Annotated in this window: 45 protein-coding genes and 1 tRNA gene (2 of these 46 cut by a window edge); 22 read left to right on the forward strand and 24 right to left on the reverse strand. The window is 64.8% G+C overall.

The window, feature by feature from the left end; translation table 11 throughout:
- Nucleotides 1-262 carry the end of a prephenate-dependent tRNA uridine(34) hydroxylase TrhP gene (gene trhP / locus KXR72_RS13910; protein WP_437421682.1) on the forward strand. The gene continues 1,103 nt to the left of window position 1, outside the view, so only the last 262 of its 1,365 coding nucleotides appear in the window; its start codon lies off the left edge, out of view; the stop codon is at nucleotides 260-262.
- Between the two features lie 579 nt (nucleotides 263-841).
- Here the strand turns inward: trhP and KXR72_RS13915 are convergent.
- A complete protein-coding gene (locus KXR72_RS13915; RefSeq protein ID WP_437421683.1) occupies nucleotides 842-3,679 on the reverse strand; it encodes an EAL domain-containing protein in 2,838 nt (945 codons plus the stop codon).
- A 257-nt stretch (nucleotides 3,680-3,936) separates the two neighbouring features.
- Here KXR72_RS13915 and uvrD point away from each other — a divergent pair, with 257 nt between their 5' ends.
- The 7 genes from uvrD to cfaB all read left to right on the forward strand — a co-directional run bounded on the left by uvrD (nucleotide 3,937) and on the right by cfaB (nucleotide 13,434).
- Nucleotides 3,937-6,126, forward strand: coding sequence for a DNA helicase II (gene uvrD / locus KXR72_RS13920; RefSeq protein ID WP_437421684.1), 2,190 nt, complete (start codon nucleotides 3,937-3,939; stop codon nucleotides 6,124-6,126).
- Nucleotides 6,127-6,181: 55 nt separating this feature from the next.
- A complete protein-coding gene (locus tag KXR72_RS13925) occupies nucleotides 6,182-7,291 on the forward strand; it encodes a TRAP transporter substrate-binding protein (protein ID WP_437421685.1) in 1,110 nt (369 codons plus the stop codon).
- A gap of 203 nt (nucleotides 7,292-7,494) precedes the next feature.
- Nucleotides 7,495-8,337 carry a Tim44 domain-containing protein gene (locus tag KXR72_RS13930; protein WP_437421686.1) on the forward strand — a complete coding sequence of 281 codons (843 nt, stop codon included), beginning with the start codon at nucleotides 7,495-7,497 and terminating at the stop codon, nucleotides 8,335-8,337.
- 283 nt (nucleotides 8,338-8,620) lie between these two features.
- On the forward strand, nucleotides 8,621-10,030 hold the full coding sequence (gene selA, locus KXR72_RS13935) for an L-seryl-tRNA(Sec) selenium transferase (RefSeq protein WP_437421687.1): 1,410 nt from the start codon (nucleotides 8,621-8,623) through the stop codon (nucleotides 10,028-10,030).
- Complete coding sequence (selB, locus tag KXR72_RS13940; protein ID WP_437421688.1) at nucleotides 10,027-11,943, forward strand: selenocysteine-specific translation elongation factor; 1,917 nt, start codon at nucleotides 10,027-10,029, stop codon at nucleotides 11,941-11,943. Before selA ends, selB begins: the two co-directional genes overlap by 4 nt.
- 37 nt (nucleotides 11,944-11,980) lie before the next feature.
- Nucleotides 11,981-12,076: transfer RNA gene (locus tag KXR72_RS13945), tRNA-Sec, on the forward strand.
- Nucleotides 12,077-12,252: 176 nt separating this feature from the next.
- Nucleotides 12,253-13,434 (forward strand): C17 cyclopropane fatty acid synthase CfaB, encoded by a 1,182-nt coding sequence (gene cfaB, locus KXR72_RS13950; protein WP_437421689.1) that lies wholly within the window; start codon nucleotides 12,253-12,255, stop codon nucleotides 13,432-13,434.
- 38 nt (nucleotides 13,435-13,472) lie between these two features.
- Here the strand turns inward: cfaB and KXR72_RS13955 are convergent, their stop codons facing one another.
- From KXR72_RS13955 to KXR72_RS13965, 3 genes are all read right to left on the reverse strand, one after another.
- Entirely contained in the window at nucleotides 13,473-14,324 is an 852-nt protein-coding gene (locus KXR72_RS13955) for a universal stress protein (protein ID WP_437421690.1), read from the reverse strand.
- A gap of 14 nt (nucleotides 14,325-14,338) precedes the next feature.
- Nucleotides 14,339-15,826 (reverse strand): SulP family inorganic anion transporter, encoded by a 1,488-nt coding sequence (locus KXR72_RS13960; protein WP_437421691.1) that lies wholly within the window; start codon nucleotides 15,824-15,826, stop codon nucleotides 14,339-14,341.
- A gap of 362 nt (nucleotides 15,827-16,188) precedes the next feature.
- Complete coding sequence (locus tag KXR72_RS13965) at nucleotides 16,189-17,397, reverse strand: HD-GYP domain-containing protein (RefSeq protein WP_437421692.1); 1,209 nt, start codon at nucleotides 17,395-17,397, stop codon at nucleotides 16,189-16,191.
- Nucleotides 17,398-17,612: 215 nt separating this feature from the next.
- On the opposite strand from KXR72_RS13965, the gene KXR72_RS13970 reads away from it, so the two are divergent.
- The 3 genes from KXR72_RS13970 to KXR72_RS13980 all read left to right on the forward strand — a co-directional run bounded on the left by KXR72_RS13970 (nucleotide 17,613) and on the right by KXR72_RS13980 (nucleotide 21,666).
- Complete coding sequence (locus KXR72_RS13970; protein ID WP_437421693.1) at nucleotides 17,613-19,370, forward strand: sensor histidine kinase; 1,758 nt, start codon at nucleotides 17,613-17,615, stop codon at nucleotides 19,368-19,370.
- 27 nt (nucleotides 19,371-19,397) lie between these two features.
- A complete protein-coding gene (locus KXR72_RS13975; protein WP_437421694.1) occupies nucleotides 19,398-20,753 on the forward strand; it encodes a sigma-54-dependent transcriptional regulator in 1,356 nt (451 codons plus the stop codon).
- 154 nt (nucleotides 20,754-20,907) lie between these two features.
- Complete coding sequence (locus KXR72_RS13980) at nucleotides 20,908-21,666, forward strand: substrate-binding periplasmic protein (RefSeq protein WP_437421695.1); 759 nt, start codon at nucleotides 20,908-20,910, stop codon at nucleotides 21,664-21,666.
- Nucleotides 21,667-21,726: 60 nt separating this feature from the next.
- On the opposite strand, the gene KXR72_RS13985 is transcribed toward KXR72_RS13980, so the two are convergent.
- Entirely contained in the window at nucleotides 21,727-22,548 is an 822-nt protein-coding gene (locus tag KXR72_RS13985) for a helix-turn-helix domain-containing protein (RefSeq protein WP_437421696.1), read from the reverse strand.
- A gap of 152 nt (nucleotides 22,549-22,700) precedes the next feature.
- On the opposite strand from KXR72_RS13985, the gene KXR72_RS13990 reads away from it, so the two are divergent.
- Nucleotides 22,701-24,143 carry an alanine/glycine:cation symporter family protein gene (locus KXR72_RS13990; RefSeq protein WP_437421697.1) on the forward strand — a complete coding sequence of 481 codons (1,443 nt, stop codon included), beginning with the start codon at nucleotides 22,701-22,703 and terminating at the stop codon, nucleotides 24,141-24,143.
- A gap of 71 nt (nucleotides 24,144-24,214) precedes the next feature.
- Nucleotides 24,215-25,207 (forward strand): asparaginase, encoded by a 993-nt coding sequence (locus KXR72_RS13995; protein WP_437421698.1) that lies wholly within the window; start codon nucleotides 24,215-24,217, stop codon nucleotides 25,205-25,207.
- Here the strand turns inward: KXR72_RS13995 and KXR72_RS14000 are convergent, their stop codons facing one another.
- The 3 genes from KXR72_RS14000 to nudE form a co-directional block, all read right to left on the reverse strand.
- Entirely contained in the window at nucleotides 25,208-28,072 is a 2,865-nt protein-coding gene (locus KXR72_RS14000) for an ATP-binding protein (RefSeq protein ID WP_437421699.1), read from the reverse strand. It lies immediately after the preceding gene.
- Nucleotides 28,073-28,187: 115 nt separating this feature from the next.
- A complete protein-coding gene (gene cysQ / locus KXR72_RS14005; protein ID WP_437421700.1) occupies nucleotides 28,188-29,003 on the reverse strand; it encodes a 3'(2'),5'-bisphosphate nucleotidase CysQ in 816 nt (271 codons plus the stop codon).
- Nucleotides 29,000-29,566, reverse strand: a complete 567-nt coding sequence (gene nudE, locus KXR72_RS14010) for an ADP compounds hydrolase NudE (RefSeq protein WP_437421701.1) — start codon at nucleotides 29,564-29,566, stop codon at nucleotides 29,000-29,002. The genes cysQ and nudE overlap by 4 nt, the downstream gene beginning before the upstream one ends.
- A gap of 184 nt (nucleotides 29,567-29,750) precedes the next feature.
- Between nudE and yrfG the strand changes: the two genes are divergently transcribed.
- From yrfG to KXR72_RS14035, 5 genes are all read left to right on the forward strand, one after another.
- Nucleotides 29,751-30,431 (forward strand): GMP/IMP nucleotidase, encoded by a 681-nt coding sequence (gene yrfG, locus KXR72_RS14015; protein ID WP_437421702.1) that lies wholly within the window; start codon nucleotides 29,751-29,753, stop codon nucleotides 30,429-30,431.
- Between the two features lie 116 nt (nucleotides 30,432-30,547).
- On the forward strand, nucleotides 30,548-32,641 hold the full coding sequence (locus tag KXR72_RS14020; RefSeq protein ID WP_437421703.1) for a PAS domain-containing protein: 2,094 nt from the start codon (nucleotides 30,548-30,550) through the stop codon (nucleotides 32,639-32,641).
- Nucleotides 32,642-32,734: 93 nt separating this feature from the next.
- Complete coding sequence (gene fdhD / locus KXR72_RS14025; RefSeq protein WP_437421704.1) at nucleotides 32,735-33,571, forward strand: formate dehydrogenase accessory sulfurtransferase FdhD; 837 nt, start codon at nucleotides 32,735-32,737, stop codon at nucleotides 33,569-33,571.
- Entirely contained in the window at nucleotides 33,568-35,907 is a 2,340-nt protein-coding gene (locus KXR72_RS14030; RefSeq protein ID WP_437421705.1) for an FdhF/YdeP family oxidoreductase, read from the forward strand. Before fdhD ends, KXR72_RS14030 begins: the two co-directional genes overlap by 4 nt.
- Before the next feature lie 186 nt (nucleotides 35,908-36,093).
- Entirely contained in the window at nucleotides 36,094-36,558 is a 465-nt protein-coding gene (locus KXR72_RS14035; RefSeq protein ID WP_437421706.1) for a YMGG-like glycine zipper-containing protein, read from the forward strand.
- A gap of 111 nt (nucleotides 36,559-36,669) precedes the next feature.
- Here KXR72_RS14035 and KXR72_RS14040 read toward each other — a convergent pair whose 3' ends face one another.
- From KXR72_RS14040 to KXR72_RS14055, 4 genes are all read right to left on the reverse strand, one after another.
- Nucleotides 36,670-37,104 (reverse strand): acyl-CoA thioesterase, encoded by a 435-nt coding sequence (locus KXR72_RS14040; protein WP_437421707.1) that lies wholly within the window; start codon nucleotides 37,102-37,104, stop codon nucleotides 36,670-36,672.
- Between the two features lie 56 nt (nucleotides 37,105-37,160).
- Nucleotides 37,161-38,324: an iron-containing alcohol dehydrogenase gene (locus KXR72_RS14045; protein WP_437421708.1), complete on the reverse strand. Its 1,164-nt coding sequence runs from the start codon at nucleotides 38,322-38,324 to the stop codon at nucleotides 37,161-37,163.
- Nucleotides 38,325-38,515: 191 nt separating this feature from the next.
- Complete coding sequence (locus KXR72_RS14050) at nucleotides 38,516-40,306, reverse strand: acyl-CoA dehydrogenase C-terminal domain-containing protein (RefSeq protein WP_437421709.1); 1,791 nt, start codon at nucleotides 40,304-40,306, stop codon at nucleotides 38,516-38,518.
- Between the two features lie 2 nt (nucleotides 40,307-40,308).
- A complete protein-coding gene (locus KXR72_RS14055; RefSeq protein ID WP_437421710.1) occupies nucleotides 40,309-41,547 on the reverse strand; it encodes a 3-hydroxyacyl-CoA dehydrogenase NAD-binding domain-containing protein in 1,239 nt (412 codons plus the stop codon).
- A 102-nt stretch (nucleotides 41,548-41,649) separates the two neighbouring features.
- Between KXR72_RS14055 and KXR72_RS14060 the strand changes: the two genes are divergently transcribed.
- On the forward strand, nucleotides 41,650-42,564 hold the full coding sequence (locus KXR72_RS14060; RefSeq protein WP_437421711.1) for a LysR family transcriptional regulator: 915 nt from the start codon (nucleotides 41,650-41,652) through the stop codon (nucleotides 42,562-42,564).
- A gap of 715 nt (nucleotides 42,565-43,279) precedes the next feature.
- Here the strand turns inward: KXR72_RS14060 and KXR72_RS14065 are convergent.
- From KXR72_RS14065 to KXR72_RS14085, 5 genes are all read right to left on the reverse strand, one after another.
- Complete coding sequence (locus KXR72_RS14065) at nucleotides 43,280-43,870, reverse strand: histidine phosphatase family protein (RefSeq protein ID WP_437421712.1); 591 nt, start codon at nucleotides 43,868-43,870, stop codon at nucleotides 43,280-43,282.
- A 113-nt stretch (nucleotides 43,871-43,983) separates the two neighbouring features.
- Nucleotides 43,984-44,406, reverse strand: a complete 423-nt coding sequence (locus KXR72_RS14070) for an HPF/RaiA family ribosome-associated protein (RefSeq protein WP_437421713.1) — start codon at nucleotides 44,404-44,406, stop codon at nucleotides 43,984-43,986.
- 71 nt (nucleotides 44,407-44,477) lie between these two features.
- Nucleotides 44,478-45,779 carry an NTP/NDP exchange transporter gene (locus tag KXR72_RS14075; RefSeq protein ID WP_437421714.1) on the reverse strand — a complete coding sequence of 434 codons (1,302 nt, stop codon included), beginning with the start codon at nucleotides 45,777-45,779 and terminating at the stop codon, nucleotides 44,478-44,480.
- Nucleotides 45,780-45,806: 27 nt separating this feature from the next.
- Nucleotides 45,807-46,724 (reverse strand): aldo/keto reductase, encoded by a 918-nt coding sequence (locus KXR72_RS14080; RefSeq protein ID WP_437421715.1) that lies wholly within the window; start codon nucleotides 46,722-46,724, stop codon nucleotides 45,807-45,809.
- A gap of 453 nt (nucleotides 46,725-47,177) precedes the next feature.
- Complete coding sequence (locus tag KXR72_RS14085) at nucleotides 47,178-48,812, reverse strand: methyl-accepting chemotaxis protein (protein ID WP_437421716.1); 1,635 nt, start codon at nucleotides 48,810-48,812, stop codon at nucleotides 47,178-47,180.
- Nucleotides 48,813-49,166: 354 nt separating this feature from the next.
- On the opposite strand from KXR72_RS14085, the gene KXR72_RS14090 reads away from it, so the two are divergent.
- Nucleotides 49,167-49,412 carry a DUF2790 domain-containing protein gene (locus KXR72_RS14090; protein ID WP_437421717.1) on the forward strand — a complete coding sequence of 82 codons (246 nt, stop codon included), beginning with the start codon at nucleotides 49,167-49,169 and terminating at the stop codon, nucleotides 49,410-49,412.
- A gap of 61 nt (nucleotides 49,413-49,473) precedes the next feature.
- On the opposite strand, the gene KXR72_RS14095 is transcribed toward KXR72_RS14090, so the two are convergent.
- From KXR72_RS14095 to KXR72_RS14110, 4 genes are all read right to left on the reverse strand, one after another.
- Nucleotides 49,474-50,076, reverse strand: a complete 603-nt coding sequence (locus KXR72_RS14095; protein WP_437421718.1) for a nitroreductase family protein — start codon at nucleotides 50,074-50,076, stop codon at nucleotides 49,474-49,476.
- A 241-nt stretch (nucleotides 50,077-50,317) separates the two neighbouring features.
- Nucleotides 50,318-51,856 (reverse strand): phosphoenolpyruvate carboxykinase, encoded by a 1,539-nt coding sequence (locus KXR72_RS14100; protein WP_437421719.1) that lies wholly within the window; start codon nucleotides 51,854-51,856, stop codon nucleotides 50,318-50,320.
- Between the two features lie 156 nt (nucleotides 51,857-52,012).
- Nucleotides 52,013-52,906: an Hsp33 family molecular chaperone HslO gene (hslO, locus tag KXR72_RS14105; protein WP_437421720.1), complete on the reverse strand. Its 894-nt coding sequence runs from the start codon at nucleotides 52,904-52,906 to the stop codon at nucleotides 52,013-52,015.
- 130 nt (nucleotides 52,907-53,036) lie between these two features.
- A complete protein-coding gene (locus KXR72_RS14110; RefSeq protein WP_437421721.1) occupies nucleotides 53,037-53,432 on the reverse strand; it encodes an RNA-binding S4 domain-containing protein in 396 nt (131 codons plus the stop codon).
- Nucleotides 53,433-53,534: 102 nt separating this feature from the next.
- Between KXR72_RS14110 and KXR72_RS14115 the strand changes: the two genes are divergently transcribed.
- Both KXR72_RS14115 and rimK read left to right on the forward strand, forming a co-directional pair.
- Nucleotides 53,535-54,002: an ATP-dependent zinc protease family protein gene (locus KXR72_RS14115; RefSeq protein WP_437421722.1), complete on the forward strand. Its 468-nt coding sequence runs from the start codon at nucleotides 53,535-53,537 to the stop codon at nucleotides 54,000-54,002.
- Nucleotides 53,999-54,904 carry a 30S ribosomal protein S6--L-glutamate ligase gene (gene rimK, locus KXR72_RS14120; RefSeq protein WP_437421723.1) on the forward strand — a complete coding sequence of 302 codons (906 nt, stop codon included), beginning with the start codon at nucleotides 53,999-54,001 and terminating at the stop codon, nucleotides 54,902-54,904. Before KXR72_RS14115 ends, rimK begins: the two co-directional genes overlap by 4 nt.
- A 123-nt stretch (nucleotides 54,905-55,027) precedes the next feature.
- Here the strand turns inward: rimK and KXR72_RS14125 are convergent, their stop codons facing one another.
- The 3 genes from KXR72_RS14125 to KXR72_RS14135 all read right to left on the reverse strand — a co-directional run.
- A complete protein-coding gene (locus KXR72_RS14125; protein WP_437421724.1) occupies nucleotides 55,028-56,347 on the reverse strand; it encodes an ATP-binding protein in 1,320 nt (439 codons plus the stop codon).
- A gap of 102 nt (nucleotides 56,348-56,449) precedes the next feature.
- Nucleotides 56,450-57,184: an osmolarity response regulator transcription factor OmpR gene (gene ompR, locus KXR72_RS14130; protein WP_217475835.1), complete on the reverse strand. Its 735-nt coding sequence runs from the start codon at nucleotides 57,182-57,184 to the stop codon at nucleotides 56,450-56,452.
- A gap of 105 nt (nucleotides 57,185-57,289) precedes the next feature.
- Nucleotides 57,290-57,671, reverse strand: the end of a protein-coding gene (locus tag KXR72_RS14135) for an HlyD family type I secretion periplasmic adaptor subunit (RefSeq protein ID WP_437421983.1). The gene runs 956 nt beyond the window's last position; only the last 382 of its 1,338 coding nucleotides appear in the window; the start codon falls outside the window, past its right edge — the gene reads right to left on this strand; it ends in the stop codon at nucleotides 57,290-57,292.

The raw sequence follows: 57,671 nt of genomic DNA on the forward strand, positions 1-57,671 counted from the left end.
GGGCGAAATGACCGGCGAGCGGCGCAACGGCCTGGCGGAGGTCATCGTCAAGAACCGCTTCGCCGTCGGCGACCGGCTCGAGCTGATGACGCCTCGGGGCAACCTGAACTTTAGCCTTGAGCATCTTCAGAAAAAGAGCGGCGAGCGCACCGATGTCGCCCCCGGAGACGGCCACGTGCTCTATCTGCCGGTGCCTGATGACGTCGACCTGCAACACGCCCTGGTCATGCGCGAGCTGGACGGCAGCACCACCCGCGGTTGACCGGTTCCGTAGGGTTGGTTGCCTTCAGCCCGGCTCTCGGCACATCTGTAGGAGCACGCTCTGCGTGCGACAGGGGATTGTGCGTGACTGCGGTCGCAAGCGGAGCTTGCTCCTACAGGTCGAGGGCGACCTCAGCCCAATCATCAGCGCCAGACCACTACCGAGGTGCCACGAAGCCGCTGGGCAAAAGCCCCTTCCAGCCGTAGGAGCACGCTCTGCGTGCGACCGGGAATTGTGCGTGGTTGCGGTCGCAAGCAGAGCTTGCACCTACAGGTCGAAGGGCGACCTCAGCCCAATCATCAGCGCCACGATCACTACCGAGGTGCCGCGAAACCGCTTGGCAAAAGCCCCCTCCCAGCCGTAGGAGCACGCTCTGCGTGCGACAGGGGCTTGTGCGTGGCTGCGGTCGCACGCAGAGCTTGCTCCTACAGGTCGAGAGCGACCTCAGCCCAATCATCAGCGCCACGACCACTACCGAGGGGCCGCGAAACCGCTGGGCAAAAGCCCCCTCCCAGCTGTAGGAGCACGCTCTGCGTGCGACCGGGCGCGAAAGCGGGGCATAGAATTTTCTTCGCGCGATCAGCTCAGCAATCCTACGAATTCCGCCGCTGGCACAGGCCGGCTGATCAGGTAGCCCTGCATTTCATCGCAGCCGTGTGCCTTGAGGAAGTCCATCTGCGCCTGCGTCTCGACGCCCTCGGCGACGACCTTGAGGTCCAGACTGTGCACCATCGCGATGATGGCGCGCACGATGGCCGAGTCCTCGCCGTCCTGCGTCAGCTCGGAAACGAAGGAGCGGTCGATCTTCACGTAGTCCACCGGGAAGCGCTTGAGGTAACTGAGCGAGGAGTAGCCCGTGCCGAAATCGTCGATCGCCAACTTCACACCCAACGCCCGCAACTGCTCGCTGATGCTGATGGCGTTATCCACGTCGTCGAGCAGCTGGCTTTCGGTCAGCTCCAGTTCGAGGCGGTCGGCCGGCAGTCCGGTTTCCTCGAGCACCTGGCGCACCAGGGAGATGAAGTTGCCCTGGCGCAGCTGTTTAGCCGACAGATTCACCGAGACGCGAATTTCTGCGAGCCCGTCGAGCTGCCACTGCCGTGCCTGCCGGCAGGCCTGCCGGAGAACGAACTCGCCCAGCGGGATGATCAGGCCGGTCTCTTCGGCCAGCGGAATGAAATAACCCGGCGCAACCAATCCCTTCTTCGGATGCCGCCAGCGCACCAGCGCCTCGGCTGCATCAAGGCAATCCCCTTCAACGTTCAGCCGCGGCTGGTAGAAGAGTTCCAGCTGGCCTTCATCGAGCGCGCGGCGTAGCTGATTCTCGGTCTGCAGGTTCTCCAGGCTGGAGCCCTGCAGCCGCTCGGTGAAGAACTGCAGCGTGTTACCGCCCAGATGCTTGGCATGCTTCATCGCCATGTTGGCCTGTAGCAGCAGGGCGGTCGCGTCCCGCGCGTTGTCCGGCATCAAGCTGACGCCAATGGATGCGGCAACCACCAGCTCCTGCTCGCCCAGCTCGATGGGTTTGCTGATGCGCGACAGCAAACGGCTGCCGGTGTGAGCAAGGGCACCAAGGCTGCCGTAGCCCTCGAGCACCACGACGAACTCGTCCGCGGACAGCCGAGCAATGGTGTCCGCGTCCGATAAGGTATGGGTCAGCCGACGCGACACCTCGCGCAGCATCTGGTCCGCCACCTCATGCCCCAAACTCTCGTTGAGCACCTTGAACCGGTCGAGATCGATATAGAGCACCGCCAGGCCACGGTTGCTGGTGCGATTGCGTTCGCATGCCTCGTTCAGGCGCTCCTTGAGCAGGCTGCGGTTGGCCAGCCCCGTGAGCTCGTCATAGTGGGTGAGAAAGCGCAGGCGCTCCTCGACCTGCCGCCGCACACTGAGATCCGAGACGAAGGCCACCACGTTGGTCACCTTGCCCTGGCTGTCCTGAACGGCCCGCAACTGCGCCCACTGCGGGTACACCTCACCATTTTTGCGCGTCTCGATCAGCTCACCCTGCCAGCTTCCATGTTGGGTGAGGCTGTCGCGGATCGCCGCGTATTGCTGGCGGCTGTCCTCTGAGCTGGCAAGAATCGCGACGCTTCGCCCAAGCAGCTCCTCGCGGCTGAAGCCGGAAAGGCTGCAGCACGCGTGGTTGACGGCTAGCAAGCGGAATTCCGGGTCCATGATCGCCATGCCCTCGCCCGCCGCCTCGAACACGGTGGCGGCCAGGCTCAGCTGTTCGGCCTGACGGCGGCTTTCATTGATGTCGCGCCGGGTGCCGATCATGCGCAGCGCCCGTCCATTGGCGTCGCGCTCGATCACGCGGCCACGATCCTCGACCCAGATCGGCGTGCCGTCGGTCTGCATCGCCCGGTACTGCACGACATAGGTCTCGGTCTCGCCCTTGAGGTGCGCGATCATGTCGCGCCGCACCCGCTCGTCGTCATCCGGATGCAGCTCGGGGCGCTTATCCTCGACCAGGCGCAGGCGATCATGCTGGCCGTCCCCGAAGATTGCATCCATGCGCGACAGGTGCACCTCGTTGCGCACCAGGTCCCAGTCCCACATACCCAATTCGCTGGCTTCCATCGCGAGCGTAAGACGCGCCTCGCTTTCGTGAAGCTCGGCGGTACGCTCGATGACACGTTGTTCCAGCCCGTCGAATGCCTCTCGCAGCATGATCTCGGCATGCCGGCGCTGTTCGATTTCGTGTGCCAGCTCATCGTTGAGCTGGCTGGATTCCTCGCGCATGCGCTCGAGCCGCTTGATCAGCTGTTGGTTATGCAGGCGTTGCTCGAAGCTGCTCGTTAGCAGCCGGTTGATCTGCCAGGCGATCATGCAAAGCGTCAGCAGGACGATGGCGGCGATCATGCCCCAGCCTTGCAGCTGGGTTTCACCACTGCCGAGCAGTATCGCCGCGGCCGGCAGCAGGCTGGGAACGGCGAAGGCGCCGAAAGCGCGCAAAGACACGCCGCAGGCCACGCTGCCGGCGAAGATGACCGAGCCGAGCGAGCCAAACAGTGCCGCTTGCACGACGAACCCCTCGACCGGCGCGAGCTCGACGATGGCATAGGCCAGCGTCAAGGCATTCAGCACGCTGCACACGAGGAAGGAGCGCAGCCACCGCGGGTGCTCCTGGCCCGCCGGGGTGGCGTGCTGGAAGGCCAGCGTCTGCTGCAGGCGAAGCAGCAGTATTGCGCCGGTCACCCCTGCCCAGAGCAGCAGCTCGGTGCGGCCCACCCGATCCCAGAGCAACGTCACGAACACCACGCAGGCCAACAGCATCAGCAGCAAGGACACACGCGAGCCCTGGTAAAGCAGGCGAGTACGCTCGGTTTGTTGATCAATTTCAGCGCAGCGGCCGGTTGCCGGATCGTCGATCCGCGGCGCCGAGGAAGTAGATGGGACGAAATCGATCATGGCGGGTTCTTGTTGTGTAATTCGTTGGAACCAGGCGACGCAGCTATCGCCGCCCGATAATGGCACGTTGCTAGCGAGGGGAAACAGCCCGCTCCGACCAAAGACACCTCGGTGACTCGTTGGGAGGACCAGCCACACGCCTGAACCAGAACCTACGCCTTGGCCGCCCGCTCGCCTAGCCCTCACGGTGCCGCAGGTTCCAGCGTCCCGTCCGGAGCGCGAGCGAGTCGGTATGGTTTCCGGCTAGAATGGCCGCCATGCACGACGATCTCTCGCTTCTCCTGAACTCCCTCAACGATGCCCAGCGCCAGGCCGTGGCCGCGCCGCTGGGTCGTCAGTTGGTTCTCGCCGGTGCCGGCTCGGGCAAGACCCGCGTACTGGTGCACCGCATCGCCTGGCTGCACCAGGTCGAGCGGGCATCATTGCATTCGATTCTTTCAGTGACCTTTACCAACAAGGCCGCTGCCGAGATGCGCCAGCGCATCGAGCAACTGATGAAGGTCAACCCGCAGGGCATGTGGGTCGGCACCTTCCACGGCCTGGCGCATCGCCTGTTGCGCGCCCACTGGCGCGAAGCCAAGCTGGCGGAAAACTTCCAGATTCTCGACTCCGACGACCAGCAACGGCTGGTCAAGCGGGTGATCCGTGAGCTCGGCCTGGACGAACAGCGCTGGCCGGCGCGCCAGGCGCAATGGTGGATCAACGGACAGAAGGACGAAGGTCTGCGCCCGCAGCACATCCAGGCCAGCGGCGACCTCTTCCTGACCACCATGCTGAGCATCTACCAGGCCTACGAAGACGCCTGCGCGCGCGCCGGGGTGATCGACTTCTCCGAGCTGCTGCTGCGCGCGCTGGACCTGTGGCGCGACAATCCGGGCCTGCTCGACCATTACCAGCGACGCTTCCGCCACATCCTCGTCGACGAGTTCCAGGACACCAACGCCGTGCAGTACGCCTGGCTGCGCCTGCTGGCCAAGGGCGGCGAAAGCCTGATGGTAGTCGGCGACGACGATCAGTCGATCTACGGCTGGCGCGGCGCACGGGTCGAGAACCTGCACCAGTTCAGCGAGGACTTCCAGGACGCCGAAACCATCCGCCTGGAGCAGAACTACCGCTCTACCGCCTGCATCCTCAAGGCCGCCAACGCGCTCATCGCCAACAACCAGGGCCGGCTCGGCAAAGAGCTGTGGACCGAAGGCTGCGAGGGTGAGCCGATCAGCCTCTACGCGGCCTTCAACGAACACGACGAAGCCCGCTACGTGGTCGAGAGCATCGAGAAGGCCATTCGCGACGGGCTGAGCCGCAGCGAAATCGCCATCCTCTACCGCTCCAATGCCCAGTCACGGGTATTGGAAGAAGCCCTGTTGCGCGAACGCATCCCCTACCGGATCTATGGCGGCCAGCGCTTCTTCGAGCGCGCCGAGATCAAGAACGCGATGGCGTACCTGCGCCTGATCCAGGCACGCGATAACGACGCGGCGCTGGAGCGGGTCATCAACGTGCCGGCTCGCGGCATCGGCGAAAAGACCGTCGAATGCCTGCGCCAACTGGCGCGCCAGCAGGAAACCTCGATGTGGGCCGCGCTGCATCAGGCGGTCGGCACCAAGGTGGTCTCGGGGCGCGCCGCCAGCGCGTTGAACGGGTTCGTCGAATTGATCGACACCCTCGCCCTTAAAGTTGAAGGCATGCAGCTGCACAGCATGGCGCAACTGGTCATCGAGCAGTCCGGACTGCTGGCCTACCACCGGGACGAAAAGGGTGAGAAGGCCCAGGCGCGGGTAGAAAACCTCGAGGAACTGGTTTCCGCCGCCCGCGCGTTCGACAACTACAGCGAAGGTGAAGAAGACGAACAAACGCCACTGGCTGCCTTCCTCGACCACGCCTCGCTGGAGGCCGGCGAGCAGCAGGCTGGCGACCACGAGGACAGCGTGCAGTTGATGACGCTGCACAGCGCCAAGGGCCTCGAATTCCCGCTGGTGTTCCTGGTGGGCATGGAAGAGGGCCTGTTCCCGCACAAGATGAGCCTGGAGGAACCGGGCCGGCTGGAAGAAGAACGCCGCCTGGCCTACGTCGGCATCACCCGGGCCATGCAGCAGCTGATCGTTACCTATGCCGAAACACGGCGGCTCTATGGCAGCGAAACCTACAACAAGGTGTCGCGCTTCATCCGCGAGCTACCTCCCGCGCTGATCAGCGAAGTGCGCCTGAGCAATACCGTCAGCCGCAGTTTCAACGCCCGAGGCATGGGCGGCGGCTCACTGTTCGACGGCGCCGGTGTGCCGGAGACGCCCTTCAACCTCGGCCAGCGCGTACGCCACTCGCTGTTTGGCGAGGGCACCATCCTCAACTTCGAAGGCTCCGGCGCACAGGCCCGCGTGCAGGTGAATTTCGAAAGTGAAGGAAGCAAGTGGTTGATGCTCAGTTATGCCAAACTGGAAGCGTTATGACGTTAACGTCAACCTGTGCATCGATACTAATAATTCTGCAAAGGAAAACCCTCTGATGAAACGCCGTCACTTGTTTGGTGCCGCCGCTGCCTTGCTTGCTGCCTTCGGTCTTGCCGGCTGCAATGACGAGAAGAAGGTCGAATCCACCGCCGAGCCGCAGGCCACCGCCAGCGAAGCGCCGAAGACGTTCAACTGGAAGATGGTCACTGCCTGGCCGAAGAACTATCCCGGCCTGGGTACCGCAGCCCAGCGCCTGGCCGACCGGGTCAGCGTAATGAGTGACGGTCGATTGACCATCAAGGTCTACGCCGCCGGCGAGCTGGTCCCGGCGCTCGAAGTGTTCGATGCCGTCTCGCGCGGCACCGCCGAACTCGGTCACGGCGCCGCCTATTACTGGAAGGGCAAGGTACCGACAGCGCAATTCTTCACCTCGGTTCCGTTCGGCCTGTCGACCAGCGAAATGAACGCCTGGCTGACCCGCGGCGACGGCCAGAAGTTTTGGGACGAAGCCTACGCCCCCTATGGCGTGAAACCGATGGTCGTCGGTAACACCGGCATGCAGATGGGCGGCTGGTACAACAAGGAAATCAACTCGCTGCAGGATCTCAACGGCCTGAAGATCCGCATGCCGGGCCTCGGCGGCGAAGTGCTCAGCCGCCTCGGCGCAACCACTGTCAACATGCCCGGCGGGGAAGTATTCACCGCGCTGCAGACTGGCGCCATCGACGCCTCCGACTGGGTCAGCCCTTACAACGACCTGGCCTTCGGTCTGCACAAGGCGGCGAAGTATTACTACTACCCCGGCTGGCAAGAGCCGCAGGCCGTGCTGGAGTTGCTGGTCAATCAGAAGGCGCTCGACAGCCTGCCGGACGATCTGCGCGCAATTCTCACCGAAGCGGCGCTAGCCGCTAGCCGCGACATGATGGACGACTACGTCTACAACAACGCCATGGCGCTGGAGCAACTCAAGGAACAGGGCACGCAGCTCAAGCGCTTCCCCGATGAAGTGCTGTCAGCGATGCGTGAGCAGGCTGACGTCGTGCTTGGCGAACTGGCCGCGCAGAGCGAACTGAACGGCCGCATCTGGGCCTCGATGAAAGCCTTCCAGGCACAGGTCAAGCCGATGCACGAGATCTCCGAGAAAGAGCTGTACAACTGGCGCTGACACAGCCAGACCACGACCCCGCCCCGGCGGGGTCGTGTTTTCTTCTGGCACGACCTGACGGATGGGCGACCCCGCCTCAGGCGAGCGCCACAGCCAAATCGCAGCGACGGCGCAAAAGTCGGTAACACACTGTCGCTGGCGAACCTTTCACTGCCTCGGCAGGATGCCAATCGTTAATCCACCTGAATAAGCGGGAATCCTTAATGCAACGTGTGCTCAGCATTTTCATGGCGCTGTGTATCGGCCTGTCGTTCAGCCTTGACGTCCATGCCAAGCGCTTTGGCGGTGGCAAGAGCTTCGGTGCGGCGCCCAGCCACCAAACCCGTCAGGCGCAGCCCCAACAGCGCAACGACAGCGTCGCGCAGCAGCCCGGTCGTCAGCAGCCCGCCGCAGCCAGTGGCGCGTCCCGTTGGCTCGGCCCATTGGCCGGTCTGGCCGCCGGTGGCCTGCTCGCCTCGATGTTCATGGGCGACGGCTTCGAAGGCATCCAGTTCATGGATATCCTGATCTTCGGCCTGATCGCTTTCTTGCTGTTCCGCTTCCTCGCCGCCCGTCGTCGCCAGCAGCAGCCGGCCATGGCCGGGCATGCCCCGATGCAGCGCGAGATGCCTGCCCAGCCGTCGCTCTTCGGGGGCAGCCGCGCCGTACCCGCAGCCGCTCCGGTGATCAACGCACCGGCCTGGTTCAACGAGCAGAGCTTCGTCGCCGCGGCGCGCGAGCATTTCCTGTCGCTGCAGCAGCACTGGGACGCCAACGAGATGGACAAGATCTCCGAGTTCGTCACGCCCCATCTGCTCGATTTCCTCAAGCGTGAACGCGCTGAAATTGGCGACGCTTATCAGTCCACCTATATCGATGATCTGCAGATCAACCTGGACGGTGTCGATGACCAGGCCGACAAGACCATCGCCACCCTGACCTTCATTGGCGTCGCCAAGACGTCGCGCTTTGACCAGGGCGAGCCCTTCAGCGAAAGCTGGCGCATGGAGCGTGCGCAAGGCGAAAACCAGCCTTGGCTGGTGGCCGGTATCCGTCAGAACGTCTGATCCGGTCGGTGTCCCCGCACACAACCCCGCCCCCGTGGCGGGGTTCTTTTTGGCCGATTGAAAAGTGGCTCAGCGCCTTTCCGAAGCGGATTAAGCCTTAGCGCCCGACCACTCGTGATTCGTCGTCTCCGGCTGAACCCTGTCGGCAAAACGGCGTCTATGCTGTTCGCACAACAGCAAGAACAACGAGGTCCTGCGTGTCAGGCAACATCCGCCGAGGATTAGGTAATGCGAACCGCCGCAATGCCCTGTTCGCCTTCCTTCCGCATTCGGTCATGCAGCCATGACCAGTGCGCGCCTCCCATCGATCGATAAACTCCTGCGTGCGCCCGCCTGCGCACCGCTGCACCAGCGCTATGGCCGCGACGCCCTGCTGAAAACGCTGCGCGATTTGCTCGACGAGCTTCGCGAGCCCGCCCGTCACGGCCAGCTGGTTGCGCTGGAATTGTCCGAAGCCGTGCTGGCCGGGCGCGCCGGCGAGCGGCTCGCCAATCAACATCGCAGTCGTGTTCGCCGCGTGTTCAACCTGACCGGCACGGTGCTGCATACCAACCTCGGCCGCGCCCTGCTGCCCGATGAAGCCATCGAAGCGATCAGCCTTGCGGCACGCTACCCACTGAACCTCGAATTCGATCTCGCCACCGGCAAGCGCGGCGACCGCGACGACCTGATCGAAGGGTTGATTCGCGAGCTCACCGGCGCTGAAGCCGTCACCGTGGTCAACAACAACGCCGCCGCCGTTCTGCTCGCACTGAACAGCCTGGGCGCGCGCAAGGAAGGGATTATCTCCCGCGGCGAGCTGATCGAGATCGGCGGCGCCTTTCGCATCCCCGACATCATGGCCCGTGCCGGTGTGAAGCTACATGAAGTGGGCACCACCAACCGCACCCACGCCAAGGACTACGAAGCCGCGATCAATCCGCGCAGCGGCCTATTGATGCGCGTGCACACCAGCAACTACAGCGTGCAAGGCTTCACCGCCAGCGTCGCTACCGCCGAGCTGGCCCAGATTGCCCACTCGCACGGCCTGCCATTGCTCGAAGACCTCGGCAGCGGCAGCCTGGTCGACCTTTCCCGCTGGGGTCTGCCCAAGGAACCCACCGTGCAGGAAGCCCTGCGCGACGGTGCAGACATCGTCACCTTCAGCGGCGACAAGCTGCTCGGTGGGCCACAGGCCGGGCTGATCGTTGGCAGCCACGAGCTCATTGCCAAGATCAAGAAGAACCCGCTCAAGCGCGCCCTGCGCGTGGACAAACTGACGCTCGCCGCGCTGGAAGCGGTGCTCAACCTTTACCGCGACCCGGATCGCTTGGCCGAGCGCCTGACCAGCCTGCGCCTGCTCAGCCGCCCGCAGGCCGACATCCAGCAACAGGCCGAACGCCTAGCTCCGTCGCTCACCGCCATGCTCGGCGAGGGCTGGCAGGTCCAGGTCGAAGCGGCCCTGGGCATGATCGGCAGCGGCGCCCAACCGGTGGCGCGCCTGCCCAGCGCCGCCCTGTGCATCCGCCCGCTGCAACCGCGCAAGCTGCGGGGCCGTCGCCTGCGCCAGCTGGAGGAAGCCCTGCGCACCCTGCCGATTCCCGTCCTCGGGCGCATCGCCGAGGACGCGCTCTGGCTCGACCTTCGTCAGCTAGACGATGAGCCAGGCTTCGCCCAACAGCTGGGCCTGCTGCAACAGGAACTGTCGGCATGATCATCGGCACCGCCGGCCACATCGACCACGGCAAGACCGCCCTGCTCAAGGCTCTTACGGGCCAGGAAGGCGACCGCCGCCACGAAGAGCGCCTGCGGGGCATCACCATCGATCTCGGCTACCTGTACGCCGCGCTCGGCGAGAACGAACTCACCGGCTTCATCGACATGCCCGGCCACGAGCGCCTGGTGCACAACATGCTGGCCGGCGCCTGCGGGATCGACTGCATGCTGCTGGTCATCGCAGCCGATGACGGCGTGATGCCGCAGACCCGCGAGCACCTCTCGATCATCGAACTGCTGGGCATCCGCCGCGCCCTGGTGGCCCTGAGCAAGGTCGATCGGGTCGAACCCGCACGAGTCGAGGAGGTGCGCCGCGAAATCGGCGACTTGCTGGCGCCAGGTCCGCTCGCCGACGCGCCGATCTTTCCTGTATCCAGCCTCACCGGAGACGGCATCGACGCGCTGCGTGACGCCCTGTTGCAGGAAGCCGACCAGATCGAACAGCGCAGCGACGAAGGCTACTTCCGCCTCGCCATCGACCGCGCCTTCAGCGTCAGCGGCGCCGGGGTTGTCGTCACCGGTACCGCCTTTGCCGGGCGCGTAGCGGTCGGCGATGAACTGATGCTGAGCCCTGGCGGACGCCCGGTACGGGTGCGCGGGCTGCACGCGCAGAACTGCGAGGCCCAGCAGGCCCGTGCGGGCCAGCGCGTTGCCCTGAACATCGCCGGCGACCGCCTTTCGGTCGAGGACATCAGCCGCGGCGACTGGCTGCTGCACCCGGCGCTGCAGGCCGACACCCGGCGTATCGACATCGAATTCGTGCTCCTGCCCAGCGAGGCGCGTGCGCTCAAACACTGGACCCCAGTGCATGTTCACCTCGGCGCCCAGGACGTTACCGGGCGCATCGCCTTGCTCGAAGGGGAATGCCTGGCGCCGGGCGGCCATGTACACGCACAGCTGCTGCTCAATGCGCCGGTGCATGCCGTGCATGGCGACCGAGTGGTGCTGCGCGACCAGTCCGCCCAACGCACCCTGGGCGGCGGGCGCGTACTCGACCCCTTCGCCCCGCCGCGCAACCGCCACCGCCAGGCGCGTCTGGCGCAGCTGCGCGCGCTGTCCGGCGAGACCCTCGAAGACATCCTGCCGGCCCTGCTCTCCAGCGCTCTGAACGGCATCGAGCCGGCCGTGCTGGAACGCCAGTTCAATCGCCCGCGGCACACCTGGCAGCTCGGCGACGACGCCCTCGACATCACCACCCGCCTCGGCCCGCGCCTGTTCGACCGCGGCACCTGGGATTACCTGCAACAAAGCCTGGTCGCCGCACTGGGCCGCTTTCATGAACAGCAACCCGACGAGCTCGGCCCGGACCGCGACCGCCTGCGCCGCTTCGCCCTGCCCCAGCTCGAACGGCCGGTGTTCATCGCCCTGCTCGATCAGGTGCTCGCCAGCGGCGCAGTCGAAGCCAGCGGCCCCTGGCTGCACCTGCCGGGCCATCGGGTCCGCCTGAGCGATGAAGAAGAGGCCCTGAAGGCGCGGTTGTGGCCGCTGATCGACTCGGCCCGCTACGACCCGCCCTGGGTGCGCGATCTGGCGCGCGAACTGGATGTGGAAGAAGAACGCATCCGCTTGCTGCTGCGCAAACTGGCCCGCATCGGCGCCCTGCAGCAGGTCGTCAAGGACCTGTTCTACCCCGAGACGACCATCCGCCAGCTCGCCGCCCGCATCCTGGAAATGGAGCGCCAGGCCGGCGTCATCCGCGCCGCCGCCTTCCGCGACCAGATCCAGCTCGGCCGCAAGCGCAGCATCCAGCTGCTCGAACACTTCGACCGCATCGGTTTCACCCGACGCTTCGGCAACGAACGCAAAGTCCGCCGCGACAGCGCCTTGGCCTCGGAGACCGAGCTCAGGTAGCCTGTGCCTCCTTTCCAGTTACACCCTTCCGCCTAACGGAAGGCAATCGCACCCGGTGGTGCGGCCGGGCTTCAAACCCGGTTGGGGGCGGCAGCCGTTCCCGGGTGAGTTCGACTCTCACTGCCTTCCGCCATCTTCGCCATAAGCCCCTCTCCCGCACATTCCCCGCCTCCCGAACCGTTCTCTCTAGCTGCAGCCGTTCCGCTCGTTTTCCCAATCGGCCCCATAGACAAAAGCCATCTCCCGATCGAGCGCACGTCTGGAAAAGCTGGACTAGGATTTCCTGCACGCGGAATCAGGAGATCGAGCATGTTGGCCACATTACTTCCGACTCTGAGGGAACTGGACCTTCCGTTGCGCCTGAAGCTGTGGGACGGGAAGGAGATGGACATTGGCCCGGCGCCGTCGGTGACGCTGGAGATAAAGGACCCGAACCTGGTCGCACAGCTCGCGCACCCCAGCCTGGATCTGCTGGGCGGTGCCTATGTCGAGGGGCAGATCGACCTGCATGGGCCGCTGGAGGAGATCATCCGCATCGGCGATGAGATCACCCGGGCGCTGGGTGACGAAGGCGACTCGGTGCCGACCCGCGAGGCCCATGACAAAGCCTCGGACGCCGAGGCCATTTCCTATCACTACGACCTCTCCAACGCGTTCTACCAGCTGTGGCTGGATCGCGACATGGTCTATTCCTGCGGTTATTTCGAAACCGGCACCGAGGACCTCGACCAGGCGCAGCAGGCCAAGCTCCGCCACCTGTGTCGCAAGCTGCGCCTCAAGCCGGGCGACCGGCTGCTGGACGTGGGATGCGGCTGGGGCGGCCTGGCCCGGTTCGCCGCGCGCGAGTATGACGCCAAGGTATTCGGCATCACGCTCAGCCGCGAGCAGTTGAAACTGGCACGCGAGCGCGTCGCCGCCGAGGGGCTGGAGGGTCAGGTCAGGCTGGAGCTGATGGACTACCGCGACCTGCCGCGAAACGAGCAGTTCGACAAGATCGTCAGCGTCGGCATGTTCGAGCACGTTGGCCATGCCAATCTGCCGCTGTATTGCCGCCAGCTGGCCTCGCTGGTGCGCCCCGGTGGCCTGGTGATGAACCACGGCATCACCTCGCGTTACCTCGACGGTCGCCCGGTCAGCCATGGCGCGGGCGAGTTCATCGATCGCTATGTGTTCCCGCACGGCGAGCTGCCACACGTGACGGAGATCGGCGCCTGCATCAGCGAGTCGGGCCTGGAGATCGTCGATGTGGAGAGCCTGCGCCTGCATTACGCACGCACGCTGCAGTTCTGGAGCGAGCGGCTGGAAGCGCGGCTGGACGAGGCGCAGCGGATGGTTCCGGAGCGCGCCCTGCGGATCTGGCGGATCTACCTGGCGGGCTGTGCCTATGGCTTCCGCCGCAACTGGATCAACCTGCACCAGATCCTGGCGAGCAAGCCGCTGCCGGACGGTAGCCATGAGCTGCCCTGGTCACGGGCGGACTTGTACGCCTGAGCCGCTGGCCTGACGCCCAGCGCGCCAGGCCGAAGCCGTCAGCGCAACAACAGCAGCGGCGTCGTGGTCGTGCGGATCATGTTGGTGGTGGTGCTGCCCACGAGAAACTGGCGAATACGCGAGTGCCCGTAGGCGCCCATGACCAGCAGGCCGATGCGGTGCTCGGCCTGGTAGGCATGCAGCGTGGGTTCGACCTCGCCGGCGCGGATCGCGATCTGCACCTCGAACCCGGCGGCACGCAGCGCATCACGGGCCGATTCGAGCAGCGCGCGGCTGTCACCGGTGTCCGCCCCGACCATCACCAGATGGATGGGAATGCCTTTGAACAGGGGGCTGGAGGCGATCATTTCGACGCCCTTGCGGGTGGTCGCGCTGCCGTCGAAGGCGAGCATGACGCTGTCCGGTGCGGTGAATCCGGTCGGGGTGACGAGGATCGGCCGGTGCAGCGTGCGGATAACGCTTTCCAGATGGCTGCCGATGAGCGCCGTGTCGGCGCCGCTGTCTTCGCCCTGCTTGCCGATCACCAGCAGACGGATGTCGGATTCCAGCTCGCGCAGGCTCTCGACCAGATCACCATGACGCTGCCGCACGACCGGCTGGGCCACGCCCGCGGTGATGGCGCGTTGCCGGGCGGCATCGAGCATCATGCGTCCTTCTTCGAGGGCGAGCTTGCTGCGCTTCTCGTCCAGCGCGGCCAGCTCTTCGAGCAGGTACTCGCGGCTGCCCAGGCCGATGATGCCGCTGAGGTTGCCGGCGGCCGGATATTGCTGCTGATCGAGCACGTGCAACAGGGTCAGCGGTGCGTCCAGCTTGCGGCTGGCCCAGGCGGCGCAGTCACAGACGGCGGCAGCCTGGGGCGAGCCGTCGATACAGGCCATTACTAGATTCATTGCGGCTCTCCTGATCAGTGGCCCATGAGGCTGTCGATGGCCTCGGGTTTGTCGTGTACGCCGAAGCGATCGACGATGGTGGCGCTGGCTTCGTTCAGCCCCAGCACCTCGACTTCGGTGCCTTCGCGGCGGAACTTGATGACCACCTTGTCCAGCGCCGCCACGGCGGTGATGTCCCAGAAATGCGCATGGGTGAGGTCGATCGTCACCTTCGCCAGCGCTTCCCTGAAGTCGAAGGCGCGAGTGAATTTGTCCGAGGAGCTGAAGAAGACCTGACCGACCACCTGGTAGACCCGCGCATGGCCGTCGACATCCAGTTCCGAACCGATGTGCAGGTAGTGCCCGACCTTGTTGGCGAAGAACATCGCCGCCAGCAGTACGCCGGCCAGCACGCCGTAGGCCAGGTTGTGGGTGAAGACCACCACCACCACGGTGACGACCATGACGATGTTGGTCGACAGCGGGTAGTGCTTGAGGTTGCGCAGCGAGTCCCAGCTGAAGGTGCCGATGGAGACCATGATCATCACGGCCACCAGCGCGGCCATGGGGATTTGCCCGACCCAGTCGCTGAGAAACACCACCATCAGCAGCAGCACGACGCCGGCAATGAGTGTCGACAACCGCGTGCGGCCCCCGGATTTCACGTTGATCACGGACTGGCCAATCATCGCGCAGCCGGCCATGCCGCCGAACAGGCCGGAAACAATGTTGGCGACGCCCTGGCCCTTGCACTCGCGATTCTTGTCGCTGCCGGTGTCCGTCAGGTCGTCGACGATGGTCGCGGTCATCAGCGACTCCAGCAGACCGACCACGGCCAGCGCGGCGGAATACGGGAAGATGATCGCCAGGGTTTCGAAGGTCAGCGGCACTTCGGGCCAGAGGAAGACCGGCAGGGTGTCAGGCAGGTCGCCCATGTCAGCGACCGTGCGGATGTCCAGCCCCAGGTACATGGCCACCGCCGTCAAGGTCAGGATGCAGACCAGCGGCGACGGGATGACCTTGCCGAGCGTCGGCACATAAGGGAACAGGTAGATGATGCCCAGGCCCGCCGCGGTCATGGCGTAGACGTGCCAGGTGACGTTTGTCAGCTCAGGCAGCTGTGCCATGAAGATGAGGATGGCCAGCGCGTTGACGAAGCCAGTAACCACCGAGCGCGAAACAAAGCGCATCAGCGAGCCGAGGCGCAGGTAGCCCGCACCGATCTGCAGCACGCCGCACAACAGGGTGGCTGCCAGCAGGTACTGCAGGCCATGCTCGCGCACCAGCATCACCATCAGCAGCGCCATGGCGCCGGTGGCCGCCGAAATCATGCCCGGGCGGCCACCGACGAAGGCGATCACCACGGCGATACAGAAGGAGGCGTACAGCCCGACCCGTGGATCCACCCCCGCGATGATGGAAAAGGCGATGGCCTCCGGGATCAGCGCCAGCGCGACCACCAGACCCGCGAGCACATCGCCGCGAAGGTTGCAGAACCAGTTTTGTTTGATCGTTTGAAGCATTGTGGTTTTCCAGAGCAAAAGCACCACCAACGGCATCGAAGCGACGCGCTGATTGATACAAGGCTAGTTTCTGAATGGGGAACAGGGTGCAAATCGCACGCGCGAAATGCGAAACACGGGGCAGCACGACCGTCCCAACCGGGGCGACCACGCTCAGGCGAAGGGCATTGCGCTATGGCGGACTGGGCAGCCAGGTCATGCTTGGGAACACACTCGTGAGGGCTTCGAAGGCTCGAAGCGTCCAGACAGGGCGCGGATGATAGCGCACCTACCTACAAGGCGCGACCCGCCGGTCGCGGCTGCGGGGCGCACGCATGGTGGGGTTGAGCGAATGAATGTGCCCGTAAAGGGCGCAGGCGCGGCTATCGCCAGAAGTCGTCGAGGTTAGTGAAGCCCCACTGCGCCGGGTCCTCACGGCCTACGATGCGATCACTGACGTTGCGCCGGGACAAGTCCAGGTCCAAGGGCTGAATGTGCATGCGCGTCTTGGTCGAGAAGAACACGCGCAGCACCGGCTCGGTGAGGCGATCCTCGTGCTGTTCAATGACCACACCCAGGCGCCCGGACTCCAGCTTGACCAGCGAACCCAGCGGGTAGATACCGACCGAGCGGATGAAGGCGTGGAAGATCCGCGTGTCGAAATGCCCGCCCCACTGCGCCATGCGCGCCACCGAATCGGCCGGGTTCCAGGCCGTCTTGTAGGGGCGGTTCGAGGTGATGGCATCGTAGACGTCGCAAACCGCGCCCATCCGCGCGAACAGGCAGATCTCCTCACCTTTCAGGCGATGCGGGTACCCGGTGCCATCGAATTTCTCGTGATGGTGCAGGCAGACGTCCAGCACCGAAGCCGGCAGGTTGTCAGCCGCGGCGAGCAAGGCGTGGCCGCGCTCGGGGTGGCTACGCATGATGGCGAATTCGTCGTCGGTCAGGCTGCCGGGCTTGTTCAGTACAGCGTTGGGCATGGCCATCTTGCCGACGTCATGCAGCAGCCCGGCAAGCCCCGCCTCGCGCGCCGTGGCTTCGTCGAGCCCGAGCTGGCGCGACAGCGAGACCATCAGCGCACAGACCGCCACCGAGTGCATGTAGGTGTACTCATCCTTGTGCTTGAGCCGGGCCAGGCCGATCAGCGCCGAACCGTTGCGTGCCAGCGAATCGCTGATGTCCGCCACCAGCGGCAGGCAGGACTCGACATCGATGGCCTTGCCCAGGCGCGCCTCGTTGAAGAGCTCGCCAACCGCCTTTTTCGACTTGTTCAGAATCCGCGCCGCGCGCTGCAGCTCGTCGCGCACGCTGCAGCGCGGCGCCTTGGCAACGGTCAGCAGATCGGGAGCCGCCACGTCAGCGGGTGTTGCCCCAGCGGCGGTCTGCGGAACGGCAGGCATGACGATGTCGAGGCCCTTGCTCAAGTCGATCCAGACGGCGACCAGCCCGCTGGTGCGCAGACGCTGAACGTCATCGGGCTTGTCGATGACGAACCTGCTTTTCCAGAAAGGATTCGAGAGCCAGTCACCCTCGAAGGAGTGGATGTACATGCCGGCGCGTACGGCATCGACGGGAATCTTTTTCAGCATGAGCGGACTCGCAGGAACCTGACCAACTGACAACAGGCGTGCCGACCGTGCATCCTTACTCGCCGAGCGGTGCGCACCGGTTACCCGCAGGTGACCGATGAGTCACATTGCCACCACTGCCACGCGCTGTACATAAGCCTTTAGGGGTGTGAGTCGTCGCGTCCGACGGGTGGCGTGGCTTACCATGGCGGCCAGCCTTTCACGAGCCGCCCCCCGTGCCTGCCAGTCGCTACCGCGTCGCCCTGACCGTCCTGCTGATCCTTGTCGGACTGCTGCTGTGCATGCATCTGGCAGGGCGTGTTGCCGAACAGCGCGCCTGGGACGAACGCAGCCAGGAAGCACGCGGCCAGCTTCAGCTTTACGCTCAGGCTATCCATACACAGGTCCAGCGCTTCCGCTCGGTTCCGGCGCTGCTGGCGCTCGACAGCGACATCCGCCAGCTGCTCGCCAATCCCGGCGACCAGCGCCTGCGCGAGCAGCTCAACCTGCGCCTGGAAGAGCAGAACCACGCGGCCGGTTCATCTGTGCTCTACCTGCTCGACCGCCATGGCGAGACGCTCGCCGCGAGTAACTGGCGCGACTGGAGCAGTTTCGTCGGCAACAACTATGCCTTTCGCCCCTACTTCCTCGACGCCCTGGCGAACGATTCGGGGCGCTATTTCGCCGTCGGCGTGACCACCGGCATTCCCGGCTATTTCCTCTCAAGCTCGGTGAAGAACGACCGCGGCGAGGTCATCGGCGTGCTGGTGGTCAAGCTCGAGCTGGAGGAAATGCAGCGCGAATGGGTCGGCCAGTCCGGCATCCTGCTGATCTCCGACTCGCTGGACATCGTCATCCTCACTAACCGGCCGGCATGGCGCTTTCGTTATCTGCGCCCGCTGACCGACGAGGTGCGCGAGCGCCTGGTCGCGGTGCGCCGTTATGCCGAGCAGAACCTGCAACCGCTGCCGAGCGAGCGGCAGGTGCAAATAGCCGAGGACAGCGAGCGGCGCCTGGTTGACGGGCCGGACGGGCGCCGGCTCTACCTCTGGCAGCGGCTGTCCCTTCCCGAGGAAGACTGGACGCTGCACCTGTTGCAGGAACCGCAGCAGATCGCGGCCAGCGTGCGCAGCTACCGCCTGGCCGCAGCCGGCGTCTGGATGACGCTGGCGTTCCTGCTGCTGTTCCTTGCACAACGGCGCAAGACACGGCGCATCGAGCAGCGCAACCGCAGCGAGCTCGAACGACTGGTCGAAGCGCGGACCCGCGAGCTGCACACCGCCCAGGACGAACTCGTGCATGCCGCACGCATGGCGGCCCTGGGGCAGATGTCCGCGGCCCTCGCCCACGAGATCAACCAACCGCTGACCGCCCTGCGTATGCAGCTCGCCAGCCAACGCCTGCTGCTCGACAGCGGCCGCACCGAGGCCGTGCGCGAAGGCATCGGCCAGGTCGAAGGCCTGCTCGAGCGGATGGCCGCGCTGACCAGCCATCTCAAGACCTTCGCTCGCAAGAGCCCCGCGGGGCTGCGTCAGCGCCTGAGCCTGGCCGAGGTCTTGGACCAAGCGCTGCACTTGCTGGCGCCGCGCATCCGCAGCGAAGGCGTCGAGGTGCACTGCGCTGTGCCTGGCGAGGCGCAGGTCAGCGGCGACGCTATCCGCCTGGAACAGGTGCTGATCAACCTGCTGACCAATGCGCTCGATGCCATGCTTGGCGCGACCCCACGCCAGCTGCGCATCGATTGCCTGGCCGAACGCGGCGGCTGGACGCTGCGCGTGGCCGACAGTGGCGGCGGCATCGCGGCCGAGCACCTGGAGCAGGTGTTCGAGCCCTTTTTCACCACCAAACCGGTCGGCCAGGGGCTGGGCCTGGGCCTGGCGGTGTCCTACGGCATCGTGCGGGATCTGGACGGCACACTCGAAGCGAGCAACGAGGGCGACGGCGCGGTGTTCAGGCTGCATCTGCCTGCGGCCGGACCGGACTCAGGCGAGTAGACTGGCCGCCAGCAGGAGGACCAAGACATGACGGGCCAGGTGATCTTCATTGACGACGAGGCGGCTATCCGCCAGGCAGTGCAGCAGTGGCTGGAGCTGTCTGGCTACCGCGTGCGGACTTGCGCCAGCGCAAAGGAGGCACTCGGCATCGTCGACCGCAGCTTCCCCGGCGTGCTGATCAGCGATGTGCGCATGCCCGACCTCGACGGCCTCGGCCTGCTGGAACGGTTGGTCGCGCTGGACTCGGAATTGCCGGTGATCATGGTGACCGGCCACGGCGACGTGCCGATGGCGGTTCAGGCACTGCGCCAGGGTGCCTATGATTTCATCGAAAAACCCTTCACGCCCGAGCGTCTGCTCGACAGCGTGCGCCGCGCACAGGACAAGCGCCGGCTGGTCTGCGAGAACCGTCAGCTGCGTGAACAGGTCACGCTCAAGGGGCGCATCGAATCCATGCTGTTGGGCGTCTCCCGCGCGATGGACAACCTGCGCCGCCAGGTGCTCGAGCTGGCCGGCACCAACGTCAATGTGCTGATTCGCGGCGACACCGGCAGCGGCAAGGAACAGGTCGCCCGCTGCCTGCACGAGTTCAGCCCTCGCGCGCGCCATCCATTCGTCGCGCTCAACTGCGCGGCCATCCCGGAAACCATCTTCGAAAGCGAACTCTTCGGCCATGAAAGCGGCGCCTTCACCGGCGCCCAGGCCAAGCGCATCGGCCGTATCGAGCATGCCGACGGCGGCACCCTGTTTCTCGACGAGATCGAAAGCATGCCGCTGGCGCAGCAGGTCAAGCTGTTGCGCGTGCTGCAGGAGAGAACACTCGAGCGGCTGGGGTCGAACCGCAGCATCGAGGTGGACCTGCGCGTGATCAGCGCGGCCAAGCCCGACCTGCTCGAAGAAGTGCGCGCCGGGCGGTTCCGCGAAGACTTGCTGTACCGCCTGAACGTCGCGGAACTGCATATCCCACCGCTGCGCGACCGCCGTGAGGACATTCCCCTGCTGTTCGACCACTTCACCACCCAGGCCGCGCAACGGCACGGCCGCGAGCCGGTCCCGGCCAGCCCGTCGGAACTGGCGCAGCTGCTCAGCCACGACTGGCCGGGCAATGTCCGCGAATTGATCAATGCGGCCGAGCGCCATGCCCTCGGCCTGACCCCGCCACCGGCAGCCCAAGGCGCGGCCGCCACCCCGGGCACATCCCTCGCCGATCAGATGGAAGCCTTCGAAGCCCAATGCCTGCACAGCGCGCTGCAGCAGCACAAGGGCAACATCAGTGAGGTCATGGCGCAACTGCAGCTGCCCCGCCGCACCCTCAACGAGAAGATGCAGCGCCACGGCCTCAGCCGCAGCGACTACCTCCCCGCTGGCTCGACGGACAACTGACCCCCGGCGCGCGCCGAGCCGATTCTAATCGGCCGGTGCGGGCCGTCAGCCCGGCGCAAAAACGTGCGCGAGTCCACATTTAAAAACGTGATGCGGCACAAGGCCAGCGTGCGGGGGCGTGCGTAGAATCCGCCGCTTCTTCGGAGGTCCCCCCATGCGCTCACTACTCGCCATTACCCTACTCTTCAGTTCGATCCTCGGCGCGCCCATCGCGCAGGCGGAGCTTCCGCAAGGCTATGAAGTCGTCCTGCAGACCGAAAACTTCCCGCCCTTCAACCTGGCCGAAGACGGCAAGAACTTCGCCCGCGAACAGCACATCCATGGCATTAGCGCCGACACCGTGCGTGAAATGTTCAAGCGCGCTGGGATTGCCTATTCAATGACGCTGCGCTTCCCTTGGGATCGCATCTACCAGGCAACTCTCGACACGCCCAACCACGGCCTGTTCTCCACGTCCATGACCGATGCGCGCCGCCCCTTGTTCAAGTGGGTCGGGCCGATCGCTCAGTACGAGAGCGTGCTGCTCTCGGCACCCGGCACCAACCTCAAGATGACCAGCCTGGAGCAGGCCAAGGGCTACACCATCGGTGCCTACAAGAGCAGCGCAGTAAGCCAGCGCGTCGAGGCGCAGGGATTGCAGCCAGTCAACTCGCTACGTGATCAGGAAAACCTGCAGAAGCTGATCAGCGGCAAGATTGACCTTTGGGCCACATCCGATCCGGTCTGGCGCTACTACGCCAAGCAGGAAGGCGTAGGCGGCCTGAACACCGTGCTGGTGTTCAACTCCGCGCCGCTCTACCTGGCGCTGAACAAGGACACCCCAGACGAAGTCGTCACCCGGCTGCAAAAGGCCCTCGACGAGATGAAGACCGAGGGCTACGGCACCTGCGTCAAGCACCCCGAGCTCTGCTGACCCTCCGGGCCGGCGCGCGACAGGCGCCGCCGGCCCGCCCCCTCCCGCCCGAGCACCTCCCTACTCGATCTCGAACAAGCCGTCACGCATCGACGCCGATGCCAGGCGCTCACGAATTTCCGGGTCGATGCGCGGATCGTCCAGCCCGTAGAGCATCACCTGCCGGTAGGCGTTGACCCGGTTGATTTCGCTGCCCAGATACTCCCAGACCACGCGCGTGCAAGCCGGCGTTCGCCGGTCGCCGCTGGAAACGCCCGTTTTCAGGCCGTTCAGGCGGCTGATCCGGCTCTTGAAACTGGGGATAAGGATGGTCTGGCTCATCTCATTGCCGGTCAGCGACTCGTAATCGATGAGGAACAGACGATCTTGCAGGTAGAAGGCGGCGCCCAGGTAGCGGCAGCGCACCACGCCATCTTCGGCCTTGGGGTTGTCGGCACGCGATTGCTCCTGCCGCTCCTGTCGCTCGAAGACATAACTGCCGCGGTCTTCGCGCAAGTGCACCAGCGAGAGCAGGATCTGCCCCGGCACGGACATACAGTTGGCGTATTCGAAGTAGTAGCCGCAATAGCGAGAAAGGCTGCTGGCGTTGTCGCGCATCGGCTGGAACAGCTCAAGCAATGGATCGCTCGCCGCGACCCGCTCCTGGTCGTGACGGCGCAAGCCAATGAGCTGGGTGAACTGATCGCTGGGCAGCTCCAGTTCGTAAGGCTCGACCCCAAAGAAGTCGCAGATGCGCTTGAGGTTGTGCGGCGTCGGTCGGCTCGCGCCGCTGAGGTATTTATTGAACTGGGCACGGTTGATCGCCAGCTTGCGGCACACCTCGGCAATCGACCGGTAGTGGCTGCACAAGAGCTTGAGATTGGTGCCGAGGTGGGCATGCATGAGCGGGTTCCAGTGGCGCGAGCGGCGCGATTCTAGCATCAAGTCGCGCCAGATCGCCGCGACCCGCGCTATTGAATGACCGGGGCGTCTCGCCAACCATTTCGCGGCTGCGTTCCAACATTCTTCAAAACAACAAGAGAGACATTTCCACCATGCTCGATCTACTCAACGATCTCATCTGGAGCAAGCTGCTCATCGTGATGCTGATAGGCCTGGGCCTGTACTTCACCATCGCGTCCCGCTTCGTCCAGTTCCGCTATTTCGGCAGCATGTTTCGTATCTTCGGTGAAGCCTTCAAGCGCCAGCCGGGCCAGCTGAGTTCCTTCCAGGCGCTGATGCTCAGCGTCGCCGGCCGCGTCGGTGCGGGCAATATTGCGGGTGTATCGGTCGCGATCATGCTCGGCGGCCCGGGCGCCGTATTCTGGATGTGGGTCGTTGCCCTGGTCGGCATGGCCACCAGCTACTTCGAGTGCTCCCTCGCCCAGCTCTACAAGCGTCGTGAAGCCGACGGCGGCTACCGTGGCGGCCCAGCCTTCTATATCCAGCACGGCCTGGGCCAGCGCTGGCTCGGCATCGTAGTTTCGCTGCTGTTGCTGGTGACCTTCGGTTTCGGCTTCAACGCGGTGCAGTCCTACACCGTGGCCAGCTCACTGAACGACACCTTCGGCGTGCCGACCTACGTCAGCGGCATCGCACTGATGGTCGTGATCGGCCTGATCATCTTCGGCGGCATCAAGCGCATCGCCAAGTTCGCGGATGTGCTGGTTCCGGTCATGGCGTTCTCCTACATCGCGATGGCGCTGTACGTCATCGGCAGCAACGCCGGCGACATTCCGGAGGCGTTCGCCACCATCTTCCGCAGCGCCTTCGGCCTTGAGCCGGCGTTCGCAGGGGGCCTGGGCGCGGCCATCATCATGGGCGTCAAGCGTGGCCTGTTCTCCAACGAAGCCGGCCTGGGCAGCGCGCCGAACGTGGCCGCGGTCGCTGAGGTGCAGCACCCCGCCGCTCAGGGCATCGTGCAGTCGTTGAGCGTGTTCATCGACACCCTCATCCTGTGCAGCTGCACTGCGCTGATCATCATTCTCTCCGGCGTGTTCGAGCCGGGCAGCGACATGGCCGGCGTCGTGCTGACGCAAACCGCAGTTGCCGCCGTAGTGGGTGAGTGGGGCCGCGTCTTCATCAGCCTGGCGCTGCTGCTGTTCGTGTTCACCACGTTGATCTACAACTACTACTTGGGCGAGAACGCGCTGGGCTTCTTCACCGGTAAGCGTGCGCCAGTGATGGTGTACCGCGTCATGGTTATCGCACTGGTGATGTGGGGTTCGGTGCAGGACCTGGGCACGGTTTTCGCTTTCGCCGACGTGACCATGGGGCTGCTCGCCATCTGCAACCTGATCGCCCTGGCGCTGCTGTTCAAGGTCGGCCTGCGTCTGATGCGCGACTACGATCGTCAGCGCGAGGCCGGCATCGAGTCGCCCGTGTTCGATCCGAAAGAGTTCGCCGACCTGGACCTCGATCCGAACGTCTGGACCAGCCAGGCGCCAGCGCAGACCGCTGCGAACCCGCGCGTAGGCACGCAGGCACAGCAGCACTGATCGGCTTCGCGCCATTTGCGTAATAAGAAGCAGGGGGCCGCAGGGCCCCCTCTTTCATATAAGGAGTCCCTATGCCGGCTTCCAGATACGTCCTGGTGCTGTACACCGGCGGCACCATTGGCATGCAGCAGAGTGCCGAAGGCCTGATGCCTGCCTCCGGCTTTGCTGATCGACTGCGTGCTCGCCAGGCTGAAGAGCCCACACTGGCGCTGCCCGAGTGGCAATTCCAGGAACTGCTACCCCCCATCGACAGCGCCAACATGAATCAGGCGAACTGGCTCGCCATGGCCGACGCCATTCGCGACGCGGCTGCACAAGAGGCGTGCACCGGTGTGCTGGTGCTGCACGGTACCGACACCCTGGCGTACAGTGCGGCGACGCTTAGCTTCCTCCTGCTGGCGCTGCCGATCCCAGTGGTCCTGACCGGTTCGATGCTGCCCGCCGGCGCACCGGGCAGCGACGCCTGGGGCAACTTGTTCGGCGCCATGCAGGCGCTGCACGCCGGAGTAACGCCAGGTGTGCACCTTTATTTCGCCGGCAAGCTCATGCATGGCGCGCGCACAGGCAAGCTCGGCACCGCCAGCCTGGACGCCTTCGGCGAACTGCCGCGCCTGCGTCAAAGCCCGCGCGCCGACGCGCTCCCGGCGCATCTTGACTACCGCCAACCGCGCCAGCCGGTCGCGCTGGCCGTCATGCCGCTGTACCCCGGCATCCGCGCGGAACAGTTGCGCGGCGTGCTGGAGAGTGGCGCCCGCGGGCTGGTGCTCGAATGCTACGGCAGCGGCACGGGCCCGGCCGACGACGCCGCGCTGCTCGTCGCCCTTCAAGACGCGCATGCCCGCGGCGTGGTGCTGGTGACGATCAGCCAATGCCCGCAAGGGCACGTGGACTTCGGCATCTACGCCGCTGGGGGCAAGCTCGCGGCCTGCGGCCTGATTTCCGGCGGCGGGATGACCCGCGAGGCGGCGCTCGGCAAGCTGTTCGCGCTACTCGGCGCCGGCCTGTCCCAACAGGAGACAGAGCACTGGTTCGCCCTGGACCTGTGCGGCGAGCGCGCCGACTGATCAGCCCGAGCCCGGGTCCGCCGCCTGCATCAGGGCGCGGACCTGGCGTCGCAGTTCATCCAGGTCAACCGGCTTGCTCAGCCAGCCTTGGCAATCCAGACGCTCGCGATCCTCGTCAGCCGCGCTGAGCACCAGCACCGGCAATCGCCGGGTGGCGGGGGCCTGGCGCAGCAGTTGCAGCACGTGTTCCCCATCGAGCGCCGGCAGATTCAGGTCGAGCAACAGCAGGGCCGGCGGATCGGCCAGCACATGCGCAAGCGCCGTGCGGCCATCGTCAAACACCCGAACATCACCGAGATCGGCCAGCGCCCGGCGCACCAAGACCTGGCTAAGCGGGTCGCTCTCGACGTAGACGATCGGCGGCCGCTCCTGCGCATCGGGCCCGATGTCAGGCTCGGCAAGCGGCAGTGCGATCCAGAAACGGCTGCCCATGCCCGGCGCGCTTTTCACCCCAATGCTGCCACCCATCAGCTTGGCGTATTCCAGGCACAGCGACAGGCCGATGCCCGCGCCCTGGATGCTGGAGCTCTCCCGGCCCAGCCGCCGGAAGGGCTCGAACATCTGCGCCTGCAACGCCTCGTCGATGCCCGGCCCGCTATCCTCGACGACCAGCCGCACCTGCTCGGCGACGTGCTCGATCCTTAACAGGATGTGCCCGTTCGGGTTGTTGTACTTAATCGCATTGGACAGCAGATTGAGCAGCACCTGGCGCAGCCGTCGAGGCTCGGCCATCACCTCGACCGACGCATCGGTCAGCTCGACTTCCAGACGCAAACCGTGACGCTGCACGTCCAACGCGACGAGTTCGGCGCACTCGCGCATCAGTGCTGTCGCCTCGACCTGCCGCAGTTCCAGCCGCGGCCGCTCGGCCTGCAGGCTCGACCAGTCGAGGATGTCGCCGAGCAGCTGGTTCAGGTGCCGGCTGGCCAGAAGAATCTCGTCGAGGTAATTCGCGGCTTCCGGGTCCGCCGAAGGCGGGCAGTCCATGCGCATCAGCTGGGCGAAGCCGAGGATGGCGTTGAGCGGCGTGCGCAGCTCGTGGCTGATGCTGGAGATCAGGTGCGTCTTGGCCTCGTTGGCCGCCTGCGCCTGCTGGATGGCGCGGCGCAGATCGTCCTCGCCCCGCTTGATCGCATCGATGTCCACGTGCGTACCGGCCACCAACGTCGCCTGGCCAGTCAGCGGATCGCGCTCCAGTACACGTCCACGGCTGAGCAGCCAGTGGTAGTCGCCCAGGGCATCGGCGAAGCGGTATTCGCTCTCGTAGCGGAAGGTGTGGCCGCGGTGCATGCGCTCGATTTCGGCGCGCACCTGGCCGACATCCTGTGGATGAATACGTTGCAGGAACTGCGCCTCGCTGAGTGTTGCCGAGGGCAGTCCGAAGCGCCCGGGCAGGCGCCCGCGTAATTGCATCATGCCGTTGCGCGAGTCGATCTCCCAAAGGCTCTCGGTGGCGCTTTCGAGCACGAGCTCCAGGCGTTCCTGAGCCTGCGAGCGTTGCACCTCACTGGTCTCCAGCTGCTCGCCGATGGCCTGGGTGTGCCGGGCCAGCGCATCCAGCTCGCCGATGTCTGAGGCCACGCGGGTCGGGCGCCACTTGCCCTGGCCGATATCGCCCATCATCGTCGAGATGCCCGCGATCGGCTTGAGCAGCGCACGGCTGAGCTGGCGCGCGCGCAGCCACATGTAGCCGAAGAACATCAGGTAGAACACCACCAGCCCGGCAATCAGCAGGTAACCGATGTGCTGGAAACGGCTGGCCAGCGCGTTGGTCGTGCTGAACACCTGCTCCTCGTCCACCACCGCCAAGAGGTGCCAGCCCGTCTGCTGTACGGTCGACCAGGCCACCAGCCGCTGCTTGCCGGCGAGCTCCAGGCGCAGCACACCGCTGGGCTGGGTGATGACGGCATGCGCGAGGGCGCGGGTGTCCTCGTGGCGGTCGAGGCGGAATTCATCGGGCTTGAATTGCTCCTGGCGGATGGCCTCGTCGTAAGAGTGCTCGGTGAGTTCGTCGAGGCCAAACTCCTGCTCGCCGGCTTCGGGCAGCGCCATGATGTTCAGGTCGCGGCTGACCAGCACGGCGTAGCCGTTCCAGGGCACATGCAGATCGCCGATCCGCCCGAGCATGCCGCCGACGGTGACGTCGATACCGCTTACTCCCTCCAGGAAGTCGCCGCGGTAGACCGGTGCGATTGCCGACATCATCCAACCGTGCCCGGCCGGATCGAGATAGACATCGGTCCAGACCACCCGGCGCGACGGGTTCTGCCAGGCGTTGGCCATGTAGTAGAAGTTGTAGCTGGGGATATCCATGTCCGGCGGGTACTGCTCGTGCGTCGCGAACCAGGGATAGATGTGGTTGTAGCTGTCCCAACTGTTGAAATAAAGGCTGGCGATCAGCGAATTGCCAGCGTGCAGCGCCTTCATCAAGGGGTCGAGCCGATGCAGCCGGGCGACCTTTTCGAGGTCTTGCCGTTCTGGCGGGGTGACCGCGGAATAGAAACTTGCTGCGCCTCCGTCGTCGCGCGGGCTATAGCGCACGCCAGCAGGGCTCAGGCTCAGTTGGGGCTCAGGCAGCGGGCCGTCCTCGGTCAGGGCCCGCGCGGTGAACTGGCGAAACAGCTCGGTGGCGCTGGCGACCTGCTGCAGCTGCTGATCGATGATCCGCGTCTCCAGGCCCACTGCCGCCTGCAGCTCGGACAGCGCCGTCGCGCGCAGATGCTCGATCTGCGCGTCGCGCACCGTGCTGTTGGAGATGAGATAGGCGGCGATCAGCACGCCTTCGACCAGCACAAGCGGGATCAAGGCTGTCTGGACGAAGGCGCGCCAGATCCATTGATGTATCCCGATTGGAGTTTTCGACACGACGCAGCTCCGGCAACCGACTCACGCGCCCTGCTGGGCCAGGGCTCCAAAGCTTAGCACCGCATCGGCGGGCACGACCTGATCGCTGACAAGCCGGCTCTGTAGCAGCGGCGGTTCAGCCTCGGGCGAGGTCGATCAGTTCGGCGCGCCAGTCGACGTCCTGCGGCAATGCAAGGAACGAGGGGTTGAGATAGCTTTCGCGTGCCTCGTAGCTGAGCGGCTGGCCGTCGATGTCCAGAACCTCGCCACCAGCGCCCTCGAGCACGCCCTGGGCGGCAGCGGTGTCCCATTGCGAGGTCGGCGCCAGACGCGGGTAGCAATCGGCGCTGCCTTCAGCTACCAGGCAGAGCTTGAGCGAGCTGCCGACACTGGCAAATTCAATGTCACCAAAGCGTTGACCGAGCCCGGCGAGCAGGCGCTCTTGCGCTGGGCTGGAATGGCGTCGGCTGGCCACTACGGTGAAACGGCCCGGCGCGGCATGGCGCACACCGAGCGGCTGTGCAGCGCCATTGGCTTCGGCCCGCCAGGCACCGAAGCCGGCGCCACCGTAATAGCAGCGGCCATTGGCCGGAATGCCGACCACGCCGAACACCACACGGCCCTGCTCGATCAGCGCCACGTTGACGGTGAACTCCTCGCTGCCGTTGATGAACTCCTTGGTCCCGTCCAGTGGGTCGACCAGCCACCAGCGCGTCCAGGCCTCGCGCTCGTCCAACCCCAGTTCGCAATCCTCCTCGGACAGTACCGGGATCGCCTGGTCGAGCGCGCGCAATCCGTCGGCCAACAGGTGGTGCGCCGCCATGTCCGCGGCAGTGACAGGCGAGGCATCAGCCTTTTCGTGCACGGTGATCTCGTTGCGCCAGTGCGGCAGGATCGCCTCGCCAGCACGGCGAACCAGCTCGATGACCGGCGCCAGGTAGGGATGGCTCACAGGTTGAATTCCCCTCGTTGGGTCAGCAGGTCGCGCGCCAGATACAGGGCGGCCAGGGCACGGCCCTCGCTGAACTGTGGGTTTTGCACCAGGCTCGACAGCTCGCGCAGGTCGACCCGGTCGACACGCATCGGCTCGGGCTCATCGCCAGGCAGCTGCTCGGGATAGAGGTCACGCGCCAGCACGACCTGGATCTTCTGGCTCATGTAGCCGGGCGACAGCGACAGCTCGGTCAGCAGCTCCAGACGCCGCGCGCCGAAGCCGGCTTCTTCCTTGAGCTCACGGTTGGCGGCGTCGAGTACGTCCTCGCCGGGCTCGATCAGCCCCTTGGGCAGCGACAGCTCATAGCTATCGGTGCCACCGCAATACTCCTCGACCAACAGCGCTCGCCCGTCGGCCTCCAGCGCCACGATCATCACGGCACCGTAGCCGCTGCCCTTGCCCACGAGCCGTTCGTAGGTGCGCTCCACACCATTCGAGAACCGCAATTGCAGCTCCTCGACACGGAACAGCCGGCTGGTGGCGACGATTTCACGGGCAAGTACGGTAGGTTTCTGGCGCATGGAAGGGTCCTTGAAACGCGAGCCGCAATCATAACAGGCTGAATGGAAACTACTGCGCCGCTCGGGTAGGCCACGAACCGCAACGGTTGCAGGGCGTGAATGGCGTGCCGCCGACGACCAGCGCTTTGCAACCGACCGACCGCTGCCGCACCATTCACGGCCTGCCCGTCTGCAAGAGAAGACCATGATCGCCACCCTGCCCTGGCCCGAAATCGACACCGTGCTGCTGGACATGGACGGCACGCTGCTGGACCTGCATTTCGACAACCACTTCTGGCTCGACCTGCTACCGCGGCGCTACGCCGAGCGGCATGGCATCAGTCCGGCCATGGCCGAACTGGAACTGGCGCCGCTGTTCAATTCGCACCAAGGCCAGCTGAACTGGTATTGCCTGGACTTCTGGACGCGCGAGCTGAACCTGCCTATCCGCGAGATGAAGCGCGAGATCGCCGACCTCATCGCCTTGCGCCCGGCAGCCGAGGACTTTCTCGCGGCCTTGCGCCAGGCCGGCAAGCGCGTAGTCCTGATCACCAATGCGCACCGCGACTCCTTGTCGCTCAAGCTCGAGCGCGTCGAGCTGGCGCCCTGGTTCGACCGGCTGATCAGCTCGCACGACTACGGTTATCCCAAGGAGCACGAGCAGTTCTGGTTTGCCCTGAAGGCCGATCTCGGGTTCGACCCCAACACTGCGCTGTTCATTGACGACAGCCTGCCCGTGCTGCGCAGCGCCCGCGCGTTCGGCGTCGCTCACCTGCTCGCCATCCGCGAGCCGGACAGCCGCCGTGGGCCCAAGGACACCGAGGAATTCGCGGCGGTTGACGATTACCTTGATCTGATTCGCAGCCTGCAAGGCATCCGAGGCTGAACGCAGACGGCCTGACGTGCTTAACTGCAACCCGGACACCCTAAGGCGATACGAGCCGGCGCACGCCCCGGGCGGCGCCTCCGACATGCGCTCCGCCACGCAACGATGGACGATTTATGGCAGCAGATTCAGGACGCTCGGGCGGCGAAATGGGCCGACACATTGCGCATCACGACTGGAGCGCCACGCCGCTTGGCCCACGGCCGCACTGGCCGGCCAGCCTGCGCATCCTGCTCGACACCCTGCTCGAGGCGCCCCTGCCGATGTGCATCCTTTGGGGCGATGCCGGGCTGCAACTCTACAACGACGCCCACGCCGAGCTGATTGGCGATCGTCATCCCGAGGCGCTCGGCGCACCGCTACAACGGACCTGGGCTGACGCCTGGCCTGCGCTGACCGAGCTATACAACGGACATGACGCGGCGCAGCGCTGCCTGCTGCGCGACCAGCCGCCACCGCGCGATTGCGGGCCGTGCGAAACCCGTTTCGACCTTGCACTCAGCCCCCTGCGCGACGGCGATGACGTGACGGGTCGCCTGCTCTGCCTAAGACCAAGCGAGGAGGACGCGCTGCGCCGGCGGGAAACCGAACTGAAGATGATCACCGATGCCCTGCCGGTGCTTATCGGCTATGTCGACCAGGACGAGCGCTACCGTTTCACCAACCGCCACTACGAAAGCTGGTTTGGCCATACGCCCGAGTGGCTGTACGGCAAGCATCTGGTCGACGTGGTCGGCGAGCACGCCTACAACGCTCGCAGCGAGCAGATCAAGGCTGCGCTGGGCGGCCAGCCAGTGACCTTCGAGGCCTACATGCCGCACCGCGACGGCACCCGTCGGCAGTCGCTGATGCATTACCTGCCACGGCGCGATGGCAATGGCCGGGTCCTGGGCTTCTACGTGCTGGCACAAGACGTTACCGAGCGGTGGCAGGCCGAACAGGCGCTGCGCGAGCTCAACGAGACGCTCGAAAGCCGCATCCAGGAGCGCACCAACGCGCTGGCCGAGGTCTACGAGCGGCTGCTCAAGGAGATGGCCAGCCGCGAGCAGGCCCAGGAGGCGCTGCGTCAGGCGCAGAAGATGGAAGCGGTCGGCCAGCTCACCGGCGGCATCGCGCACGATTTCAACAACATGCTCACCGGCATCATCGGCGGGCTGGACCTGATCCAGCGCTACAACCAGACCGGCCGCCACGCCGAAACCGGGCGATTCATCGAAGCCGCGGTCACGTCCGCGAACCGCGCCGCCGCGCTGACGCACCGGCTGCTGGCCTTTGCTCGGCGGCAACCCTTGAACCTCAAGCGCGTCGACCTCAATGCGCTGGTCGACTCGATGCGCGATCTGCTGGTGCGCACCTTGGGCAGCCACATCCTGGTCGACGCGCAACTGCAATCCGATCTCTGGCCAGCCAGCAGCGACGAGAACCAACTGGAAAGCGCGCTACTCAACCTGGTCATCAATGCCCGCGACGCCATGCCCAACGGCGGCAGCCTTTACATCGCCACCGCCAATGCGTTGCTCTCGCGGCAAGCCGAGGTTGGCGAGCTGCCGGCCGGGCGCTATGTCACCCTCAGCGTGCTCGACAGTGGCTGCGGCATGTCGCCCAAGGTATTGGCCTCAGCCTTCGAACCCTTCTTCACCACCAAACCCATCGGGCAGGGCACTGGCCTCGGGCTGTCAATGATCTATGGCTTCGTGCGCCAGGCTGGCGGGCACGTTCATATCAGCAGCGAACCGGGCAAGGGCACCGAAGTTACCCTCTACCTGCCGGCGCACCATAAGGTGTCGGATGTCCTGACTGGCGCGAGCCCGACAGTGGACGCCCCGCGCGCCGCCGAGGGCGAGACGATCCTGGTCGTCGAGGATGACCCAGCGGTGCGCATGCTGGTCGTCGACGTGCTCGGCATGCTTGGCTACGCCGCGCTCGAAGCGGCGGAAGCCAACGCCGCGGTGAAGATTCTGGAGAGCAGCGCGCACATTGACCTGCTCGTCTCGGACGTTGGCCTTCCGGGGATGAATGGCCGGCAATTGGCCGATATCGCCCGCCAGCATCGCCCTGCCCTGCCGGTACTGTTCATGACCGGCTATGCCGAGCAGGCCGCCAGCAGCGGATTTCTCGACGAGGGCATGGACATGATCAGCAAGCCCTTCGCCATCGATCATCTGACGACACGGGTGCGTGACATGCTCGCCAGCCGCTCGCCTGGCTGATAGGCAGGTGGTCGCGTGTCGTACCGGGCGTTGAAAATCTCGCCGCAGCCGCGCACAGTCCCGTGATCGCGACTGCCCGAGCCAACGCCTGCCATGACTGCACCACGCCCCGAACCGTCCGCCGCGCCCACCGATGCCAGTGGCCGCTATCGCTTTCAGGCGTTCGGCGAGGCCGACCCCGAGCCGGTCGATCTGGCCGAGGAATGCGCCCTGGCGATCGTCTACAACGGCCTCAACCAGGCGGTAATGATGGTCACCCCGGCGGACCTGGAAGACTTCGTAGTCGGTTTCAGCCTCGGGGCCGGCATCGTCGACAGCCCTGCCGACATCTATGACATCCGCATCAGTGGCGAAGGCAATGGTCGCCACGCTGAGGTCGAGATTGCCAGCCGCGCCTTCTGGAAGCTCAAGGAGCAGCGCCGCCAGTTGCCGGGCAATGCCAGCTGCGGATTATGCGGCGTCGAGGCGCTCGAGCAGGCGCTGCCGCAACTGCCACCGATGCCCGTCGCGCCGTTGCCGCCGCCTCACTGGCTGGATGACCTGCGCCAGCGCATCGCCGAGTTCCAGCCCCTGGCGCAGCGTTGCGGCGCGGTGCATGCGGCGCTGTTCATCGATTCACAGGGGCAGATCGTGCTCGGCCGGGAAGATATCGGCCGGCACAACGCGCTGGACAAGCTGATCGGTGCGCTGTGTCGTGCCGGACAGGACCTGAGCGGTGGCGTCGCGGTAGTCACCAGCCGCTGCAGCCTGGAGCTGATCCACAAGGTCCAGCGCGCCGGCATCCCCACGCTGGTCAGCTTTTCTTCACCGACCGGCCTGGCGGCGCAATGGGCGCAGCGGCACAACCTCAACCTGATTCACATCCCTCACCGCAGCCCGCCGCGCGTGTTCAGCCCGGCTGCGCCGGCCACCGAGACACCTCGCCGATGAGCCTGCAACCCGAACGCCTGCGATATCGCCCCTATGCTGGCGCGGCCGCCGGCTGGGGCGCGCTGCGCAGCGTGGCCAGCGCATGGCTGGACAGCAAACAGCCGCTGAAGAACATCCGCGCCCTACTAAAGACCAACCAGAACGGCGGCTTCGACTGCCCCGGTTGCGCCTGGGGCGACTCGCCGGAAAACGGCCCGGTGAAATTCTGCGAGAACGGCGCCAAGGCGGTGAACTGGGAAGCGACGAAGCGCCGAGTCGATGCGGCCTTCTTCGCCCGCTACAGCGTCAGTCAGCTGCGCGAACAGAGCGACTACTGGCTTGAATACCAGGGCCGCCTGACCGAGCCCATGCGCTACGACGCCGCCAGCGACCATTACCGGCCCATCGGCTGGGATGAGGCCTTTGCGCTGATTGCCAGGCATCTCAAAGCGCTACAAAGCCCTGACGAGGCGGAGTTCTACACCTCGGGCCGGACCAGTAACGAGGCCGCGTACCTGTATCAGCTGTTCGTCCGCGCCTTTGGCACCAACAACTTCCCCGACTGCTCGAACATGTGCCACGAGGCCAGCGGCGTGGCGCTTGGCGAAAGTATCGGCGTCGGCAAGGGCAGCGTGACGTTCGACGATTTCGCCAAGGCCGACGCGCTCTTCGTGCTTGGCCAGAACCCCGGCACCAACCACCCACGCATGCTCGAACCCCTGCGCGAGGCGGTGGCGCGTGGAGCGCAGGTGGTCTGCTTCAATCCACTGAGGGAGCGCGGGCTGGAACGCTTTCAACACCCACAGCATGCCCTGGAGATGCTCGCCAACGGGTCCGCCCCGCTGAACACCGCCTTCTTCCGGCCCAAGCAGGGAGGTGACATGGCGGCGCTGCGCGGCATCGCCAAATTTCTCCTGCAGTGGGAACGCGAGGCGCAGGCCACGGGCGCACCGGCGGTGTTCGACCACGCCTTCATTGCTGAGCACACTACGGGGCTGGATAGCTACCTCGCCCTGCTGGACGCGACCCGCTGGGAAGCCCTCGAAACCCAATCCGGCCTGCACCTGACCGAGATCGAAGCGGCCGCGCGCCTCTACCGTCACGCCGACCGGGTAATCGTCTGCTGGGCGATGGGGATCACCCAGCACCGGCATTCGGTCGCGACCATCCAGGAAATCACCAACCTGCAGCTGTTACGCGGCAACCTCGGCAAGCCCGGCGCCGGCCTCTGCCCGGTGCGTGGGCACAGTAACGTGCAGGGCGACCGCACGATGGGCATCAACGAGCGCCCGCCGGAACGCCTGTTGGATGCCCTGGAGCGGCGGTTCGGCTTCAGGGTGCCACGCCAGCCAGGCCACAACGTGGTCGAGGCGATCGAGGCCATGCTCGCCGGCCGGTCGAAAGTGTTCATTGGCCTCGGCGGCAACTTCGCCCAGGCCACGCCGGACAGCCTCCGTACTCACCAGGCGCTGCGAAATTGCTCGCTCACCGTACAGATCAGCACCAAGCTCAACCGCAGCCACCTGACTGTCGGCCGTGACGCCCTGATCCTACCGTGCCTCGGGCGCACCGACATTGACCGCCAGGCGAGCGGGCCGCAGGCGGTGACCGTCGAGGACTCGTTCAGCATGATCCACGCCTCGTACGGGCAGCTCGAACCGCTTTCGCCGCTGATGCGCGCCGAGCCGGCCATCGTCGCAGGCATCGCCCAGGCCACGCTCGGCGCTCGTCCGGTCGATTGGTTGGCCTTGGTCGCCGACTACAGCCGCATCCGCGCTCTGATCGCCGAGACCCTTCCCGGTTTCGAGGATTTCGACGAACGCATCCACAACCCCGGCGGCTTCCATCTCGACAACCCGGCGGCGCAGCGACGTTGGAACACCGCCAGTGGCCGGGCGCATTTCATCGCCAATGCGCTGCCGGCCGACCTGTTCGGCGGCGCACTGGCAGGCCTCGATAGGCAGCCGGACCTGATCCTGCAGACGCTGCGCTCGCATGACCAATACAACACCACCATCTATGGGCTCGATGACCGCTACCGCGGCGTGAAAGGCGATCGCCGGGTCCTCTTCGTGCACCCTGACGACATAGGCAGGCTGGGATTCGAACCGGGGCAGACGGTCGATCTGGAGTCGCTCTGGCACGATGGCATCGAGCGTCGCGTCACCGGTTTTACCCTGCTCGCCTTCGACATCCCGCCGGGGCAGGCTGCCGCCTACTATCCCGAAACCAATCCGCTGGTGCCGCTGACCAGCGTCGGCTTCGGCAGCCATACGCCAACATCGAAAGCGATTGCGATACGGCTGCACCCAGCCCGGCAGGGCCCCGTCATCAGCCGACCGGATCGATGCTCCTGACATAAAAAAGGCGCCTTACCGGGCGCCTGCTCAAGCCATTTACGACCGTTTCGCTTTCGCCAAGTTCCTTCGCTAATTCAAAGACTTATGAAAAGCGAAACGCATCACACCTTTCATCGGTGAACGCTTGCGGAGCATGGCCCGGGGACGTGAGGATCGCGGCGCCATCTACTGGAGAGGTTCACCATGAAGTATTCCTCGATTCTGCTCTTGTCCGCGAGCCTGCTCAGCAGTGCCGCCTTTGCTGGAAGCAACACCGAAGCCGCGGTTGGCGGCGCGCTGGGCGGTGCGCTCGGGTCGGTGGTCGGCGAACACCTGGGAGGCTCAACGGGCGCCACCATCGGCGCGGGCGTCGGCGGTGCGGCGGGCGGCATGGTCGGCGCGGACAAGCGCAGCCGTACCGAAGCGGCCATTGGTGGTGGCCTGGGTGCCGCAGGCGGTAACGTGATCGGCCAGCGCGTCGGTGGCAGCACCGGTGGCCTGATTGGCGCGGCCGTGGGCGGCGGCGCCGGTGGCGCGATCGGCAATGCCTACGGCGATGATGACGACGACTACCGCGGCGACCGGCGCTACCGTGACGATCGCCGCTATTACGGGCACCCCGGCAAAGCCAAGGGGCACTGGAAGCACAAGCACAAGCATCGCCACTGAGCCGGCGCTGGAGTCAGCGTCAGCCGAACCGCAGGAGCCGCCTCTATGCCGCCGGCCCTGCGGTCAATGTCCTGCAGTCACGGACTGTAACCACCCATCAGTTTTCTCCGCCTAGACGGCCAACGCCTCCAGCGCTCGGCGCAAGCCAGCCGGAATCGGCGTCGGCCGATTGCTGGCGCGGTCTACGAACACATGCACGAAGCGCCCCGCCGCACAGGCCTGCGCTTCGCCTGCCTTGAAGATTCCGAGCTCGTACTGCACCGAGCTATTGCCGAGCTTGCCGACCCGCAGACCGACTTCCAGCACGTCGGGAAAGGCGATGGAAGCAAAGTAGTCGCACGACGAACTGACGACGAACCCCACCACCTCGCCTTCGTGAATATCCAACCCGCCGTGCGCGATCAGATAGGTATTCACTGCGCTGTCGAAGTAGCTGTAATAGACGACGTTGTTCACGTGTCCGTAGATGTCGTTGTCATGCCAGCGCGTGGTGATGGGCTGGAAGTGACGGTAATCGGCGCGCAGGTGCTGCGGTTGTTCGGCCATACGAGAAGTCCTTGTTCAAACCGGCGCACCGCGGGCGGCGCGGTGCAGCAACGGAGTCAGTACGCGGCGCGGTAGATGGCCAAGGCATCGGCCTCGGTCACTTCCCGTGGGTTGTTGACCAGCAGGCGCTGCTGCAGCATCGCCTCCTTGGCCAGTTGCGGCAGCATGTCCTCCGGTACTCCCGCGTCGCGCAAGCGGGTCGGCAGGCCGACACGTGCACTCATCTGCTCGAATTCCTGAATCAGCTGCTCGGCATAGGTCGATGGGTCATCGCTGCGCAGCCGATCGCCCAGGACGATGGGCGCCAGCTCGCCGTAGTGCGTGGTCGCCGCGCTGACGTTGAAACGCAGCACCTGCGGCAGCACCAGGGCGTTGGACAGGCCGTGGGGAATGTGGAAATTGCCTCCCAGCGGATAGGCCAGCGCGTGCACGGCGGCGACCGGCGCATTGGCGAACGCCTGTCCGGCCAGGCAGGCGCCCAGCAGCATGGCCTGGCGTGCCTCGCGGTTGCTGCCGTTGTGCACCGCCTCGTCCAGATTGGCCGCCAAGAGGCGCAGCGCCTCGCGGGCCAACAGGTCGGACATGGGGTTCTTCTTCAGCGCGCTGGTGTAGGCCTCGATGGCGTGCACCATGGCGTCGATGCCGGTGGCTGCGGTCACTGCCGGTGGCAGGCCGAGGGTGAGATCGGCGTCGAGCAACGCCAGGTCCGGCAGCAGCAGGGGCGAGACCACACCCATCTTGGTGGTTTCGCCGGTAGTGATGATCGCGATTTGAGTGACCTCAGAGCCGGTGCCGGCAGTGGTCGGGACCTGGATCAGCGGCAGGCGCTGCCCCTTGGCATTGCCGACGCCGTAGATGTCCTGAAGCGATTGCGCACAATCAGGATGGGCCAGCAGCGCGACCAGCTTGGCGACGTCCATCGAACTGCCACCACCGAAGCCGATGATCAGATCGGCGTTGTTTGCTTTCGCCTGCTCGACCGCGGCCAGCACGATGGCTTCCGGCGGATCGGCGACGACCTGATCGTAAACGGCGACCTGCACCCCTTCCGTCTCGAAGCCGGGTAGCACCTCGTTGAGCAGGCCGAAGCGGGTAATGCCCGGGTCGGTCACCACCAAGACGGAACGCGCCCCGCGCTCTTTACAGAGGCTGGCCAGCCGGCGCGACGAGCCGGGCTCGCAAATCAATTGGGCGGTTGTGGCAAAGCTGAACGGATGCATGGTGGATCCTCTTTCAAATAGCTCAGCTGCGGTCGAGCACGCAGTGCTTAAGGCTTGTAGCCGGATTCTCCGCGAGCAAGCTCGCTCCTACTGACGAACTAAGCCCTCGCTTTTGTAGGAGCTAGCTTGCTGGCGAACAGCGCGACGAACTCGCCATACCGGAAAGGCTCTTTACGCCCCACCCGCATAAATCAAAACGCGAAATCCGCCTCCGGCAGCGCCATCAAACATTCAGCGCCCCCCTGAATCGCTTCCCGATGTGCACTGGCTCGAGGCAATACACGGCGCAGATAGAAGTCCGCGCTGGCTAGCTTGGCCTGGTAGAACGCCTGCTCGCCGGTGCCCTGCTCCAGCGCATCCTGTGCGCGGGCGGCCGCCTGCAACCAGAGCCCGGCCAACAACACATAGGCTGAGTACTGCAGGAAATCCACCGACACCGCACCGATCTCCTGCGGATCGCGTCCGGTCGCCGCAATGATCTCGGCACTCAGCTCGCGCCATTCGCCGATACGTGCCTGCACCTTGCTGGCCATGTCGTGCAGTGCCGGCCGGTCGATCTGCCGATCACAGACCTCGCTGAACTCCGCCTGCAACGCCGATAGCTCCGCACCGCGGTCGCCGAGCAGCTTGCGGCGGATGTAGTCGAGCGCCTGAATGCCATTGGTGCCCTCGTACAGCTGGGTGATGCGGCTGTCGCGCATCAACTGCTCCATACCCCACTCGCGGATATAACCGTGGCCGCCGTAGACCTGCACACCGAGGCTTGCGACTTCCTGACCGATGTCGGTGAAGAAGGCTTTGACGATGGGGATCAACAGCGCCGCGCGCTTGCCCGCCGCCTTGCGCGCCGCGGCGTCCGGATGGCCGTGTTCGAGGTCCAGCTGCCGGGCGCAATAGGCGGCGAGCATGCGGCTGCCTTCGACCAGCGTCTTCTGGGTCAACAGCATGCGCCGCACGTCCGGGTGGACGATGATTGGGTCGGCCGGTTTGTCCGGGTGCTGCACGCCAGCCAGACCGCGCGACTGCAGCCGCTCACGGGCATAGGCCAACGAGCCCTGATAGGCCTGCTCGGCGATGCCCAGCCCCTGCAAGCCGACCTGAAAGCGCGCGTCGTTCATCATGGTGAACATGCACGCCAGGCCCTGGTTGGGCTCGCCGACGATCCAGCCGGTGGCGCCGTCGAAATTCATCACGCAGGTGGCGGCGCCCTTGATGCCCATCTTGTGCTCGATGGCGCCGCAGGACAGCGCGTTGCGCTCGCCCGGCGTGCCATCGGCGTTAGCGATGAACTTGGGCACCAGCAGCAGGCTGATGCCCTTCACGCCCGCCGGTGCATCCGGCAGCCGCGCCAGCACCAGATGCACGATGTTCTCGCTCATGTCGTGCTCGCCACCGGAGATGAAGATCTTGCTGCCGCTGACGGTGTAGCTACCGTCCGCCTGCGGTTCGGCCTTGGTGCGCAGCAGGGCGAGGTCGGTGCCGGCCTGCGGCTCGGTCAGGCACATGGTGCCGCTCCAGCTGCCGCTGACCAGCTTCTCCAGATAGGCCTTCTTCAGCTCGTCGCTGCCGTGCTTGTACAGCGCCAGCACCGCGCCCTCGGTCAGGCCCGAGTAGATGCGGAAGGACAGCGAAGCGCCCATCAACATCTCGTGAAAGTTGCAGGCGACCAACTGCGGGAAGCCCTGGCCACCGTATTCGGTCGGCCCGGTCATGCTGGCCCAGCCGTTATCGACGTACTGTTTGTAGGCCTCGACGAAGCCCTGCGGCGTGCGCACTTCGCCGTTTTCGAGGGTCACGCCTTCTTCATCGCTGTTGCGATTGAGCGGCGCGATTTCCCCGCCGGTGTAGCGCGCGGCTTCTTCCAGCACGCCATCGATCAGCTCGCGGTCCAGGCCGTTGCCGAGCAGCTCGCAATGAGCGGAGGCGTCGAACAGCTCATGCAACACGAAACGCATGTCGCGCAGCGGTGCCTTGTATTCCATGCTCAGGCCCCCTGCTTGTAGTCGACGAAGCGACCGCCGAGGGTGGCCAGGCTGTCGATCAGCTCGGCTGGTTTCCAATGCTGGCCGTGACGCTCAGCCAGTGCATTCAAGCGGTCGCGGATTGCCGGCAGGCCCTGGCGATCGGCCCAGGTCATCGGTCCGCCGACGTTCGCCGGGAAGCCGTAGCCATTGAGATAGACGGTGTCGATATCGGAGCTGGACTCGGCCATGCCTTCCTCGAGGATCTTTGCACCCTCATTGACCAGCGCCAGCAGGCAGCGCTCGAGGATCTCCTCCGTGCCGATGTCGCGGCGCTGATAGCCGAGACGCTCGGATTCGCGCTGCACCAGCGCGTCCACTTCCGGGTCGTGTTCGGCCTGGCGGCTGCCCTCGGCATAGCGGTAGTAGCCCATGCGCGACTTCTGACCGAAGCGGCCCAGCTCGCAGAGGCGATTGTCGATCTGCACCTCGGGCTCGTCCTGACCTTTGCCGGCCAGCTCGCGGGCGCGCCATTCCAGGTCGATGCCGACCACGTCGTACATGCGGAACGGCCCCATGGCGAAACCGAAGCCCTGCAGCGCGGCGTCCACCTGATGCGGGTAGGCGCCTTCGAGCAGCATCATCCGCGCCTCACGCACATAGGTCGCCAGCATGCGGTTGCCAATGAAGCCCTGGCAGTTGCCGGCGATCACGCTGACCTTGCCCATGCGCTTGCCGAGTTCAGTGGATGCTTCAAGCACGGCTTTGGAGGTCTTCGCGCCGCGGACGATCTCCAGCAGCTTCATGATGTGTGCCGGGCTGAAGAAGTGCAGCCCCACAACCTGCTCCGGGCGGCTCGTGACAGCGGCAATGGCGTCGATATCCAGCGCCGAGGTGTTGCTGGCCAGTATGCCGGTCGGCTTCACGATGCCGTCCAGCTCGCGGAATATGGACTGCTTCAGCTCAAGGTTTTCGTAGACCGCCTCGATCACCAGATCCACATCCGCCAGCGCCTGATAGTCGGCCGCCTTGTTGATGCAGGCGCGACGCGCCTGGGCCTGGGCTTCGTCGATGCGACCCTGACGGACGTTATGGGCGTAGGTGTCGGCGACCACGCCCAACGCTTGCTCGAGCATCTCGGGATTGTTGTCCAGCCACAGCACCTGCACACCGGCATTGGCCAGGCTCATGACGATACCGCGGCCCATGGTGCCCACGCCGATCACGGCGGCGGTCTGGATATCGAAGCGGGTTTGGCTCATTGCAGCTGTCCTCGTCGCAAGGCGGAAAAAACTGGAGACCAACCATAGACGAAGACGCTACTATTTTTGAAATTTAGTCTTGTGATGCTTCAGATTCATCAGATGAATATCTACAACTTCGATCTCAATCTTCTTCGCGTTCTGGACGCGCTTCTACGTGAACGCAACGTCTCCCGCGCCGCCGAGCGGCTTTCACTCAGCCAACCGGCTGTCAGTAACGCACTGAACCGTCTTCGCGAACTGCTTGATGATCCGCTGCTGGTTCGCGTCGGGCGCGCCATGCAGCCGACGCCACGCGCGCTGAGTCTGGAAGCGCCCATTCGCGACGCGTTGCAGCAGATCGAACATACGCTGAACGCTGGCGATTTCTTCGACCCCGCCACCAGCCGCCAGCGCTTCGTCATTGCCGTGACCGATTACGTCGAGCTGGTCTGCATGCCCGCCTTGATGGCCCATCTCGCGGGCGTGGCGCCGGGCATTCAGCTGGCCATTGAGCACCTGACTCCGAGCCTGCCTGCCGAGGCGCTGGACGACGGTGAGCTGGACTTGGTGCTGGGCCGCTTCGTGGATGTACCGACGCGTTTTCACACTCGGCGATGGGCCAGCGAGACGCTGCATGTCGCGGTCCGCAAGGGGCACCCGTTGGTTGACAACACAATGGATCTCGATGGGTTTCTGCGCTTGCGTCACCTATGGGTCCACGGCGGCCAGACGCGTGGCATGGTCGATCAGTGGTTGGAGGAGCAAGGGCTCAGTCGCGACGTCGTCTACACCACGCCGAACTACCTTCAAGCCGCTCATATCGTCGCGCGCAGTGACCTGGCCGCTGTGCTGCCGACTCAGCTGGCGCGCTACTTTGCCGAACTGCTGCCACTGCAACTGTTCGACCTTCCTTTCGATCTCGGGAGCTTCCGATTGGATATCGTCAGCGTCGCTCAACGCGAGCGCGATGCGGCCCTGCAATGGTTGATCGAGCAGATTGTCGCGGTAGGTGGGAATAGCAGCTTGCCGCGGTAAGGCGAATGGGTATGACGTGACACCATCCGTGGAGCCTGCCGGAACGGCATGGCAGTCTCGCCGGTTTTCGCCGAGCAACAAAAAACCCGCCGAAGCGGGTTTTTCCTGACCATCCGATTCCTTCCGGGTGCCGTCCTGGCGATGGTCGATCTTCCTTGATCCTGAGCGCGTCCTGCGCTTCAGAGATGGGCATAGATTAAGCACCGGGCAGTGACTAGAGAAGCGCTGATGTCTGCTATCTCTGTAAGCCTTTTGCTATAGCGGCAACTTCATCGCCGTTTCGCTGTCTCGCCGGAGCCCAGACAGCAAAAAACCCGCCTGAGCGGGCTTTTCCTGACCATCCGAATCCTTCCGGGTGCCGTCCTGGCGATGGTCGATCATCCATGATCCTGAGCGCGTCCTGCGCTTCAGAGATGGGCATAGATTAAGCACCGGGTGGTGACTAGAAAAGCGCTGATGTCTGCTGTCTCTGTAAGCCTTTCGCTATAGCAGCAACTTCACCCCCGTTTCGCTGTCTCGCCGAAGCCCAAACAGCAAAAAACCCGCCTGAGCGGGTTTTTCCTGACCATCCGATTCCTTCCGGGTGCCGTCCTGGCGATGGTCGATCTTCCTTGATCCTGAGCGCGTCCTGCGCTTCAGAGATGGGCATAGATTAAGCCTCGCGCCCGGGGTGCAGAAGTAGCGATCGCCACTTCCGCTTGTAAGCCTTCTGCCATTAAGCCTTAGGGGCGGGATTCTCGGATGAGCCTCCGTAGGTGTAGCGGTTGGGATGCCAGTACCCGGACAACAGCGGAAACACCGGCCCGTCCCAGCCACGACGGCGAAGCTGATGGGCGATCAAGGCGTTCATGATCTTGTGGCCCATCAGCAGGACGCTACCGTGCGACCTGGCCAGCTCGATCAGCCGGTCGGCCGCAGCGCTGGCGCGTCGGGTGGATTCGTCCACGGGCTCGGTGTGGTTGGAATAGCCGAGAAACCATGCTGAACGAAAAGCGATGCGCCAGAAGCGCGACGGCAATAGCGGCACGCCCCAGTCGGGATACGGCAGGTGCGCTTCGGCAAACAAGGGATCGGGGGTCTGCTCGCAATCGCAGCGCAGGTGCGATCGGGACTCCACGCAGCGCTGCAACGAGCTGCAGACCACCACGCCCACCGAGTCAGCGAGACGCACCAGTGCGTCCGGGCGTTCGCCGCCAACGACCGCCGCCGCGTTGTAGCGCTCGACCCAGCGCTTCATGCCGGCCGGCGTGCTCCAGCGTGCCGCACCATGATCGGGCCTTCCGTGACGCACGAGGATGATCTGCATGGCCTGCCGCCGTGACCGAGAATTAGGGTTCGAAACGCTGGGCGCCTTCAGGTTTCAGGCGGCCCAGCGACGGGATAGGTGCCCCGTCGACGAAAGACCGGGGCGGAGGGAGATCAGCTATCCAGCTGGCGTTGCTTGTCCAGAAACTCTTCCTCGAGCATCGCGTCTTTTACCGCTTGCGGAGGCTCGTCACGCAGCGGGTCGTTAAGCTCACCGCTGGACATCACCTTCGCGTCGAGCTTGCCCATCAGATGGTCGAGCGCGTGTTGCATCTTCTCGGCGGCCCCTTCGACGGCGAGCTGCAGGGACTCGGCCTTGTGCGTGACGGACACCGCCTGATGCCCGCGCGGGCGTGCCTCGATCTGACAGCGTTTGTCGTCGGCCCCGGCCTTCTGAGCATTCTCGTCGCCGACATGGACCTCGATCCGCGTCAGGAAATCATCGAACCGTTCCAGCCGCTCCTCGACGGTCGTACCGACCCACTCGTGCAGCTCGACGCTGCCGGGAACATGGTTGCTATTGACCTGAACATGCATACGGTTACTCCTGATTGATGGCGTACCTGCTCATTTCGAGGCGCCCACGCCACCGAGGTTCAGCAGATTCGTCAAATCGACGATCGCTGGCGCGGACCGGCCGCGTCGGCACGCACGCCAAGGCGCCAGCCGATCACGGCCCAGACCGCAGCGCAAGCCGCGCCGACCAGGGCGATCAGCCACGCGCCGTGGCCCAGGCTGTCGAGCAGGCTTTTGGCCCATCCACTGAGGGCGTCGCCGCCACGGTAGACGACGGTATCGATGAAGTTTTTCGCCTTGTACTTGCTCTCGGCATCCAGCGGCGCGAAGAGCATCTCGCGCCCCGGCCGCACGAAGGCGTATTCGCCGACCCTGCGCAGGATCATCACCGCTGCTAGGACGGCGAAGGTCGGAGCCAGCGCCAGGCCAACGAAGCCCAGGCAGACCAGCACCGGGACAGCCGTCAGCAGTACCCGCACGCCCAGCCGCTGCGCCACTCGGCCGGTCACGAACAGTTGCGACAGCAGCGCACCGGCCTGCACGACGAAATCGATCGTGCCGAACACGCGCACCTGCTCGGCCTTGTCGGGAAACAGCACCGACACCAGCCGCGCCTGTTCGAAGTAGAGAAAGGTGCTCGCGGTCGTCAACAGCAGAACGAATGCCGCAATGCCCATCAGGTAGCCCGACCCCAACACACGGGTCAGCCCACTGAATGGATTGCCAGCGACGGGACGCCTGGGGTTCTCCGCCCGTTCAGCGCCGGGCCGGCCGGCGCCCAGCACCTCGCGCCAGGCCATCAGGTAGTGCTTGATCGCCACCGCCGCTGCCAGCAACAGCGCAGCGAGCAAGATCAGGCCGAACGAACCGAGCGCGCCGATCAACAGCGCGCTAGCCGCCGGGCCAACCAAACCGCCTACGCTGGCCCCGGCGGCGATGAAGGCAAACAGACGCCGCGCCTGCGGGGCGTCGAACACGTCCGCCATCAGGCTCCAGGCCACCGACACCACGAACAGGTTGTAGACGGAGATCCACACGTAGAAGACTCGCGCCAGCCAGACGCTATCGCGTAGCAGGAAGAAAAGCCCGGCGAGCAGCAACAGGTTGACGACGAAGAACCCGTAGACCCAGTCGATGTAGTGAATGCGAGGCACGCGCGAATTGAGCCAGGCGAACAGAGGCACCGCGACCAGCATGGCGACGAAGGTTGCGGTGAACAGCCAGTGCAGGTTGTCGACGCCGCCCTGGATGCCCATCGATTCGCGAATCGGACGTAGCATGAAATAGCCGGCGAACAGACAAAAGAACAGGCCGAAGCCCGCCAGCGCGGCGCGCAATTCACCGGGGCGGGCATTGATCAAGCGGGCCAGGCGGCCGGCGTTCATGTTCGGCATTAGCCCTCCCACTCGGGGCGATCGGCACTAGCGGAAGGCGTCGACAATCATCTGTCGTTGACGCGCATCGGGCAGGCGACCGTGGCCGGCGAGCAGGTTATCGGCCATATAGCGGGGATTCGAGGTTGCCGGGATCACGGCGGTAACGGCCGGCTCGGCGAGGATGAACTTGAGCAGTAACTGCGCCCAGGAGCTCGCGTCGAGTTCGGCGGCCCAGGCTGGCAGAGGCTTGTCCTTTACGCGCGCGAGCAGGTTGCCACGGGTAAATGGCCGGTTGATCAGCGTCGCGATGCCGTTGTCGGCGCAATACGGTAGCAATTGCTTTTCGGCGTTGCGCTCGCTGACCGAATAGTTGAACTGCACGAAATCGACTTTTTCCCGCTTCAGCGTATCGAGCAGTCGATCGTGGGCTGATTCGAGGTAGTGGGTCACGCCTATGTAGCGCACTCGCCCCGCCTCCTTTAACTCGCGCAATAGAGCGAGCTGGGTGCCGGTGTCCTGCAGGTTGTGCACTTGCATCAGGTCGATGGTGTCGGTCTGCAATGCCTTGAAGGTCGCCTCGATCTGCGCCATGCCGCGGTCGCGCCCGGTGGTGGATACCTTGCTGGCCAGAAAGACTGGCTGGCGCGCATCGCCCCGCACGACCAGCTCCCCGACGACCCGCTCGGCATTGCCGTAGCTGGGGGCGGTATCGATCAGCGCGCCGCCGCCTTGCACGAGCACGCGCAACACCTCCTGAAGGCGATCCATGACTGGATCATCGAGGCTGACGTTATGTGTGATCGATGTCCCCAGCCCGACCACTGGCAACTTTTCGCCGGACGACGGAATCACGCGGGTGCGCAGGCCGTCGGCAGCACGCACGAGTGAAGGAAGCAAGGGACCCAAGGCGGCCAGGCTGGCAAGCAGGGCTGAACGGTGGAGAAGCTGGCGACGTGTCGGCATGCAGGGCTCCGGGCTCGAGGAGGGGCGGCGAGACGTTGAGGTCTGAGTATGGTCTAGGACGCAGCCCGTACAGCCGGGCCGACGCGCGGGTGCTTTTCCTGATGTTTCAGCCCGTCTATCCCCTGAGCACAGCCTTACCGCTACCGCTCACATGAAAACCGTGCGACACGGTGATGGCAATATGATTCCGCTTCAGGTCTACTGCACACCCTGACGAGCCTCGGCATGCCCGGGACGCACCGAGCTGGCTCGCATACCACGAGACCTTGCCATGCCCAGCCAACAGCCGCGGCCCCCACACCACGGGCCCGCGTCCCCTCCCACGCCTCTGCGGCGCCGGCTCGCCCTGCTCGGCTATGCCGGCGGCCTGCTGCTGGTTTTTGCCCTCAGCTTGCTGTTACTGCCTGCCGACAGCGGCGTGGGCAAGCTGCTGTGGAGCATGCTCTAGCCGGGTCAGACGCGGAAACGCCCAACCAGGCCGGACAGCGTTCCGGCCAGCGTCGACAACCGTTGGCTGGCCTGCAGGCTCTGCGCCGCGTTTGCCGCCGCATCGTTGGACAGGTCACGAATGTCGGTAATGTTGCGAGCGATCTCCTCGGTAACGCTGCTCTGCTCTTCGCAGGCGGTGGCGATCTGCGCGGCCATGTCATTGATCCGCTGCACGGATGCGGTGGTGTCAGCCAATACCTGGTCGACGCCGGAGGCCCGCTCCACGCTGTCCTGCGCGCGGCTACTGCCGGCGTGCATGGCCTGCACGGCACGCCCGACGCCCGATTGCAGGCGCTCGATACGGGCTTGGATGTCTCGGGTCGAATCCTGGGTGCGCGCCGCCAGGGCACGCACCTCGTCGGCCACCACGGCAAACCCCCTGCCCTGTTCACCCGCCCGCGCCGCCTCGATGGCCGCGTTGAGTGCCAGCAGGTTAGTCTGCTCGGCGATGCCGCGAATAACCTCGAGCACGGCGCCGATACTGGCAGTTTCCTCGGCCAGCGCGCCAATGGTTTGCGAGGCACCCTCGACCTCGTCAGCCAATTGCCGGATCGACGCGATGGTGCCGCTCACCACGGCCGCACCCTGGCTCGACTGCCGTTCGGCATCGCGCGCGGCATCCGAAGCATTCTGGGCATTCAGCGCGACCTCATGCACCGCAGCGCTCATCTCGGTCGCGGCCGTGCTGACTTGGTCCACCGCGGCGTGTTCGCTGCTGATCAGCTGATCGTTGGTTGCCGCCATTGCGGCCATGCTGCGGGCGGCAGCATCGACTTCGCCCGTCACCCGTCCGACCTCGGCGATCAGCGGCTGCAGCTTGTCTAGAAAGCGGTTGAAAGCATCACCGAGCTGGCCCAGCTCGTCTGCCGAACGCACCTCGACACGGGCCCGCAGGTCGCCGTCACCCTCGGCGATCTGCTGAACCCGGTCGAGCAGGCGCCGCATCGGGCGCAAGACCAGCAGCGGGAGCCCAAACACCAGCACCGCGCAGCCCAACAGACCAAGCACCAGCACCACGCCCTGCTGAGCAAGTGTGGCCACGCCAATGGTCGCCGCCGCCTCGCCCTGGGCCTGCGCAGTCTGGTCCTCAAGCTCGCCCAGCTTGTCGATGGCATCACGCATGGCCTCGAATCGGGACTCGCTGTCGCCGAAGCTCAGGGTACTGGCGCCTTGCGGGTCAAGGTCGACCTGATCGATCACCCGCTGAGACAGCTCGCTCCACTGCGTAAAACCGCGGTTGAAGGCCTCAACCAACGCCATCGCGTCGGTGCCCGGCTCCATGGCTGCGTATTTCTGGACGCGGTCGTAGGCCTGCTTGAGATTTTCCGCATGGCTTTCACGCAGCGCCTTGGCGTGCTCGCCCGCGTCGCTATCGAGCAGGCTGCGCTCGGCAAGCATGGCCTGGTACAGGTCGCGGTCAGCGTTGAGCAACAGGTTGATCGCCGGCAGGTGCCGCGATGCCAGTTGCTCGCTGGTGCCTGCGACCTGGTCGATGCCACGCATGCCGAAAGCGCCCATCAACACCAGCAACATCGCAAGCGCCGCCATGGGCAGGGTTATTTTCCAGCGAAAACCAAGGTCATTGACGAGACGGAACATGGGCGCACTCCTACGGGACGTACATGGCTATCGGCCACGCCGCCCACGGGCTGGAGTGTCACTGGTCGCTTAGTAACCCGCACGCCGCGCCTGGCAGCGGTACCGAGCGCAAACATCACCAAACCGAGCGTGGAGCGCCCCTCCGCCCGCAACGGCAGCCAGGTGAGGGGCGCCAAACAAGCGAAACGGCAACCCATTTCGGTCTATCGGAAGCATTGGGATCAGCAATTACCGTTAGCAGGCTATCTACTTTTACGATCTGCACGCTCCTGAAAACAAGCACAAGCGCGACCGGGTCAGGTGACCTGGCGCGCGAACAGGACGGATCGAACGACCAGAACAGGATTCCCTGCCATGCGTGCCACCCTATTTGCCACTGCCCTGCTGCTCACTTCCCTGGCCCACGCCGATGACGCAGCGCGCCCCGAGGTCTACACCTACGACACGACGCTGGATGTCGCCTCGGTGCTGTCCATCAAACTCAAGCCGACACCCAACTGCGAAGTAACCGACGCGGTGATGACCTATCTGGATTCGGCCGGGCAGGAACGCAAGCTGGCGTACCGGACGCTGTCCGACAGCTGCAAGAACCAGAACTGAGCCAGCCACAGCAGGCCGCTTCGACCGGAGCGGCCTGCCTGCGCCCCATAGCGTGGCGCGATCAGAAGCGATCGCGGATCACGACTTCATCGAACGGCAGCTTGCCGACACGCGGCTTGGGCTCCACGGCCCGCTTGCCGATCGCCACCATGAGCGCGATGACGTGGTTGTCCGGCAGATTGATCAGCTTGGCCACTGCATCGAAATCGAAGCCATCCATCGGGCACGAGTCCAGGCCCTTGCCGCGCGCCGCAAGCATCAGGGTCTGGGCCATCAGGCCGCAGCTGCGCATGGCTTCGTCACGCTGCACGTGCGGTTTGCCGCGGTAGTAGTTGTCGATGGCGCCGGCCATGTAGTCCTGCACCTCTGCGGGTGCGCCTTCCCAGACGCGACGTACGTTCTTTTCCCAGCTGTCGACCTGCGCACAGACGACGACCAGCATGGACGCGTCGGTCATCTGCGCCTGATTCCAGCCCACCTCGCGGATCTGGGCACGCAGCGCCGGGTCACTAACTTCGACCAGCCGTACATGCTGAAGGTTGAAAGCGGACGGCGCGAACATTGCGAGCTTGAGTAGCTCATCCTTTTCTTCACGGCTCAGGCTGAATTGAGCATCGTAGCCCTTCACGGCACGGCGGGTCTGGATGGCTTCTTCGATCTGCATGGCGGAACTCCGAGGGTTGGTTAATGTGGCGCTATGCTAGTCCCGCCGAACTATCGAATCCACGCGGTTAGCCTGATCAGAGTGATCGGTTCGCTCGATGCGTCGCCAGAGCGGCATCGCTGGCAAGCCTGGACGATACCGGTCGAATTCCAGCCGCCGGAAACAGCAAGGCCCCGCCAATTGGCGAGGCCTTGTCGTGATCCCGAACCGCACGGGGCAGCTCGGCAACGCCTAGCGCAGGTTAGAGCTGCGGGCCGGCGGCCTTGATCGCGTCGGAAACATCGAACTTCTTGAAGTTTTCGATGAACTTGCTCGCCAGCTCCTTGGCCGCCTCGTCATAGGCGTTGGCGTCGGCCCAGGTGTTGCGCGGGTTGAGCAGCTGGGCATCGACACCCGAAACGGCCTTCGGCACGTCGAGGTTGATGATCGGCAGGTGCTCGGTCTCGGCACCGATCAACGCCCCGCTCTGGATCGCGGCAATCACGGCGCGGGTGGTCGGGATGTTGAAGCGCTTGCCGACGCCGTACCCACCGCCGGTCCAGCCGGTGTTGACCAGATAGACCTTCGAGCCGAATGCCTGAATGCGCTTGATCAGCAACTCTGCATAGACACCGGCCGGGCGCGGGAAGAACGGCGCGCCGAAGCAGGTGGAGAAGGTCGACTTGATGCCGCTGCCCGAGCCCATTTCGGTGGAGCCGACCAGCGCGGTGTAGCCGGAGAGGAAGTGATAGGCAGCCTGCTCTTCATTGAGGATCGACACGGGAGGCAGAACGCCAGTCAGGTCGCAGGTCAGGAAGATCACTGCGTTCGGCTCGCCGCCAAGGTTCTTCTCGGAACGCTTTTCGACAAACTCCAGTGGGTAGGCTGCACGGCTGTTCTGAGTCAGGCTGTCGTCGGCGTAGTCGGCGACACGGGCATCATCGAGCACGACGTTTTCCAGTACGGTGCCGAACTGGATGGCCTTCCAGATCACCGGCTCGTTCTTCTCGGACAGGTCGATGCACTTGGCGTAGCAGCCACCTTCGATGTTGAACACGACGCCAGTGCCCCAGCCGTGCTCATCGTCGCCGATCAGGTAGCGCGACTCGTCAGCCGACAGCGTGGTCTTGCCGGTGCCGGACAGGCCGAAGAACAGGGTGACGTCGCCGTCCTCGCCGATGTTAGCCGCGCAGTGCATCGGCAGCACGTCGGCCTCGGGCAGCAGGTAGTTCTGTACCGAGAACATCGCCTTTTTCATCTCACCGGCGTAGCGCATGCCGGCGATCAGGACCTTCTTCTGCGCGAAGTTGATGATCACGCAGCCGTCTGAGTTGGTGCCATCACGCTCGGGAGAGCATTCGAAATTGGCAACATTCAGGACTTGCCACTCGTCCTTGCCGACCGGGTTGTACTGCTCAGGATTAATGAACAGTTGGCGGCCGAACAGGTTCTGCCAGGCGGTGGCGGTGGTCATCTTGACCGGCAGGTAGTGACCTTCCGACGAGCCTACATGAACATGAGAAACGAAATGCTCCTGGGCCTGGTTGAAGGTCACCACGCGATCCCAGAGGGCATCGAACTTGTCGGCTGGAAACGGACGATTGATCGGACCCCAGGCGATGGAATCCTGGGTGCTGGGCTCTTCGACAATAAAGCGATCAGCAGGCGAACGACCAGTCCGGTGGCCGGTTTTCACGACAAGTGCGCCGTTGGCGGCCAATTCGCCCTCACCGCGCTTGATGGCTTCTTCGATCAGTTGAGCGGTGCTGATATCGGTGTACACGGCGTTAGCTTGCGTCATGAGTTTCCCGTCGGCCCTCGGCCGATTCCTCCATGCTGTTGTAGCCCACAAAGGGGGTGGACTACACCGAAAAAAGTGCGCGCGATTATGACAGAAAAGGCGCGGCGCTGGGTATGAGGGCGTGATGGCGAAAAGGTTCCTAACCCTCTCGATGCATTAGTGGCGGGTGTCGGAGGGGCCTTCGGTACCCGCACCGGCAAACAGCTGAGCCACGTCGGCGGCATCGAAGCGGTAGCGCTGGTTGCAGAACTGGCAATCGATGGTGATCTCGCCGCCCTGCTCCTGAACGAGCTGCTCAGCGTCCTGCTGGCCCAGACTGATCACCGCGGTGGCTGAGCGCTCGCGCGAACAGCTGCAGCGGAACACGATCGGCAATGGCTCGAACAACCGCACCGGGTCCTCGTGATAGAGGCGGTGCAATACGGTTTGCGCGTCGAGCCCCAGAAGCTCTTCTGCCGACAAGGTATCGGCCAGCGTGCGCACGTGCTGCCAGCTGGCCTCGCGCTCCTCGGGCTCGCGGATACGGTCGGCGGGCAGTTGCTGCAGCAGCATGCCGCACGCGCGGCGGCCATCGGCGGCAAGCCAGAACCGGGTAGGCAGTTGTTCGGACGAGGCGAAGTAACTGGACAGGCTTTCAGCCAGGCTCACCCCGTCGAGCGACACAATGCCTTGGTAGCGCTGCCCATTGGACGGCTCGAGGGTCATCGCCAGTACGCCATCGGGCATCAGCTCGGTGAAGGTTGCGCCGGCCGTCAGCTGCGCTTCATCGAAACGGGCGATACCTCGCACCTCGCGGTTGCTGGAGCATTCGACCATTAGCAGCGGTACCGCACCCGACGAGCGGGCCTGCAACACCATCAAGCCGTCGAACTTCAGCGTCCCGATCAACAACCCCGCAGCGGCCAGCAACTCGCCGAGCAGCTGTGCGACTGGTTCCGGATAGTCGTGCTTGGCCAGCACCTCGGCATAGCTACGCTCGAGCTCGACCCATTCGCCACGTACGTCGGAGTCGTCGAAGAGGAAACGCTGGGTGTAATCGAAATCGAGCATGGGCATGACCAAAACAGAGAGGTGTGGCTCGGCCGGCTATCACCGCCAGGCTTCGGCGGCTTGCCACTACCCCAGATAGAAGAGGGACCGCATTCTAGGTGGAAAGTGGCGACCGTCCAACCGACGGCGCTCAGCCAGCGTCCGAGCGGAATCGCTGCAAGGCGCGGCGCTGCTTCTTGCTCGGCCGGCCATCGGTCTCGACGCCCAGGGCGCCAGCCTTGCGCAGCGCGGCAGCCTGCTCCCGACGGGCCTGGCTTTCAGCAGTTTCCTGGTACAGCTGCTGCGCTTCCGGCGCCCCCTTACGTACCGCAGAAAGGGCGCGCACGGTCACGGTGCGCTCGTCGAAGCCCGTGCGGATGACCAATTCCTCACCCAGCTTGGGCTCCTTGCTCGGTTTGCAGCGCTCGCCCCGGCAATGCACCTTGCCACCTTCGATCGCCGCCTTGGCCAATGCGCGCGTCTTGTAAAAGCGCGCCGCCCACAGCCACTTGTCCAGACGAACCTTGCCGTCGTCGCTCTCACTCATTGTTCAACTCTGCCAGACGTCCCGTTGTCATAGGGTGGTACAGGTGGATGCGGTTGTCATGCACCGCGACTAGAATGCGCGCAACTCTACCGGATACGCCCTTTGAATAGCCCCGACCCACAGACCATCATCGGCTTGCGCGAATGGATCGCCCTACCCGAACTCGGCGTGGTCGGCCTGCGCGCAAAGATCGACACCGGCGCTAGCACTTCTGCCCTCCATGCCACCGATATCAGCGAATTCAAGCGCAATGGCGAACGCTGGGTTCGTTTCACGGCACACCTGGGCACGCTGGTGCAGCGCCGCCATCGCTGCGAGGCACCCTTGGTGGCCCGCAAGATCATCAAAAGTTCAAACGGCCAGTCACAGACCCGCTACGTGGTACGTACCTTGCTGGCGTTAGGCGATCACCTATGGCCGGTCGAGTTCACCCTTACCTGCCGCAAGACCATGCGCTACCGCCTGCTGCTCGGGTCAAAAGCCCTGATGGACGGCAAATGGCTGGTCGACCCTGCACGCACCTACGTGCAGGAAAAACCCCTGAACCTCACTTCTCCCGGTGCCCCATGAAAATCGCCGTGCTGTCGCGCAACCCCCGCCTGTACTCGACTCGCCGTCTGATCGAGGCCGGTCAGCAACGGGGGCATGAGGTGGTCGTCATCGATACCTTGCGTGCGTACATGAACATCGCCAGCCACAAACCGCAGATTCACTACCGCGGGCGCCCGCTGGAGGGCTTCGACGCGGTGATCCCGCGCATCGGCGCTTCGGTCACTTTCTATGGCTGCGCCGTGCTGCGCCAGTTCGAGATGCAGGGCGTGTTTCCGCTCAACGAGTCAGTCGCCATCGCCCGTTCTCGCGACAAGCTGCGTTCGTTGCAATTGCTGGCACGTCGTGGCATCGGCCTGCCGGTGACCGGCTTTGCCCACTCGCCAGACGACATTGCCGACCTGATCCGGATGGTCAACGGCGCGCCCCTGGTCATCAAGGTGCTTGAAGGCACCCAGGGCATCGGCGTGGTCATGTGCGAAACCGCCACCGCCGCCGAGTCCGTGATCGAGGCGTTCATGGGCCTCAAGCAGGACATCATGGTGCAGGAATACATCAAGGAAGCCGGCGGCGCGGACATCCGCTGCTTCGTGGTCGGCGACAAGGTGATCGCCGCGATGAAGCGGCAGGCCAAGCCGGGGGAATTCCGATCCAACCTGCACCGCGGCGGCACCGCCAGCCTGATCAAGATCACCCCGGAAGAACGCATGACCGCCATCCGTGCCGCCAAGGTGATGGGCCTCTCCGTCGCGGGCGTCGACATCCTGCGCTCCAATCACGGCCCGCTGGTCATGGAGGTCAACTCCTCACCCGGCCTGGCGGGCATCGAGGAGACCACCGGCAAAGACGTTGCCGGCCTGATCATCCAGTACCTCGAAAAGAACGCCGGCCCGCACCTGACCCGAACGAAGGGGAAAGGCTAAGCGGCCCGACACCGAAGGGGGGCTGGACGGCGCGGGCGGCGGACCAACCCGTCGTGCCCGATCACTCCACCAGAGGTTGCCCCTTCCTCGTCTAGCCTCCCGCCTCGGCCGATTACGCTGCCTTCACGCCTTGATCGCATCCCGCGGCAACACCAGCCCCAACGGCAGGCTGACTCGCGCTTCGAGCCCGCCGCCTTCGCGGTTACGTAGCTCAATCACCCCGCCGTGTTGCGAGGCGATGCGCTTGACGATCGCCAGCCCCAGCCCTGCGCCCTGCCCGCCACGTGCGCGGTCACCACGGATGAACGGATTGAAGATTTCGCCCAGCTCCTGCGGGTCGATGCCGGTGCCGCGATCCAGGACGCTGAGCACGACGTAGGGCGCATTGCTGTCGCCAGACACGTGGGCGGCCACCTCGACCCGGTCGCCGCCGTAGCGCAGGGCGTTCTCGATGAGGTTGACCAGCAGCCGCTTGATCGACACCCGACGCAGCGCGAGCGGCGGCATGGGTTCGACGCACAGCCGAACGCTTTCTCCGTACTGGTTGTAAGGCGCGACGACCTCGCGCACCAGCTCACCGAGGTCGATGTTCTCCACCGGCTCGTCGCTGCCGTCGCGAACGAAGGCGAGGAACTGATCGAGGATCGCATTCATGTCTTCGATGTCGCGCACCATGTCCTCGGTGAGTTCGGCATCGCTGGACATCAATTCCAACGACAGCCGCAGGCGTGTCAGCGGTGTTCGCAGGTCATGGGATACGCCGGCCAGCATCAACTCGCGCTCACGGCCAGCCTGCTCGACATCCTCAGCCATTTGATTGAATGCGCGGTATACCTCGGTCATCTCGCTCGGCGTGTCGCTGATCGGCAGCCGCACGCTGCGCCCCTTGCCGATCTGCCGCGCGGCGTAGACGAGCCGTTTCAAGGGAAGATTGAGCTGGCTGACAAAGATCCAGGCCGCCGCCGTGGACAGCAGGCCGATACCGAGAAACCAGCCCAGCACGCTCCAGATGCGCTGCCCACGCAGCGGATACGCATACAAAGGCACCTGGAGCCAGTCCGGTCCGAGGCTCGGCGCGCGGACCCAGATCGCGGTCTGCGGCTGAATGCGCACCCGCACGTCAGTTTCCACCCCAAGCTCGGCTTGCATCTGACGCAGGAAGATTTCGGTGTACGGCCAGTGGTATTCACTGACCGGCACGTCGGCCGTCGCGACCCTGCGCAACCCCGCAGCCTGAGCGATGCGCTCACGGTTCTCATCGTCCGCGGCCCAGTAGGCGCGCAAGGTTAACGCCGCGCCATGGCTGTACTGGCGGTCAACCATGACGTCTTCGTTCATCATCAGGTACACCAGCATCAGCACCTTGGAGAACAGGACGACGATCAGCACCATCCACAGGGTGCGGGCGAAGAAGCTTTGCGGGAACCAGAGGGGGGTTTTCATGAAAGACCTTAGGCGGCAGGCCACAAGCGGCAGGCAGAAGCGAGCGGGGCCGGCCTTACTGCGTGCTCACCTGAAGCCTGTCGCCTGGAGCTTTTAGCCGATTTATTTGTTCCCGTCCGGTACGAAGACGTAGCCCACACCCCATACCGTCTGGATATAGCGTGGCTTCGAGGGATCGGGCTCGATCAGCCGGCGCAGGCGTGAAATTTGGACGTCGATGGAGCGTTCCAGCGCGTCCCACTCGCGGCCGCGCGCCAGATTCATTAACTTGTCGCGGGTCAGGGGCTCGCGGGCATGCTGGACCAGCGCCTTGAGCACGGCGAACTCGCCGGTTGTGAGCATGTGCACCTGGTCGCCCTTCTTCAGTTCGCGGGTGCCCAGAAACAGCTCGTAGTCGCCGAAGGTGACCGTCTCATCCTCACTGCCTGGCGCACCCGGCACCTGTGGCGCCTGACGACGCAATACCGCGCGGATTCGCGCCAGCAGCTCGCGCGGGTTGAACGGCTTGGCCAGATAATCGTCGGCGCCCTGTTCCAGCCCGTGGATACGGCTGGCCTCGTCGCCTTTGGCGGTGAGCATGATGATCGGGATTTGATTGCCCGCCGCACGCAGCCGGGCGCAGGCCGAGAGGCCGTCTTCCCCCGGCATCATCAGGTCGAGCACGACCAGGTGAAACAGTTCGCGGCTGAGCACGCGGTCCATCTGCTCAGCACTTTCCACGGTACGCACGCGATAACCCTGCTCATCGAGAAACCGCTCGAGCAGGCGACGCAGCCGCGCATCGTCATCGACAATCAGGATCTTTTCGCCTTCGCTGGCGGGCGCAGTGCTGCTCATGGAAACTCCTGGGCAATTCGACGACGCATTATGCGCACAGAGGGTTGGGCGCGATGTGCCGGCCATTGTTAGCAGATTTTTCGGCCAGCGGTAGCGCGCAGAGACTCAACGCTCGCGAAGTGCCTCAGCGCGGGCGCGAATGATCGGCTTGAGCAGATAGCTCAGCACGCTTTTATGGCCCGTGATGATATCTACCGAAGCGACCATGCCAGGGATGATCAGCAGTGGTTTCTCATCGGTGCCCAGGTGGCTTTGGCGCGTGCGCAGGTGAATCAGGAAAAAGCTGTTGCCGTCTTCGTCGGTAGTGCTGTCAGCGCTGATGTGCTCCAGTTCGGCTTTCAGCCCTCCATAGACGGTGAAATCGTAGGCGCTGAACTTGACCATCGCTTCCTGGCCCGGATGCAGGAAGGCAATGTCCTGCGGCCGAATCTTCGCTTCGATCAGCAAGGTGTCGTCCAGCGGCACGATCTCGACGATATCGCTGCCC

The organism is Stutzerimonas chloritidismutans (assembly GCF_051486945.1).
Lineage (GTDB): Bacteria > Pseudomonadota > Gammaproteobacteria > Pseudomonadales > Pseudomonadaceae > Stutzerimonas > Stutzerimonas chloritidismutans_B.

Excerpts from the sequence above, each read along its gene's own strand:
- KXR72_RS13955 (WP_437421690.1), bottom strand. The coding sequence starts at position 14,324 with ATGAATCTAGTAATGGCCTGTATCGACGGCTCGCCCCAGGCTGCCGCC.
- KXR72_RS13925 (WP_437421685.1), top strand. The coding sequence starts at position 6,182 with ATGAAACGCCGTCACTTGTTTGGTGCCGCCGCTGCCTTGCTTGCTGCC.
- ompR (WP_217475835.1), bottom strand. The coding sequence starts at position 57,184 with ATGAGCAGCACTGCGCCCGCCAGCGAAGGCGAAAAGATCCTGATTGTC.
- KXR72_RS13995 (WP_437421698.1), top strand. The coding sequence starts at position 24,215 with ATGCCGGCTTCCAGATACGTCCTGGTGCTGTACACCGGCGGCACCATT.
- uvrD (WP_437421684.1), top strand. The coding sequence starts at position 3,937 with ATGCACGACGATCTCTCGCTTCTCCTGAACTCCCTCAACGATGCCCAG.
- KXR72_RS14065 (WP_437421712.1), bottom strand. The coding sequence starts at position 43,870 with ATGCAGATCATCCTCGTGCGTCACGGAAGGCCCGATCATGGTGCGGCA.
- rimK (WP_437421723.1), top strand. The coding sequence starts at position 53,999 with ATGAAAATCGCCGTGCTGTCGCGCAACCCCCGCCTGTACTCGACTCGC.
- fdhD (WP_437421704.1), top strand. The coding sequence starts at position 32,735 with ATGACTGCACCACGCCCCGAACCGTCCGCCGCGCCCACCGATGCCAGT.
- KXR72_RS14110 (WP_437421721.1), bottom strand. The coding sequence starts at position 53,432 with ATGAGTGAGAGCGACGACGGCAAGGTTCGTCTGGACAAGTGGCTGTGG.
- KXR72_RS13915 (WP_437421683.1), bottom strand. The coding sequence starts at position 3,679 with ATGATCGATTTCGTCCCATCTACTTCCTCGGCGCCGCGGATCGACGAT.
- KXR72_RS13985 (WP_437421696.1), bottom strand. The coding sequence starts at position 22,548 with ATGCATGCCCACCTCGGCACCAATCTCAAGCTCTTGTGCAGCCACTAC.
- KXR72_RS14125 (WP_437421724.1), bottom strand. The coding sequence starts at position 56,347 with ATGAAAACCCCCCTCTGGTTCCCGCAAAGCTTCTTCGCCCGCACCCTG.
- KXR72_RS14020 (WP_437421703.1), top strand. The coding sequence starts at position 30,548 with ATGGCAGCAGATTCAGGACGCTCGGGCGGCGAAATGGGCCGACACATT.
- KXR72_RS14045 (WP_437421708.1), bottom strand. The coding sequence starts at position 38,324 with ATGCATCCGTTCAGCTTTGCCACAACCGCCCAATTGATTTGCGAGCCC.
- KXR72_RS13980 (WP_437421695.1), top strand. The coding sequence starts at position 20,908 with ATGCGCTCACTACTCGCCATTACCCTACTCTTCAGTTCGATCCTCGGC.
- KXR72_RS14090 (WP_437421717.1), top strand. The coding sequence starts at position 49,167 with ATGCGTGCCACCCTATTTGCCACTGCCCTGCTGCTCACTTCCCTGGCC.
- KXR72_RS14030 (WP_437421705.1), top strand. The coding sequence starts at position 33,568 with ATGAGCCTGCAACCCGAACGCCTGCGATATCGCCCCTATGCTGGCGCG.
- KXR72_RS13990 (WP_437421697.1), top strand. The coding sequence starts at position 22,701 with ATGCTCGATCTACTCAACGATCTCATCTGGAGCAAGCTGCTCATCGTG.
- KXR72_RS14075 (WP_437421714.1), bottom strand. The coding sequence starts at position 45,779 with ATGCCGAACATGAACGCCGGCCGCCTGGCCCGCTTGATCAATGCCCGC.
- KXR72_RS14035 (WP_437421706.1), top strand. The coding sequence starts at position 36,094 with ATGAAGTATTCCTCGATTCTGCTCTTGTCCGCGAGCCTGCTCAGCAGT.
- KXR72_RS13975 (WP_437421694.1), top strand. The coding sequence starts at position 19,398 with ATGACGGGCCAGGTGATCTTCATTGACGACGAGGCGGCTATCCGCCAG.
- KXR72_RS14060 (WP_437421711.1), top strand. The coding sequence starts at position 41,650 with ATGAATATCTACAACTTCGATCTCAATCTTCTTCGCGTTCTGGACGCG.
- KXR72_RS14070 (WP_437421713.1), bottom strand. The coding sequence starts at position 44,406 with ATGCATGTTCAGGTCAATAGCAACCATGTTCCCGGCAGCGTCGAGCTG.
- hslO (WP_437421720.1), bottom strand. The coding sequence starts at position 52,906 with ATGCTCGATTTCGATTACACCCAGCGTTTCCTCTTCGACGACTCCGAC.
- nudE (WP_437421701.1), bottom strand. The coding sequence starts at position 29,566 with ATGCGCCAGAAACCTACCGTACTTGCCCGTGAAATCGTCGCCACCAGC.
- selA (WP_437421687.1), top strand. The coding sequence starts at position 8,621 with ATGACCAGTGCGCGCCTCCCATCGATCGATAAACTCCTGCGTGCGCCC.
- cfaB (WP_437421689.1), top strand. The coding sequence starts at position 12,253 with ATGTTGGCCACATTACTTCCGACTCTGAGGGAACTGGACCTTCCGTTG.
- KXR72_RS14055 (WP_437421710.1), bottom strand. The coding sequence starts at position 41,547 with ATGAGCCAAACCCGCTTCGATATCCAGACCGCCGCCGTGATCGGCGTG.
- KXR72_RS14095 (WP_437421718.1), bottom strand. The coding sequence starts at position 50,076 with ATGCAGATCGAAGAAGCCATCCAGACCCGCCGTGCCGTGAAGGGCTAC.
- KXR72_RS13960 (WP_437421691.1), bottom strand. The coding sequence starts at position 15,826 with ATGCTTCAAACGATCAAACAAAACTGGTTCTGCAACCTTCGCGGCGAT.
- KXR72_RS13930 (WP_437421686.1), top strand. The coding sequence starts at position 7,495 with ATGCAACGTGTGCTCAGCATTTTCATGGCGCTGTGTATCGGCCTGTCG.
- KXR72_RS14080 (WP_437421715.1), bottom strand. The coding sequence starts at position 46,724 with ATGCCGACACGTCGCCAGCTTCTCCACCGTTCAGCCCTGCTTGCCAGC.
- KXR72_RS14085 (WP_437421716.1), bottom strand. The coding sequence starts at position 48,812 with ATGTTCCGTCTCGTCAATGACCTTGGTTTTCGCTGGAAAATAACCCTG.
- selB (WP_437421688.1), top strand. The coding sequence starts at position 10,027 with ATGATCATCGGCACCGCCGGCCACATCGACCACGGCAAGACCGCCCTG.
- KXR72_RS14100 (WP_437421719.1), bottom strand. The coding sequence starts at position 51,856 with ATGACGCAAGCTAACGCCGTGTACACCGATATCAGCACCGCTCAACTG.
- KXR72_RS13965 (WP_437421692.1), bottom strand. The coding sequence starts at position 17,397 with ATGCTGAAAAAGATTCCCGTCGATGCCGTACGCGCCGGCATGTACATC.
- KXR72_RS14050 (WP_437421709.1), bottom strand. The coding sequence starts at position 40,306 with ATGGAATACAAGGCACCGCTGCGCGACATGCGTTTCGTGTTGCATGAG.
- yrfG (WP_437421702.1), top strand. The coding sequence starts at position 29,751 with ATGATCGCCACCCTGCCCTGGCCCGAAATCGACACCGTGCTGCTGGAC.
- KXR72_RS14040 (WP_437421707.1), bottom strand. The coding sequence starts at position 37,104 with ATGGCCGAACAACCGCAGCACCTGCGCGCCGATTACCGTCACTTCCAG.